Annotated in this window: 45 protein-coding genes, 1 tRNA gene and 2 rRNA genes; 30 read left to right on the plus strand and 18 right to left on the minus strand. The window is 71.7% G+C overall.

Annotated elements, in window-relative coordinates; translation table 11 throughout:
- From KUM32_RS00185 to KUM32_RS00200, 4 genes are all read left to right on the plus strand, one after another.
- A 23S ribosomal RNA gene (locus KUM32_RS00185) occupies positions 1-134 on the plus strand; the annotation flags it as partial.
- A gap of 86 nt (positions 135-220) precedes the next feature.
- Positions 221-337: ribosomal RNA gene (gene rrf / locus KUM32_RS00190) — 5S ribosomal RNA — on the plus strand.
- Between the two features lie 114 nt (positions 338-451).
- On the plus strand, positions 452-1,114 hold the full coding sequence (locus KUM32_RS00195; RefSeq protein WP_217139686.1) for a DegT/DnrJ/EryC1/StrS family aminotransferase: 663 nt from the start codon (positions 452-454) through the stop codon (positions 1,112-1,114).
- Positions 1,115-1,192: 78 nt separating this feature from the next.
- Positions 1,193-1,268: transfer RNA gene (locus KUM32_RS00200), tRNA-Thr, on the plus strand.
- Positions 1,269-1,324: 56 nt separating this feature from the next.
- Here the strand turns inward: KUM32_RS00200 and KUM32_RS00205 are convergent.
- Positions 1,325-4,078: a SpoIIE family protein phosphatase gene (locus KUM32_RS00205; protein WP_217139648.1), complete on the minus strand. Its 2,754-nt coding sequence runs from the start codon at positions 4,076-4,078 to the stop codon at positions 1,325-1,327.
- 393 nt (positions 4,079-4,471) lie between these two features.
- Here KUM32_RS00205 and KUM32_RS00210 point away from each other — a divergent pair, with 393 nt between their 5' ends.
- From KUM32_RS00210 to KUM32_RS00260, 11 genes are all read left to right on the plus strand, one after another.
- Positions 4,472-9,946 (plus strand): HAMP domain-containing protein, encoded by a 5,475-nt coding sequence (locus tag KUM32_RS00210; RefSeq protein ID WP_217139649.1) that lies wholly within the window; start codon positions 4,472-4,474, stop codon positions 9,944-9,946.
- 417 nt (positions 9,947-10,363) lie between these two features.
- Positions 10,364-11,038 (plus strand): two-component system response regulator, encoded by a 675-nt coding sequence (locus KUM32_RS00215; RefSeq protein WP_217139650.1) that lies wholly within the window; start codon positions 10,364-10,366, stop codon positions 11,036-11,038.
- Positions 11,039-11,203: 165 nt separating this feature from the next.
- The gene (locus tag KUM32_RS00220; protein WP_217139651.1) at positions 11,204-13,984 is read left to right on the plus strand and encodes a DNA translocase FtsK; all 2,781 of its coding nucleotides are present in this window, start codon (positions 11,204-11,206) and stop codon (positions 13,982-13,984) included.
- Between the two features lie 259 nt (positions 13,985-14,243).
- Complete coding sequence (locus tag KUM32_RS00225) at positions 14,244-15,107, plus strand: helix-turn-helix domain-containing protein (protein WP_217139652.1); 864 nt, start codon at positions 14,244-14,246, stop codon at positions 15,105-15,107.
- 93 nt (positions 15,108-15,200) lie between these two features.
- A complete protein-coding gene (gene rimO / locus KUM32_RS00230) occupies positions 15,201-16,682 on the plus strand; it encodes a 30S ribosomal protein S12 methylthiotransferase RimO (RefSeq protein ID WP_217139653.1) in 1,482 nt (493 codons plus the stop codon).
- On the plus strand, positions 16,679-17,452 hold the full coding sequence (gene pgsA, locus KUM32_RS00235; protein WP_217139654.1) for a CDP-diacylglycerol--glycerol-3-phosphate 3-phosphatidyltransferase: 774 nt from the start codon (positions 16,679-16,681) through the stop codon (positions 17,450-17,452). Before rimO ends, pgsA begins: the two co-directional genes overlap by 4 nt.
- A complete protein-coding gene (locus KUM32_RS00240; RefSeq protein WP_217139655.1) occupies positions 17,449-18,006 on the plus strand; it encodes a CinA family protein in 558 nt (185 codons plus the stop codon). The genes pgsA and KUM32_RS00240 overlap by 4 nt, the downstream gene beginning before the upstream one ends.
- A gap of 109 nt (positions 18,007-18,115) precedes the next feature.
- Complete coding sequence (locus KUM32_RS00245) at positions 18,116-18,496, plus strand: helix-turn-helix domain-containing protein (RefSeq protein ID WP_053137999.1); 381 nt, start codon at positions 18,116-18,118, stop codon at positions 18,494-18,496.
- Between the two features lie 185 nt (positions 18,497-18,681).
- On the plus strand, positions 18,682-19,152 hold the full coding sequence (locus KUM32_RS00250) for a Dps family protein (RefSeq protein ID WP_217139656.1): 471 nt from the start codon (positions 18,682-18,684) through the stop codon (positions 19,150-19,152).
- Between the two features lie 6 nt (positions 19,153-19,158).
- Complete coding sequence (locus KUM32_RS00255) at positions 19,159-19,431, plus strand: hypothetical protein (protein WP_217139657.1); 273 nt, start codon at positions 19,159-19,161, stop codon at positions 19,429-19,431.
- Between the two features lie 64 nt (positions 19,432-19,495).
- Complete coding sequence (locus KUM32_RS00260; RefSeq protein ID WP_217139658.1) at positions 19,496-19,981, plus strand: SRPBCC domain-containing protein; 486 nt, start codon at positions 19,496-19,498, stop codon at positions 19,979-19,981.
- A gap of 1 nt (position 19,982) precedes the next feature.
- Here KUM32_RS00260 and KUM32_RS00265 read toward each other — a convergent pair whose 3' ends face one another.
- The 3 genes from KUM32_RS00265 to KUM32_RS00275 all read right to left on the minus strand — a co-directional run bounded on the left by KUM32_RS00265 (position 19,983) and on the right by KUM32_RS00275 (position 26,991).
- Positions 19,983-20,822 carry an Fpg/Nei family DNA glycosylase gene (locus KUM32_RS00265; protein ID WP_217139659.1) on the minus strand — a complete coding sequence of 280 codons (840 nt, stop codon included), beginning with the start codon at positions 20,820-20,822 and terminating at the stop codon, positions 19,983-19,985.
- An 18-nt stretch (positions 20,823-20,840) separates the two neighbouring features.
- The gene (locus KUM32_RS00270; RefSeq protein WP_217139660.1) at positions 20,841-25,850 is read right to left on the minus strand and encodes an ATP-dependent helicase; all 5,010 of its coding nucleotides are present in this window, start codon (positions 25,848-25,850) and stop codon (positions 20,841-20,843) included.
- A 187-nt stretch (positions 25,851-26,037) separates the two neighbouring features.
- A complete protein-coding gene (locus tag KUM32_RS00275; protein WP_217139661.1) occupies positions 26,038-26,991 on the minus strand; it encodes a hypothetical protein in 954 nt (317 codons plus the stop codon).
- Between the two features lie 81 nt (positions 26,992-27,072).
- Between KUM32_RS00275 and KUM32_RS00280 the strand changes: the two genes are divergently transcribed.
- The 4 genes from KUM32_RS00280 (at position 27,073) to recX (ending at position 31,301) form a co-directional block, all read left to right on the plus strand.
- Positions 27,073-27,267: a DUF3046 domain-containing protein gene (locus tag KUM32_RS00280; protein WP_217139662.1), complete on the plus strand. Its 195-nt coding sequence runs from the start codon at positions 27,073-27,075 to the stop codon at positions 27,265-27,267.
- Between the two features lie 59 nt (positions 27,268-27,326).
- The gene (locus KUM32_RS00285; RefSeq protein ID WP_217139663.1) at positions 27,327-28,583 is read left to right on the plus strand and encodes an AI-2E family transporter; all 1,257 of its coding nucleotides are present in this window, start codon (positions 27,327-27,329) and stop codon (positions 28,581-28,583) included.
- Between the two features lie 729 nt (positions 28,584-29,312).
- Positions 29,313-30,440 (plus strand): recombinase RecA, encoded by a 1,128-nt coding sequence (gene recA, locus KUM32_RS00290; RefSeq protein ID WP_217139664.1) that lies wholly within the window; start codon positions 29,313-29,315, stop codon positions 30,438-30,440.
- A 3-nt stretch (positions 30,441-30,443) separates the two neighbouring features.
- Positions 30,444-31,301, plus strand: a complete 858-nt coding sequence (recX, locus tag KUM32_RS00295) for a recombination regulator RecX (RefSeq protein WP_217139665.1) — start codon at positions 30,444-30,446, stop codon at positions 31,299-31,301.
- Positions 31,302-31,319: 18 nt separating this feature from the next.
- Here recX and KUM32_RS00300 read toward each other — a convergent pair whose 3' ends face one another.
- From KUM32_RS00300 to KUM32_RS00335, 9 genes are all read right to left on the minus strand, one after another.
- Positions 31,320-31,490, minus strand: coding sequence for a hypothetical protein (locus tag KUM32_RS00300; RefSeq protein ID WP_217139666.1), 171 nt, complete (start codon positions 31,488-31,490; stop codon positions 31,320-31,322).
- A 69-nt stretch (positions 31,491-31,559) separates the two neighbouring features.
- Positions 31,560-31,952, minus strand: coding sequence for a rhodanese-like domain-containing protein (locus KUM32_RS00305; protein WP_217139667.1), 393 nt, complete (start codon positions 31,950-31,952; stop codon positions 31,560-31,562).
- Positions 31,949-32,482: a cysteine dioxygenase family protein gene (locus tag KUM32_RS00310; protein WP_217139668.1), complete on the minus strand. Its 534-nt coding sequence runs from the start codon at positions 32,480-32,482 to the stop codon at positions 31,949-31,951. Before KUM32_RS00310 ends, KUM32_RS00305 begins: the two co-directional genes overlap by 4 nt.
- Before the next feature lie 78 nt (positions 32,483-32,560).
- A complete protein-coding gene (locus tag KUM32_RS45165) occupies positions 32,561-32,647 on the minus strand; it encodes a putative leader peptide (RefSeq protein ID WP_341874680.1) in 87 nt (28 codons plus the stop codon).
- Between the two features lie 126 nt (positions 32,648-32,773).
- Complete coding sequence (locus KUM32_RS00315) at positions 32,774-34,390, minus strand: FAD-dependent monooxygenase (protein WP_217139687.1); 1,617 nt, start codon at positions 34,388-34,390, stop codon at positions 32,774-32,776.
- A 176-nt stretch (positions 34,391-34,566) separates the two neighbouring features.
- Positions 34,567-35,445: an amino acid ABC transporter permease gene (locus tag KUM32_RS00320; protein ID WP_217139669.1), complete on the minus strand. Its 879-nt coding sequence runs from the start codon at positions 35,443-35,445 to the stop codon at positions 34,567-34,569.
- Positions 35,442-36,107, minus strand: coding sequence for an amino acid ABC transporter permease (locus tag KUM32_RS00325; RefSeq protein ID WP_217139688.1), 666 nt, complete (start codon positions 36,105-36,107; stop codon positions 35,442-35,444). The genes KUM32_RS00320 and KUM32_RS00325 overlap by 4 nt, the downstream gene beginning before the upstream one ends.
- Before the next feature lie 84 nt (positions 36,108-36,191).
- Entirely contained in the window at positions 36,192-37,025 is an 834-nt protein-coding gene (locus KUM32_RS00330; protein WP_217139670.1) for a glutamate ABC transporter substrate-binding protein, read from the minus strand.
- A 128-nt stretch (positions 37,026-37,153) separates the two neighbouring features.
- Entirely contained in the window at positions 37,154-37,930 is a 777-nt protein-coding gene (locus KUM32_RS00335; RefSeq protein WP_217139671.1) for an amino acid ABC transporter ATP-binding protein, read from the minus strand.
- A gap of 287 nt (positions 37,931-38,217) precedes the next feature.
- On the opposite strand from KUM32_RS00335, the gene KUM32_RS00340 reads away from it, so the two are divergent.
- Complete coding sequence (locus tag KUM32_RS00340) at positions 38,218-38,904, plus strand: response regulator transcription factor (protein WP_217139672.1); 687 nt, start codon at positions 38,218-38,220, stop codon at positions 38,902-38,904.
- Positions 38,905-38,913: 9 nt separating this feature from the next.
- A complete protein-coding gene (locus tag KUM32_RS00345) occupies positions 38,914-40,356 on the plus strand; it encodes a HAMP domain-containing sensor histidine kinase (protein ID WP_217139673.1) in 1,443 nt (480 codons plus the stop codon).
- Here KUM32_RS00345 and KUM32_RS00350 read toward each other — a convergent pair.
- Positions 40,335-41,330: a TAXI family TRAP transporter solute-binding subunit gene (locus tag KUM32_RS00350; protein ID WP_217139674.1), complete on the minus strand. Its 996-nt coding sequence runs from the start codon at positions 41,328-41,330 to the stop codon at positions 40,335-40,337. The genes KUM32_RS00345 and KUM32_RS00350 overlap by 22 nt on opposite strands.
- Positions 41,331-41,440: 110 nt before the next feature.
- Here KUM32_RS00350 and KUM32_RS00355 point away from each other — a divergent pair, with 110 nt between their 5' ends.
- Positions 41,441-41,869 (plus strand): MazG nucleotide pyrophosphohydrolase domain-containing protein, encoded by a 429-nt coding sequence (locus KUM32_RS00355; protein ID WP_217139675.1) that lies wholly within the window; start codon positions 41,441-41,443, stop codon positions 41,867-41,869.
- 342 nt (positions 41,870-42,211) lie between these two features.
- Here the strand turns inward: KUM32_RS00355 and KUM32_RS00360 are convergent, their stop codons facing one another.
- Entirely contained in the window at positions 42,212-43,462 is a 1,251-nt protein-coding gene (locus tag KUM32_RS00360) for a cation:proton antiporter (RefSeq protein WP_217139676.1), read from the minus strand.
- A gap of 4 nt (positions 43,463-43,466) precedes the next feature.
- A complete protein-coding gene (locus tag KUM32_RS00365) occupies positions 43,467-43,952 on the minus strand; it encodes a TrkA C-terminal domain-containing protein (protein WP_217139677.1) in 486 nt (161 codons plus the stop codon).
- A 198-nt stretch (positions 43,953-44,150) separates the two neighbouring features.
- Between KUM32_RS00365 and KUM32_RS00370 the strand changes: the two genes are divergently transcribed.
- The 4 genes from KUM32_RS00370 (at position 44,151) to KUM32_RS00385 (ending at position 48,145) form a co-directional block, all read left to right on the plus strand.
- The gene (locus tag KUM32_RS00370; RefSeq protein ID WP_217139678.1) at positions 44,151-45,125 is read left to right on the plus strand and encodes a HAMP domain-containing sensor histidine kinase; all 975 of its coding nucleotides are present in this window, start codon (positions 44,151-44,153) and stop codon (positions 45,123-45,125) included.
- Positions 45,125-45,784, plus strand: coding sequence for a response regulator transcription factor (locus tag KUM32_RS00375; RefSeq protein WP_217139679.1), 660 nt, complete (start codon positions 45,125-45,127; stop codon positions 45,782-45,784). The genes KUM32_RS00370 and KUM32_RS00375 overlap by 1 nt, the downstream gene beginning before the upstream one ends.
- 78 nt (positions 45,785-45,862) lie before the next feature.
- Entirely contained in the window at positions 45,863-47,380 is a 1,518-nt protein-coding gene (miaB, locus tag KUM32_RS00380) for a tRNA (N6-isopentenyl adenosine(37)-C2)-methylthiotransferase MiaB (protein WP_217139680.1), read from the plus strand.
- 51 nt (positions 47,381-47,431) lie between these two features.
- Positions 47,432-48,145, plus strand: a complete 714-nt coding sequence (locus KUM32_RS00385; protein ID WP_217139681.1) for a class III extradiol dioxygenase subunit B-like domain-containing protein — start codon at positions 47,432-47,434, stop codon at positions 48,143-48,145.
- A 103-nt stretch (positions 48,146-48,248) separates the two neighbouring features.
- On the opposite strand, the gene KUM32_RS00390 is transcribed toward KUM32_RS00385, so the two are convergent.
- Positions 48,249-48,542, minus strand: a complete 294-nt coding sequence (locus KUM32_RS00390; RefSeq protein ID WP_217139682.1) for an antitoxin — start codon at positions 48,540-48,542, stop codon at positions 48,249-48,251.
- Between the two features lie 23 nt (positions 48,543-48,565).
- Complete coding sequence (locus tag KUM32_RS00395; protein WP_217139683.1) at positions 48,566-48,847, minus strand: hypothetical protein; 282 nt, start codon at positions 48,845-48,847, stop codon at positions 48,566-48,568.
- Between the two features lie 181 nt (positions 48,848-49,028).
- Here KUM32_RS00395 and miaA point away from each other — a divergent pair, with 181 nt between their 5' ends.
- The 4 genes from miaA to KUM32_RS00415 all read left to right on the plus strand — a co-directional run bounded on the left by miaA (position 49,029) and on the right by KUM32_RS00415 (position 53,944).
- Positions 49,029-49,967, plus strand: a complete 939-nt coding sequence (gene miaA / locus KUM32_RS00400) for a tRNA (adenosine(37)-N6)-dimethylallyltransferase MiaA (RefSeq protein WP_217139684.1) — start codon at positions 49,029-49,031, stop codon at positions 49,965-49,967.
- 107 nt (positions 49,968-50,074) lie between these two features.
- Entirely contained in the window at positions 50,075-50,575 is a 501-nt protein-coding gene (locus KUM32_RS00405; protein ID WP_217139689.1) for a hypothetical protein, read from the plus strand.
- 100 nt (positions 50,576-50,675) lie between these two features.
- Positions 50,676-51,563 (plus strand): diaminopimelate epimerase, encoded by an 888-nt coding sequence (dapF, locus tag KUM32_RS00410; protein WP_217139685.1) that lies wholly within the window; start codon positions 50,676-50,678, stop codon positions 51,561-51,563.
- 215 nt (positions 51,564-51,778) lie between these two features.
- The gene (locus tag KUM32_RS00415) at positions 51,779-53,944 is read left to right on the plus strand and encodes a bifunctional (p)ppGpp synthetase/guanosine-3',5'-bis(diphosphate) 3'-pyrophosphohydrolase (protein ID WP_217139690.1); all 2,166 of its coding nucleotides are present in this window, start codon (positions 51,779-51,781) and stop codon (positions 53,942-53,944) included.
- Positions 53,945-54,166: the final 222 nt, after the last annotated feature.

The raw sequence follows: 54,166 nt of genomic DNA on the forward strand, positions 1-54,166 counted from the left end.
CCTGCTTCGAGATGAGGACTCCCACCCACTTGATGGGGTAAGGCTCCCAGTAGACGACTGGGTTGATAGGCCGGATCTGGAAGCACCGTGAGGTGTGGAGGTGACCGGTACTAATAGGCCGAGGGCTTGTCCTCAGTTGCTCGCGTCCACTGTGTTGGTTCTGAAACCACGAACAACCCCGCGTGTTGTGTGCGTGGTGCGGTTGATTGTTTCATAGTGTTTCGGTGGTCATAGCGTAGGGGAAACGCCCGGTTACATTCCGAACCCGGAAGCTAAGCCTTACAGCGCCGATGGTACTGCAGGGGGGACCCTGTGGGAGAGTAGGACGCCGCCGAACAATTATTCAAAGGGTTGGACCCCGAACTTCGGTTCCGGGTCCAACCCTTTTTTGCTCTCGGTCACTTGAAGTTCACATGGCGCTACCACCATCGCCGGTATGGGTACTGCAGCAATGCTCCGGGCCGCCGGCGTAGGAGTCGGTGACGAAGTCGTCGTGCCTGCCTTCGGAAATGTGGAAGTCGCCGAGGCCGTGTCCCTGGTCGGCGCGTGGCCGGTGTTCGCCGACATAGATTCGGCGACGTACTGCCTCGACGCCGAGGCGGTTGAGGCAGCGCTGACACCCCGGACCGTTGCCGTGATCGCGGTGCACCGGTTCGGGAGGCCGGCGGACATGAACCGGCTGCACGGCATCGGGGAGCGGCACGGGCTGCTCGTGTTGGAACAGGGCGAGTCCGAGTTGCCGTACGACGAGATAGCGCAGCGCCGGCAGCGGGCGGCCTACCTGGACGGGAAGCTGAGGGGCGTGCGTACCCCGGACTGGGGCGAAGGGCACACCTACCAGCAGTACGTCGTGCGGGTCCCGGGAAACGGACGGCCGGACCGTGACGCGTTCGCCCGCGCCGTGCGGGGGAGGGGCGTCGACTGCCGGGTGCCGGTACGGACGCCCGTGCACCGGATGCCCGGCTTCCGGCGGTGCGTGTCCTTGCCGGAGACGGAACGGGCCACCGACGAGACGCTGGCGCTGCCCGTCGACGCCGCGCTGACCAAGCGTGACATGCAGCGGATCGTGTCCGCCTGCAATGCTCTCGGAGGACTTCTGCAGACCGCCTACTGAAACCCGTGGTTGGGAGCACCGGTCTCTTCGGGGTATGATCTATTCCGTTGCCGCGAGGGAAACCTCCGAAAGCGACAGGCCCCTATAGCTCAGTCGGTAGAGCGTCTCCATGGTAAGGAGAAGGTCAACGGTTCGATTCCGTTTGGGGGCTCCATCGAGAAAGGCCCCGCCCTGATGGGCGGGGCCTTTCGCATGTCCCGGCGCGGTGCGTCAGTCCGTGTGCGGCTCCGGGACGCGCATCGCGAGGATGGCCATGTCGTCGGACGGGGCGTCGGACGCGAAGCGTTCCACCGCGCGCATGATGCGGGCCGCCACCGCGCCCGCGGTGAGCCCCGTGCAGGTGGTGAGGACGTCGGCGAGGCCGTCGTCGCCCAGCATGCGCGTGCCCTCACGGCGTTCCGTGACGCCGTCCGTGACGCACAGAAGGACGTCGCCCGGGTCGAGGGTCACCGTCTGCTCGTACAGCTCCAGGTCCTCGATGACGCCGAGGAGGGGCTGGGGCTCGGCGGCCGGCTCCACCGTGCCGTCCTGGCGCAGTCGGAGCGGGAGCGGATGTCCGGCGCAGACCACCTTCAACTCCGCGCTGCCGTCCGTCTGCGGGCGCATCTCGCCGTAGAGGAGGGTGAGGAAGCGACTGCGGGCCCCCTCGTCGAGGATCGCCGAGTTGAGGCGCTCCAGGACCGCGGGGCCGCTGAGGCCCTCGCGGGCCAGCAGGCGCAGGGCGTGACGGGCCAGGCCCGTGACGGCCGCCGCGTTCGGACCCGTACCGCAGACGTCGCCGATGGCGAAGCCGTAGGCGTCGTCGCTGATGGGGAAGAGGTCGTAGAAGTCGCCGCCGACCTCGTTGCCCTCGCCGGCCGCGCGGTAGATGACCTCCACCTCCACGCCGTCGATCACCGGGAGTTCCGGCGGCAGGAGGCTGCGCTGGAGGGACTGGCTGATGGCCGTGCGCTCCGAGTACAGACGGGCGTTGTCCAGGGCCAGGGCGGCCCTGCGGGACAGGTCCTCGGCGAGTTCGAGGATCTCCTGACGGAAGTGTTCGTCGGTGGGCTTGCCGAGCGTGAGCATGCCGATGACGCGGTTGCGGGCGACCAGCGGGAGGACCACGGTCTCGCCGCCGACCGCGGAGGCCGTGGCCAGGGTCGGGCCGATACCCGAGCTGGGCCGGGTCGCCGGGCTGCCGCTCAGGCCGAGGTCGCGCATGGAGGTGCGCAGCGCCGCCTGGTGGGCCAGCTCGCCGGGAGCCGTCCAGACGCGGGCACCCGGAGTCGGTACCGGGGCGGGCGGGGGCATCTTCGACAGCAGGGACTTGATGCCGTCGATGAGCTCCTCGTCCTCGTGCAGGACGTAGGAGAGATACGGCTCCGACGCCTGGTCGGCGATCGTGTACACGGCGCACCAGGTGGCCAGGGTCGGAACCGTCATCTGGGCCATCAGGGCCAGCGTCTGGTCCCGGTCGAGGGTGCCGGCGAGGAGGTCCGAGGCCTCGACGAGGAAGCTGAGGGAGCCGCGGCGCAGCCGTTCCAACTCGCCGAGGCGCGCCGACTCGACGGCCAGGGCGATGCGGTCGGCGGCGAACTGGAGGCGCAGTGCCTCCTCGTTGGAGTACCGGCCGGCGGACTCGGCCGCGACGCCCAGGGAACCGGTGAGACGGCCCTCGACCTTGAGCGGGACGGTGACGACCGAGCGCATGCCGGTGCCGTTCAGCAGCGGGACGGCGCCGGGGACCGCATCGAGGTCGTCGTGCACGGCGGGCATGCGCGCGGAACCGTAACGGCCGGGGCCGGCCTCCACCGGGACGCGGGCGAACCGCTGGCGGGCGGAGGGCAGACCGGTGGAGGCGCGGACCTCCAACTCCGTTTCGTCGTCGGTCGCCAGGAGCAGGAAGGCGGCGTCGGCGTCGAGCATGTCCCGGGCGCGTTCGACCGTGCGCTGGAGGAGACCGTCGAGGTCGTCCGGGGCGGGGGAGCCGATGAACACCTCGAAGGGGTCGGTGCTCTGGCCCTCGGAGGAGGCGGCGGAGTCGGAGGCCGGGACACGCGACGGCGTCTGCAGGACGGCGCGTTCGTGGTCGCGGACGAGGAGGCAGACCGTGGAGGGCTCCCCGTCGGCGCCGCGGACGCGGAGATGGGAGGCGTAGACCGGCATGACGCGGCCGTTGGCGCCCCTTATGCCGTAGGTGCCCTCCCACCGGGAGAGCTGGAGCGCCTCCGCGATGCCCGTGCTGGTGCCCGGGGTGTGCGGCCACGCGGCGAGATCCGTGAGCGGCTTCCCGGTGACCTGGTCGGCGGGGTAGCCGAAGAGTTCCTCGGCGTCCTCGTTCCAGGACGTGACGGCGCCGGTGCGGTCGATCTGGACCACGGCGACACGGACGCGGCCGTCGGCCAGCGGGAGCAGCTCCGTCGGCAGGGAGGGGCCGGCGGCGCGGGTGCCGACGGGGCGCTCGGGCAGGTGCAGGTGGAACCAGACGTTCTTCAGCGTGGCCGTGTACTCGACGCCCCAGCGGTCGGCCAGAGCCGCGCACAGCTGGAGGCCGCGGCCCCCCTCGCGGTCGGGGCTGCCCATGGTGGCGGGGGAGCCCTGGAGGGGGACCTCGCGCTCGGGGTAGTGGTCGGCCACCTCGATCCGTACGCCGTCGTCGCTGCGCAGGCACACGACGTCGGCGGTGGTGCCGGCGTGCACCACGGCGTTGGTGACCAGCTCGCTGGTGAGCACCACGGCGTCGTCGACGATGTCGGCATGGCCCCAGCCCTGCAGCGTGTCGCGGACGAAGGACCGGGCGCTCGCCACCGATCGTCCGACGGGCTCGAAGCTGGCGGCCGCGCGCGCGGTGATCACAGAACTCCTCGTCCCTCTCTCCCCGTGCACGGCCTCATGGCCGGCCGGGTCGCGCCGCTGCTGCGGCAGTTCACCCGTCGGCCCGGGATCCGGGGGCTGCTCCCCCGGGATCAGTCCGGTGGTCATGTTCCGGCCGCCCCTCCGATGCCCGCTCGTCTCCGTGCCACCGCCCAGGCCGGACGGACCGGCGTGGTTGGACAGCCGCATGCAAGGTTACTTACCTTCCCCGTCCAGGCGGATGCCGGTCCGCAGTGTTTCCGCCCAGAGGGTGTGCGGACGGTGTGCGAAGCTGCCGAACTGTTATGGCCTGGTTCAACCGGGGTGAAACACTGGGCAGGCTTCCAGTGTGGGTCCGGGCAGGCTGAATGCGCACCGAGTGCGGCGGGCAGCAGCCCCGGAAGCGGCCCGGTGTATCCGGGCCGGCCGCGCGGCCGCACGAGGAAGCAGCGGCAGGACCGGTCCGCCGAGCGGTGGCAGCCGGGCACAGCAGTAACGGTCGACCCCTGCGGGAGGGACACAGTGGAGTCTGGCGCAGCGACGCGGGGCACGAAGACGCGCGCGAAAGGCGGACAGTCCCTGAGTAACCAGGGCAGAACGCGGGGCGGTAGTACGACGGTGGACACGGCCGCGCTGAATCGGCTGCTGGCGGCCCTCGTGGCCATGCGGGAGGGGAACTTCCGCAAACGGCTGACCGTCTCCGGTGACGGAGTGATGGCGGAGATCGCGGCGGTCTTCAACGAGGTCGCGGACCGCAACCTCCACCTCACGGGTGAGCTGGCGCGGGTGCGACGTGTGGTCGGACGTGAGGGGAAACTCACGGAGCGGCTGGAGACGGGAGCCTGCGAGGGATCCTGGGCGGCGGCGATCAACAACTCCAACGCGCTCGTGGACGACCTCGTACGGCCCGTCTCCGAGGTCAGCCGGGTGCTGTCGGCGGTGGCGGACGGTGACCTGTCGCCCCGCATGGAGCTGCGGACGCAGACGGCGGAGGGCACCGGGCATCCGCTGCGCGGTGAGTTCCTGAAGGTCGGGCGGACCGTGAACAACCTGGTCGACCAGCTGTCGACGTTCACGGACGAGGTCACGCGGGTGGCCAGTGAGGTCGGTACCGAGGGCAAGCTGGGCGGACAGGCCCAGGTGCGCGGCATGTCGGGTTCCTGGAAGGACCTCACGGACTCCGTCAACACGATGGCGCACCGGCTGACGGCGCAGGTGCGGGACATCGCGCTGGTGACGACGGCCGTGGCCAAGGGGGATCTGTCGCGGAAGGTCACGGTGCACGTGGCCGGGGAGATGCTGGAGCTGAAGAACACCGTCAACACGATGGTGGACCAGCTGTCGGCGTTCTCCTCCGAGGTGACGCGCGTCGCCCGTGAGGTGGGAACCGAGGGCGCCCTGGGCGGGCAGGCCCAGGTGCCGGGCGTGGCCGGTGTGTGGAAGGAGCTCACCGATTCCGTCAACACCATGGCCGGGAACCTGACGGCCCAGGTGCGCGGGATCTCGGAGGTGACGACGGCGGTCGCCAACGGTGACCTGTCGCGGAAGGTGACCGTGCCGGCGCGCGGCGAGGTCGCGCAGCTCGCCGAGACGATCAACCAGATGACCGAGACGCTGCGGATCTTCGCGGACGAGGTCACCCGCGTGGCCAACGAGGTCGGTGGTGAGGGACAGCTCGGCGGCCAGGCGAACGTGCCGGGTGCGGCGGGCATCTGGAAGGACCTGACGGACTCCGTCAACACCGTCTTCCGGAACCTGACGACTCAGGTGCGGGACATCGCGGCGGTGACGACGGCGGTGGCCAACGGTGACCTGTCGCAGAAGGTCACGGTCGACGTGGCCGGGGAGATGCTGGAGCTGAAGAACACCGTCAACACGATGGTGGACCAGCTGTCCTCCTTCGGTGCCGAGGTCACCCGCGTGGCCCGGGAGGTCGGTGTCGAGGGCGAGCTCGGCGGGCAGGCGCAGGTGCCGGGTGCTGCGGGGACGTGGAAGGACCTCACCGACTCCGTCAACACCGCGTTCCGCAACCTCACCGGTCAGGTGAGGAACATCGCCCAGGTGACGACGGCGGTGGCCAACGGCGATCTGTCGCAGAAGGTCACCGTGGACGTCTCCGGCGAGATGCTCCAGCTGAAGAACACCGTGAACACGATGGTGGACCAGCTCTCCAGCTTCGCCGACCAGGTCACCCGGATGGCCCGGGACGTGGGCACGGAGGGCCGCCTCGGCGGTCAGGCGCGGGTCGACGGTGTGTCCGGCACCTGGAAGGAGCTCACGGACTCCGTCAACTCGATGGCCTCCAACCTGACCGGTCAGGTGAGGAACATCGCGCAGGTGACGACGGCGGTGGCCCGCGGTGACCTGTCCCAGAAGATCGACGTCGACGCGCGCGGGGAGATCCTCGAGCTGAAGAACACCATCAACACGATGGTGGACCAGCTGTCGTCGTTCGCCGAACAGGTCACACGGGTGGCCCGCGAGGTCGGTACGGAGGGCCGGCTCGGCGGGCAGGCGCAGGTGCCCGGCGTCGCCGGCGTGTGGCGCGACCTGACCGACTCGGTGAACGGCATGGCCGGCAACCTCACGGCGCAGGTCCGCAACATCGCGCAGGTCGCCACGGCGGTGGCCCGCGGTGACCTGTCCCAGAAGATCACCGTGGACGCGCGCGGGGAGATCCTCGAGCTGAAGAACACGCTGAACACGATGGTGGACCAGCTGTCGTCGTTCGCCCAGGAGGTCACGCGCGTCGCGCGCGAGGTGGGCACCGAGGGCATCCTCGGCGGCCAGGCCGAGGTGCAGGGCGTCTCCGGCACCTGGAAGGACCTCACGCAGTCCGTGAACGGCATGGCCAACAACCTGACCATGCAGGTCCGCAACATCGCCGAGGTCACGACGGCCGTCGCCAAGGGCGACCTGTCGAAGAAGATCACCGTCGACGCCAAGGGCGAGATCCTCGAGCTCGTCACCACCGTCAACACGATGGTGGACCAGTTGTCGTCGTTCGCCGAGCAGGTCACGCGCGTGGCCCGCGAGGTGGGCACGGAGGGCATCCTGGGCGGTCAGGCGCACGTGCCCGGCGTCGTGGGCATCTGGAAGGACCTCAGCGACAACGTCAACCTGATGGCGAAGAACCTCACCGTCCAGGTGCGGAACATCTCCCAGGTGGCCGCGGCCGTCGCCAACGGCGACCTGACGCGGACGGTGACGATCGAGGCCCGCGGCGAGGTCGCTCAGCTCGCCGACACCTTCAACACCATGGTGAAGACGCTGAGTTCGTTCGCGGACCAGGTCACCAAGGTGGCCCGCGAGGTGGGCACGGACGGCATCCTGGGCGGTCAGGCGCACGTCCCCGGTGTGGCCGGCACCTGGAAGGACCTCACCGAGTCGGTGAACCAGATGGCGTCCAACCTGACCGGTCAGGTGCGCAACATCGCGATGGTCACCACGGCGATCGCCAAGGGCGACCTGACCAAGAAGATCGACATCGATGCGCGCGGCGAGATCCTGGAGCTGAAGACGACCATCAACACGATGGTCGACCAGCTGTCCTCCTTCGCCGAGGAGGTCACCCGCGTCGCCCGCGAGGTGGGCACCGAGGGCCAGCTCGGCGGACAGGCACGCGTGCGTGACGTCGACGGCACCTGGCGGGACCTGACCGAGTCCGTGAACGAGATGGCCGGGAACCTGACCCGGCAGGTGCGCGCCATCGCGCGCGTGGCGACCGCGGTGACCCGGGGCGACCTGAACCTGAAGATCGACGTGGACGCCTCCGGGGAGATCCAGGAACTCCAGGACTACATCAACAAGATGATCGCCAACCTGCGCGACACCACGATCGCCAACAAGGAGCAGGACTGGCTCAAGGGCAACCTGGCCCGGATCTCCGCGCTGATGCAGGGCCGCCGCGACCTCCAGGACGTGGCCTCGCTGATCATGAGCGAACTGACCCCGGTGGTCTCCGCGCAGCACGGGGCGTTCTTCCTCGCCATGCCGCTCGTGGACGGTCAGGACCAGCCCGGCGCCGAGGACGACCAGTACGAACTGCGCATGCTCGGGTCGTACGGCTACTCGATGGGCTCCATGCCCACCTCGTTCCGGCCGGGGGAGGCGCTGGTGGGAACGGCCGCCCAGGAGAAGCGCACGATCCTGGTGGAGAACGCGCCGAGTGGCTATCTGAAGATCTCCTCCGGGCTCGGGGAGGCTCCGCCGGCCCAGGTGATCGTGCTGCCCGTGCTGTTCGAGGGGCAGGTGCTCGGCGTCATCGAGCTGGCGTCCTTCACCCCGTTCACGCAGATCCAGAAGGACTTCCTCAACCAGATCGCCGAGATGATCGCCACCAGCGTCAACACCATCTCCGTCAACACCAAGACGGAGGTACTGCTGAAGCAGTCGCAGGAGCTGACCGAGCAACTGCGCGACCGCTCCGAGGAACTGGAGCAGCGGCAGAAGGCGCTCCAGTCGTCCAACGCCGAACTGGAGGAGAAGGCCGAGCTGCTGGCGCGGCAGAACCGCGACATCGAGGTGAAGAACACCGAGATCGAGGAGGCGCGGCAGGTTCTGGAGGAGCGGGCCGAGCAGCTCGCGGTCTCCATGCGCTACAAGAGCGAGTTCCTGGCCAACATGTCGCACGAGTTGCGTACGCCGCTCAACTCGCTGCTGATCCTGGCCAAACTGCTCGCCGACAACGCCGACGCGAACCTGACCCCGAAGCAGGTCGAGTTCGCCGAGACGATCCACGGCGCCGGCTCGGACCTGCTCCAGCTCATCAACGACATCCTCGACCTGTCGAAGGTCGAGGCGGGCAAGATGGACGTCTCCCCGACGCGCATCGCGCTGGTGCAGCTCGTCGACTACGTGGAGGCCACGTTCCGGCCGCTGACCGCGGAGAAGGGCCTCGATCTGTCGGTGCGGGTGTCGCCGGAGCTGCCCGCCACGCTGCACACCGATGAGCAACGGTTGCTCCAGGTGCTGCGGAACCTGCTGTCCAACGCGGTGAAGTTCACCGACTCCGGGGCGGTCGAGCTGGTCATCCGGCCGGCCCGGGGCGACGTCCCGCAGGCCATCCGGGAGCAGCTGCTGGAGGCCGGCTCGATGACCGACCCGGACGCCGAGCTGATCGCGTTCTCCGTGAGCGACACCGGTATCGGCATCGCGGCCAGCAAGATGCGGGTGATCTTCGAGGCGTTCAAGCAGGCCGACGGCACCACCAGCCGCAAGTACGGCGGTACGGGCCTGGGGCTGTCCATCTCCCGGGAGATCGCACAGCTGCTGGGCGGTGAGATCCACGCGCAGAGCGAGCCGGGCCGCGGGTCGACGTTCACCCTCTACCTGCCGCTGCACCCCGGCGAGCTGCCCGCGCACGGCTACCCGCAGGCCGTTCCCTCCCTGGAGGCGGGTGAGCTGCCGGCGTCCCCGGGTGCCGCCGGCGAGCTGCCGGGGGCGCAGGCCGAGACGCCGGCCGAGGTGAAGTCGTACCAGGACACGCAGAACGGTGCCGCGGCGCTGTTCCGGCGCCGGCGCAGGGCCGTCCCGGAGGCCGAGGCGCGGCCCGCGGCACAGGAGCAGCCTTCGGCCTCCGGGCAGGAGGCGGCGCCGCAGGCGCACCGCGGGATCCGGTTCGGCGGTCAGAAGGTGCTGATCGTCGACGACGACATCCGCAACGTCTTCGCGCTCACCAGCGTCCTGGAGCAGCACGGCCTGTCCGTGCTCTACGCCGAGAACGGGCGCGAGGGCATCGAGGTCCTGGAGCAGCACGAGGACGTGGCGGTCGTCCTGATGGACATCATGATGCCCGAGATGGACGGATACGCCACGACCACGGCGATCCGCAGGATGCCCCAGTTCGCCGGTCTTCCGATCATCGCGCTGACCGCGAAGGCCATGAAGGGCGACCGGGAGAAGGCGATCGAGTCGGGTGCCTCGGACTATGTGACGAAGCCGGTCGACCCCGATCACCTGCTGACGGTGATGCGGCAGTGGATGCGGGAGGAGTGAGGAGCGGGGCCGGACGGGAACCGGGCGGGGCGTCCGGGCACCGTGCCCGCGGTACTTTCGGGCAGGCGTCCGCGGTGCCGCCGGGCACCGGGCGCGCGGCGTGTCCGGGCGGTGTGCGAACGTGGGGATGCGCGAGAGTGGCGGGAGTGCCGGGGTTCACGCGGAGTTGCTGACTCGGTGTGCCCGAAGCCGTGTAGAAGTACGCGATTCGGGGAACCTTCTGGTCTCCCGTTGCGTTTCCGCTACGTGCACAGTGACATCGCGGTGACAGGGTGTGGTGACAGGCGGGGTGCGGCTACGATGACCGGCACAAGGACGGGCGGCGCAAGGGAGTCGTCCCCTGGGGCGGCGCCCGCCGGTGCTGCCCCAAGTCCTGCGGACAGGGGAGGCCCCACGCCGGGGCGAGGAGGGCGGGCCATGGTGCAGAAGGCCAAGATCCTCCTGGTCGATGACCGGCCGGAGAATCTGCTGGCGCTGGAGGCGATCCTCTCGGCGCTCGATCAGACGCTGGTGCGGGCATCGTCCGGGGAGGAAGCGCTCAAAGCACTGCTCACGGACGACTTCGCGGTCATTCTGCTGGACGTCCAGATGCCGGGGATGGACGGTTTCGAAACCGCCGCGCACATCAAGCGGCGTGAGCGGACCCGGGACATCCCGATCATCTTCCTCACGGCGATCAACCACGGCCCGCACCACACCTTCCGCGGCTACGCGGCGGGTGCGGTGGACTACATCTCCAAGCCGTTCGACCCGTGGGTGCTGCGTGCGAAGGTCTCCGTCTTCGTCGAGCTCTACATGAAGAACTGCCAGCTGAGGGAGCAGGCGGCGCTGCTGCGGCTCCAGTTGGAGGGCGGCGGCAAGGCCGACGCCGGCGACGCCAAGGAGTCGGCGGGGTTGCTCGCCGAGCTCTCGGCGCGCCTGGCGGCCGTCGAGGAGCAGGCCGAGGCCCTCTCCAAGCAGCTGGGCGACGAGTCGACGGACGCGGCGGCCGTGGCGACCGCGGCCCATCTGGAGCGCAAGCTCACCGGATTGCGGCGGGCGCTGGACGCCCTGGAGCCGGGCTCCTCCGGAGGCCAGGCCGCGGTCAACTGAGGCCGGCCGGTGGTGCGGCCCGTGCCGGGATCGGCGGGCGGGCCGTGAGCGCCTGTCAGCCGCCGTACCGGTGACGTCAGTTCCGGGCTTCCTCGCGGGCGACACGAACGGGTGAAGCGGTGGGCACACGTGTCGACCGCCGTCTCCCCCGGTAACCTCACCCCCATGGCCTCACGTCCCTCCGCAGCCAAGAAGCAGCCCGCGAAGAAGTCGGCCGCTCCCGCGAAGGCTCCGGCGAAGAAGGCCGCTGCGAAGAAGGCACCTGCCAAGAAGGCGCCCGCGAAGAAGGTGCCCGCCAAGAAGGCCGCGGCGCAGAAGCCCGCGCCCAAACCGGCCCCCAGCCCGACCGGCGGCGTCTACCGACTCGTACGCGCCCTCTGGCTGGGCATCGCGCACGCGGTCGGCGCCGTCTTCCGCGGCATAGGCCAGGGCGCGAAGAACCTCGACCCCGCCCACCGCAAGGACGGCGTCGCGCTGCTGCTGCTCGGCATCGCGCTGATCGTCGCCGCGGGCACCTGGGCCGACCTCAAGGGCCCGGTCGGCGACCTGGTCGAGATCCTGGTGACCGGTGCCTTCGGCCGCCTGGACCTGCTCGTGCCGATCCTGCTCGGCGCCATCGCCGTACGCCTGATCCGGCACCCGGAGAAACCCGAGGCCAACGGCCGTATCGTGATCGGCCTGTCGGCCCTGGTCATCGGCGTGCTCGGGCAGATCCACATCGCCTGCGGCTCACCGGCCCGCGGCGACGGCATGCAGGGCATAAGGGACGCCGGCGGTCTCATCGGCTGGGGCGCGGCGACCCCGCTGTCGTACACCATGACCGACGTCCTGGCCGTACCGCTGCTCGTGCTGCTCACGGTCTTCGGGCTGCTCGTCGTCACCGCCACGCCGGTCAACGCCATCCCGCAGCGGCTGCGGCAGCTCGGGGTGCGGCTGGGGCTCGTCCACGACCCGGACGCGGAGGAGTTCACCGACGACGACGAGCGGTACGACGAGCAGTGGCGCGAGGCACTGCCCGCGCGTCCCCGCAGGCGCGGGGGACCGGCCGCCGCCGAGCCCTACGACCCCGACGGGGCGGAGCAGGAGGCGCTCACCCGGCGACGCAGGTCCCGGCGGTCCGCCGTGCCGCAGCCCGACATGAACCGGCCGATGGACGCCGTGGACGTCGCCGCCGCGGCCGCCGCCGCGCTCGACGGTGCCGTGCTGCACGGGATGCCGCCGTCGCCGCTGGTCGCCGACCTCACCCAGGGCGTGAGCACGGCGGACCGCGAGCCGACGACTCCGACTCCGACTCCGACACCGACTCCGACGCCGGTCCCGGCCGCGCGTCCGCAGCCGGGGAAGCTCAGGAAGGACGTCGCCGAGGCCCCCGGACAGGAGCCGGCGGGCGGAGTCCCCGACCTGACGAAGACCCCGCCCCCCAAGGAACGGGAGCTGCCGCCGCGCGCCGAGCAGCTCCAGCTCTCCGGTGACATCACATACTCCCTGCCGGCCCTCGACCTCCTCACACGCGGCGGCCCCGGCAAGTCGCGCAGCGCGGCGAACGACGCGATCGTGCACTCGCTGACCACCGTCTTCACCGAGTTCAAGGTCGACGCCGCCGTCACCGGCTTCACCCGCGGCCCGACGGTCACGCGCTACGAGGTCGAGCTCGGCCCCGCCGTGAAGGTGGAGCGGATCACCGCGCTGACCAAGAACATCGCGTACGCCGTCGCCAGCCCCGACGTACGGATCATCAGTCCGATCCCCGGCAAGTCCGCGGTCGGCATCGAGATCCCGAACACCGACCGGGAGATGGTCAACCTCGGTGACGTACTGCGGCTCGCCGAGTCCGCCGAGGACGACGACCCCATGCTGGTCGCCTTCGGCAAGGACGTCGAGGGCGGCTACGTCATGCACTCCCTGGCGAAGATGCCGCACATGCTGGTCGCCGGCGCCACCGGCTCCGGCAAGTCGTCTTGCATCAACTGCCTGATCACCTCGATCATGATGCGGGCGACCCCGGAGGACGTCCGGATGATCCTGGTCGACCCCAAGCGCGTCGAGCTGACCGCCTACGAGGGCATCCCGCACCTGATCACGCCGATCATCACCAACCCGAAACGGGCCGCCGAGGCGCTCCAGTGGGTCGTACGCGAGATGGACCTGCGCTACGACGACCTCGCGGCCTACGGCTACCGGCACATCGACGACTTCAACCGCGCGGTGCGCGAGGGCAAGGTCAAGCCGCCCGAGGGCAGCGAGCGCGAACTCCAGCCGTATCCGTACCTGCTGGTGATCGTGGACGAGCTGGCCGACCTGATGATGGTGGCGCCCAGGGACGTCGAGGACGCGATCGTGCGCATCACGCAGCTCGCGCGCGCGGCCGGCATCCACCTGGTGCTCGCCACGCAGCGGCCGTCCGTGGACGTCGTCACCGGCCTCATCAAGGCCAACGTGCCCTCCCGGCTGGCCTTCGCCACCTCGTCACTGGCGGACTCGCGGGTCATCCTCGACCAGCCCGGCGCGGAGAAGCTGATCGGCAAGGGCGACGGGCTCTTCCTGCCGATGGGCGCGAACAAGCCGACCCGCATGCAGGGCGCGTTCGTGACCGAGGAGGAGGTCGCGCTCGTCGTCCAGCACTGCAAGGACCAGATGGCGCCCGTCTTCCGGGACGACGTCACCGTCGGGACCAAGCAGAAGAAGGAGATCGACGAGGACATCGGCGACGACCTCGACCTGCTGTGCCAGGCGGCCGAGCTGGTCGTCTCCACGCAGTTCGGGTCGACCTCCATGCTCCAGCGCAAGCTGCGCGTCGGCTTCGCCAAGGCCGGGCGTCTGATGGACCTGATGGAGTCGCGGAGCATCGTCGGGCCGAGCGAAGGCTCAAAGGCTCGTGATGTTCTTGTGAAGCCTGACGAGCTGGACGGCGTGCTCGCGCTGATCCGGGGGGATTCTGAAGGGTAGGAACGGTACGCGAGGGGCTCCTGCGGTGGAGGACCGGGCGGCCGGGTGGCCGATCGTGACTCACCCGTTAGGGATCATTGAGCAACCGTTTCCCCATGACCTACGTCAAGTTGAGGGAATCGACGAACAGGTAGTCCACCATCGGGCGTGGGGCCATTCCGATGGCGTACAAGTCCCACCGTGCGGTTGCCCCACCCGTTTGCACCACCCCTAGACTGAACGTCCAGCACAGGCGGCTAAACGCTCGAAAGGCGCCCCCGTGTCCAACGGCAACTCCCCCGAAGACGAGCGTCCGATCGAAGACGTGTCCCACGACGTTTCCGCAGACGTTTCCGAGGAAGCCCGTCCTTCCGTCGGCCGGGCCCTGCGGCAGGCACGGATCGCCGCCGGGTCGACCGTCGACGACATCAGTGCCGCCACCCGCGTCCGGATCGCCATCGTGCACGCCATCGAGGCGGACGACTTCACCCCCTGCGGCGGCGACGTCTACGCGCGCGGTCACATCCGCACCCTCGCCAAGGCCGTCGGGCTCGACCCGGCCGAGCTGGTCGCGCAGTTCGACGCCGAGCACGGCGGACGCCCGGCGCCGACGCCCGCCGCGCCCCTGTTCGAGGCGGAACGCATCCGTCCCGAGCGGCGCGGACCCAACTGGACCGCCGCCATGGTCGCCGCGATCGTCGTCGTGATCGGCTTCGTCGGCTTCACGTTCGTCAAGGGCGGCGACGACGGCGGCTCCGAGGCGAGCGTCGCCGAGGGGTCCGAACCGACGGCCGGGGGATCCGTCTCGTCCACCGCCAAGCCCAAGGACCCGGCCGACCCCAAGCCCGACCCGACCGACAGCGCCATCGCCGCCGCGCCCCAGGACAAGGTGACCGTCAAGGTCAGCGCGAGCGACGGCCGAAGCTGGATCTCCGCCAAGGACCACAACGGCCGGCTGCTCTTCGACGGGCTGCTCAAGCAGGGCGACTCGAAGACCTTCCAGGACAGCGAGAAGGTCAACCTCGTGCTCGGCGACGCCGGTGCCGTCCAGCTGTACGTCAACGGCAAGAAGATCGAGGACGACTTCCGGCCCGGCTCGGTGGAACGCCTCACCTACACCAAGGGCGACCCGCAGGTCGGATAACGGGACCCGAGGGGACGAGTCACTACGGGGTTGGCCAAGATCGGCCAACCCCGTCGACGTGGGCTGTCGGCGGGACGAAGTAGTCTTGAGCCCATGCCTGAAAGCCGTACCGTCGCACTCGTCACCCTTGGCTGCGCCCGTAACGAGGTGGACTCGGAGGAGCTCGCAGGCCGTCTGGAGGCGGACGGCTGGAAGCTCGTCGATGACGCCGAGGAAGCGGACGTCGCCGTCGTGAACACGTGCGGCTTCGTCGAGGCCGCCAAGAAGGACTCCGTCGACGCCCTCCTGGAGGCCAACGACCTCAAGGGCCACGGCAGAACGCAGGCCGTGGTGGCGGTGGGCTGCATGGCCGAGCGGTACGGCAAGGAGCTCGCCGAGGCCCTCCCCGAGGCCGACGGCGTGCTCGGCTTCGACGACTACGCCGACATCTCCGACCGGCTGCAGACCATCCTCAGCGGTGGCGTCCACGCCGCGCACACCCCCCGCGACCGCCGCAAGCTGCTGCCCATCAGCCCCGCCGAGCGGCAGGAGGCCGGGGCCTCCGTCGCCCTGCCCGGCCACGGCCCGACCGACCTCCCCGAGGGCGTCGCCCCCGCCTCCGGGCCCCGCGCGCCGCTGCGCCGCCGTCTGGACGGCTCCCCGGTCGCCTCGGTGAAGCTGGCCTCCGGCTGCGACCGGCGCTGCTCCTTCTGCGCCATCCCGTCCTTCCGCGGCTCCTTCATCTCCCGCCGCCCGAGCGACGTGCTGAACGAGACGCGGTGGCTGGCCGAACAGGGCGTCAAGGAGATCATGCTGGTCTCCGAGAACAACACCTCCTACGGCAAGGACCTCGGCGACATCCGCCTGCTGGAGTCCCTGCTGCCCGAGCTCGCCCAGGTCGACGGCCTCGAGCGCGTGCGCGTCAGCTACCTCCAGCCGGCCGAGATGCGTCCGGGCCTGATCGACGTCCTGACCTCGACGCCGAAGGTCGTGCCCTACTTCGACCTGTCCTTCCAGCACTCCGCGCCGAACGTGCTGCGCGCGATGCGCCGCTTCGGCGACACCGACCGCTTCCTGGAGCTGCTGGACACCATCCGCAGCAAGGCGCCCGAGGCAGGCGTGCGGTCCAACTTCATCGTGGGCTTCCCCGGCGAGTCGGCGTCCGACCTCGCCGAGCTGGAGCGGTTCCTCAACCACGCGCGGCTGGACGCCATCGGTGTCTTCGGCTACTCCGACGAGGAGGGCACCGAAGCGGCGACGTACGGCGACAAGCTGGACGAGGACGTCGTCGCCGAGCGACTGGCACGCGTGTCCCGGCTGGCCGAGGAACTCGTCTCGCAGCGTGCCGAGGAGCGCGTGGGCACGAGCGTGCGCGTGCTCGTCGAGTCGGTGGAGTCCGCCGACGAGGGGGACGGCGTCCGCGGCCGCGCGGAGCACCAGGCACCGGAGACCGACGGCCAGGTGCTGCTCACGGGCGGCGAAGGCCTGACGGTCGGAAGTATGGTCGACGCGAAGGTCGTCGGTACGGAGGGTGTCGACCTGGTGGCCGAACCGCTGCCGGGCTCCCCCGCGTGGAGTGAGGAGGCCGGCAGATGACCGGAGTCCCGGCGTCCGCGGCGGGTGGTTCCTCCGGTGCGCGCAGGGCCGGCCCGCGCGGGATCTCGGGTGCCGGTCAAGAACCGCCGGAGCGTACGGCTCCGGCGGGCATCGCGGAACGGGGTGCGACCGAGGGCGGTGCCGCGGGACGCGGCGGCAAGATCGCGGCCGCCGCCGTCAACCAGGCGAGCGTCTGGAACGTCGCCAACCTCCTGACGATGCTCCGGCTGCTCCTCGTGCCGGCGTTCGTCGCGCTGATGCTCGGCAACGGCGGGTACGACCCGGCCTGGCGCTCCTTCGCCTGGGCGGCTTTCGCCATTGCCATGATCACCGACCTCTTCGACGGCCATCTGGCGCGCACCTACAATCTCGTCACCGACTTCGGGAAGATCGCCGACCCCATCGCCGACAAGGCGATCATGGGGGCGGCGCTCGTCTGCCTGTCCGCGCTGGGGGACCTGCCGTGGTGGGTGACGGCCGTCATCCTCGGCCGGGAACTCGGCATCACCGTGCTCCGTTTCGTGGTCATCCGGTACGGAGTCATCCCGGCGAGCCGCGGCGGCAAGCTCAAGACCCTCACGCAGGGCGTGGCCGTCGGCATGTACGTTCTGGCGCTGACGGGGCCCCTGGCGACCCTGAGGTTCTGGGTGATGGCCGCGGCGGTCGTCCTGACGGTGGTGACCGGTCTGGACTATGTAAAACAGGCCATTGTGCTGCGCCGGCAGGGAATCGCCGAGCGCAGGGCGGCGTTGAAGGAGACGGAAGGTTGAGTTCCACGGCCGCCGACGTGGTGCGACTACTCACGGTCAGGGGCGAGACCCTGGCGGTCGCCGAGTCACTGACCGGTGGACTGGTGGCCGCCGAGATCACCGCGGTGCCGGGGGCGTCCAAGGCCTTCCGGGGGTCCGTCACCGCCTACGCGACGGCGCTGAAGCGGGAAGTGCTCGGCGTCGATGCCACGGTTCTCGCGGCGCGCGGAGCGGTGGATCCGCAGGTCGCCGCCCAGATGGCGGTCGGTGTGCGCAAGGCGCTGGGCGCCGACTGGGGCATCGCGACGACGGGTGTCGCGGGCCCCGGTCCGCAGGACGGGCAGCCCGTCGGAACGGTCTTCGTGGCCGTCGACGGCCCCTTCGCGGGGGACGTCGGTGCGGATCCGGGCTCCGCCGGCGGCGGAAAAGTGGAGGCGCTGCGGTTGAACGGCGACCGGGCGGAAATTCGTATGGAGAGTGTACGGAGCGTACTCGCACTCCTGTTGAGGGAGCTTGCGGGCGAACAGACCGGGAATGAGCGGGCACAGGATACGGAACGGAACGGGGGGTTTTGATGTTTACAGCCCTGAGTGAACACGACATCGCTCCCCGCACGGCCGCGGCGCGAGGCGGTACGGTGGGGCGTGAAGGATGCGGTTACGCGGTCCGAGGAGGGAGCCACCGATGATTCTGCTCCGTCGCCTACTGGGTGACGTGCTGCGTCGGCAGCGCCAGCGCCAGGGCCGTACTCTGCGCGAAGTCTCCTCGTCCGCCCGAGTCTCACTCGGCTATCTCTCCGAGGTGGAGCGGGGGCAGAAGGAGGCTTCTTCCGAGCTGCTCTCCGCCATCTGCGACGCGCTGGACGTACGGATGTCCGAGCTCATGCGGGAAGTGAGCGACGAGCTCGCCCTCGCCGAGCTGGCCCAGTCCGCTGCTGCCACGTCCAGCGAGACCGTGCCCGCACCGGTCCGTCCCATGCTGGGCTCCGTGTCGGTGACCGGCGTGCCGCCGGAACGGGTGACCATCAAGGCGCCCGCCGAGGCAGTGGACGTCGTCGCCGCCTGATCGCTGGGAACGTGTGCGTGTGAGGCCCCGGCCGGGGCCTCACGGGGAGACCGGGGAGGTGCGGTCGGGGTTTTTGCGTGCGCGGGTGCAGGCCGTCGGCGACGCCTTCGCCGGTTTGCCGGTCCACGGCGGTGCGGTCATCGTGGAGGGGGACACAGAACGGGGGCGAACCGTCGGAGGTGTGGATGTACGTCGTGAAGAGCCCCTTGTCCGACGCGAACCTGAAGACCGTGTCCGAGGCGTTGCAGGGTGGCCTCGTCGACCTGGTGGACCTCGCCCTGGTGGCGAAGCAGATCCACTGGAACGTGGTCGGTCCGCGGTTCCGCACCGTACACCTGCAGCTGGACGAGCTCGTCGACACCGCGCGCGGGCACTCCGACACCGTGGCGGAGCGCGCGTCGGCGCTCGGCGTGTCCCCGGACGGGCGGGCCGCGACGGTGGCCGTCGGAAGCGGCATTGACGTGACCCCGGAAGGGTGGGTCGACGACACCACCGCGGTGCAGACGATCGTGGACGCGCTGAGCGCGGTGATCGGACGGATGCGCGAGCGGATCACGGCGACCGGGGACCCGGATCCGGTGAGCCAGGACATCTTCATCCAGATCACGGCCGACCTCGAGAAGCAGCACTGGATGTTCCAGGCCGAAAACGGATGACGCGGGATGATCTCGGCGCGGACGGCTCGCCGGGCTGCCGCGCTGGGGTCGGGTGTGCTGTGGTGGTGGGCCGTGCTGCGGCTGGCGCTGGCGCCCGGTGCGGGGGTGCTCGAAGGGGCGGTCGCGGTCGGCGGGTGGGGGCTGAGTGTGCTGCCGGTGCACTGTGTGCCCGAGTGCCGGGCCGTCGGGGCCGTGCGGGCGGGGCGGTGGCGGCGGGCCCTGCGTACGGCCGTGCGCGCCCCGGCCCCGTCGTCTTCCCGGTCGGACGCGGGGTCCTGATACCCGGTCTGCTCGCCCGGGAAGCGGACTCTGATGTGCCCCACCCGACGGAAGGACCGGACCGATGAGCGTCACCAGCCTGGACAAGGATCTCGACAACCTGACCCTCACCCTGATCGCCGACTTCGCCGCGCCCGTCGAACGGGTGTGGCAGCTGTGGTCCGACCCGCGGCAGCTGGAACGCTGGTGGGGCCCGCCCACCTACCCGGCCACGGTGGAGGAGCACGACCTGGCACCGGGTGGCGACGTCACGTACTTCATGACCGGCCCGAAGGGTGACAAGTACCGCGGCTGGTGGCGGGTCACCTCGGTGGACGCGCCGACGTCGCTGGAGTTCACCGACGGATTCGCCGACGCCGACGGGGCGCCGAACCCCGACATGCCGACGACCACCAACCGGGTGACGCTCACGGTGCGCGACGGCGGCACCCGCATGGAGATGCGTGCGGTCTTCGACACCCGCCAGCACATGGAGCAGCTCACGACGATGGGCATGGAGGAAGGACTGCGGGAGGCGGCCGGCCAGATGGACGGCCTGCTCGTCGGCTGAGTCATCCCGCCCCGCGCCGTGGCCCGGGACCCGCGGGGCCGCCCGGGCGCGGCGCGGGACCGGCCTGGCAGGTCGGGCACCAGTACGTGGGGCGTTCGCGGGAGCCGTCGCCCTGGTCCGCCACGCGGACCGACGTGCCGCAGCGCAGGCAGGGGCGCGGTGCGCGGCCGTACACGAACAGGTCTTGGCCGCGCAGGCCCGTCGTACGGCGGACCGGACGGTCACGGTTGGCGTCCAGAAGCTTCTTCGCCAGGGCCGGCAGCTTCACGGCGTGGGCGTCGGGCAGGTCACCGACGGGGAGCCAGGGGGTGACGCCGAGCAGGAAGCACAGCTCGCTCTTGTAGACATTGCCGATTCCGGCGAGATTCCGCTGGTCGAGCAGGGCCTCACCGAGAGGGCGGGCGGGATCCGCGCGCAGATTGGCCAGGGCCTTCTCCGGGTCCCAGTCCGGACCCAGCAGGTCCGGGCCGAGGTGACCGACGGCGCGCTGTTCGTCGGCGGTGCGGAGGATCTCCAGCACCGGGAGGCGATAGCCGACGGCCGTGCGGTCGGCGGTGCCGAGGATGACCCGGATCTGGTGCGCGGGGCCACCGCTCCAGCGCTGACCTGCCGCGAACACCTTCCAGGAACCGTCCATCCGCAGGTGCGTGTGGACCGTCAGACCACCCTCGACGCGGGCGAGCAGGTGCTTGCCGCGCGGGGTGACGTCCAGGACCGCACGGCCGGTGAGGTCGACCGTGGCGTACCGGGGCACGCGGAAGTCACTGCGGGTCAGCACCTTGCCCGCGAGGGCGTCGTGCAGTCGCCGCGCGGCCTGCCAGACCGTGTCTCCTTCGGGCATGGGTCAAGGGTGACAGGCTCAGGCTCTGATGCGCAGGCCACGGGGGGTGGCGATGAACCCCGCTTCCTCCAGGAGGGGACCGAGCGGCGACGTCAGCGCGGCCGCGCCGTTGACCCGCTCCACCGTGACCGTGCCGAGGGAACCCGCGCGGGCGGCCGCTGCCAGTGTCTCCGTGGCCGCCCGCAGACGGAGGTCGTCGCTGGGCGGACCGTCCGGATCGGAGGGCCACAGCAGGAGCGTCTTGCCGCCGCGTTCCATGTAGAGCGCCGGCTCGCCCTCGACGAGGACCACCAGGGAGCCCGCCTTGCGGCCCGGCTTGTGGGTGGCGCCGGCCGGGGGCTCGGGCCAGGCGAGTGCCGCGCCGTACGCGTTCGCGGGATCGGCGGCGGCCAGGACGACGGCCCGTGGACCGGCGGAGCGGTGGCCGCGACGGGCGGGAGACCCGGTGTCGTACGAGCCGCGCGGACCACCGAAGCCGCCGTGCGCGCCTCCGCCGCCACGTGGGCCGCCCGCGCCGGGTTCGGCGTGGTCGTGGGGAGAGACGCGGTCACCGAGGGAGGGCGCACGGGGCGGGACCCCCGGGTCTGCGGAGACGTCGTCGAAGTGGTCCGGGGCGCCTGGGGCCGCGCGACCGCCGGACGTGAAGCCGAAGGGGGAAGCCGGAGGCCAGGCCGGCGGAGCCGTGTCGAAGGGGGAGCCGGAGGCCTGGTCGGTGGAACCGTCGCCTGATGTGTGGTGGCCGGTGGTGACGCCGGTGAACTCCGCCCGTCCGGACGAGCCGTCGCCGCGCTCGCGGGCGCCCGCCACCGCGCGCAGCCGGTCCACTGCGCCCTCCATGGCGAACTGCGCCGCGCCGAGCCCTTCGACCACATAGCCGCGCCGGGCCTGACCACTCTCCTCGAAGGCGGCCAGGACGCGGTACACCGCCGAGAAGCCGCCCTCCACGCCCTCGGCGGCGACGGCGCCGCGGGTCACCACGCCGTGCCGGTCGAGGAGCGTGCGGGCCAGGGCGTGGGCACGCACCGTCGTGTCACCCTCACGGGCCGGGAGCAGCGACCAGCGGCCCGCGACCGTCGGCGGGCCGCTGCGGGACGTGGGCCGGGCGGCGGCCGTCAGCGTGCCGTAGCGTCCGCGTGGCACGGCGCGCTTGGCGCGGTGGGCCGTGGAACCCGCGGTGCGTCCCGAGCCCAGCAGGGAGCGCAAGGGGGCGAGCGTGTCGTTCGTCAGCCGCCCCGACCATGCCAGCTCCCACAGGGCGTCGGCCAGCTGCGGGTCGGTGACGTCCGGGTGGGTGGTGGCGCGGACCTGGTCGGCGATCTGCCGGAAGAACAGACCGTACCCGCCGGAGAGGACGTTCAGGACGGACTCGTGGAGGGCGGTCGGCTCCAGGGGGTGCGGGGGCGGCAGGAGAAGCGGGGCCGCGTCCGCCAGATAGAGGGAGACCCAGCCGTCCTTGCCGGGGAGTGAGCCCGCGCCCGCCCACACCACTTCGCCGGCGGCCGTGAGCTCGTCCAGCATCGCGGGGGAGTAGTCCGCCACCCGGGACGGCAGGACCAGCTTCTCCAGGGCGGAGGCGGGCACGGAGGCGCCCTGCAGCTGTTCGACGGCCCGCACGAGCCCGTCGACGCCGCGCAGCGCGTGCCCCTTGCCGATGTGCTGCCACTGCGGGAGGAACTGGCCGAGCGCGGCCGGCGGCACCGGCTCCAGCTCGTGCCGCAGCGCGGCCAGGGAACGGCGGCGCAGCCTGCGCAGTACGGTCGCGTCACACCACTCCTGTCCGATCCCGGCCGGATGGAACTCGCCCTGCACGACCCGGCCCGCCGCCGCGAGGCGCTGCAGGGCACCCTCGGTGACCGCGACGCCCAGGCCGAAGCGGGCCGCGGCGGTGACCGACGTGAAGGGGCCGTGGGTGCGCGCGTGCCGGGCGAGGAGGTCGCCGAGCGGGTCCTTGACCGGCTCGGTGAAGGCCTCGGGCACGCCCACGGGCAGCGCCGTGCCCAGCGCGTCGCGCAGCCGGCCGGCGTCCTCGATCGCCGCCCAGTGGTCGGCGCCGGCGATGCGTACCCGGATCGCACGGCGGGCGGAGGCGAGCTCCGGCGCCCACTGCGGCTCGGCGCCCCGCTCGGCCAGCTCGGTGTCCGTGAGCGGGCCGAGTATCCGCAGCACGTCCGCGACGCCCTCCGGATCCTTGACGCGGCGGTCCTCGGTGAGCCACTGCAGCTCGCGCTCCAGCTCGGTCAGCACCTCCGCGTCGAGCAGCTCGCGCAGCTCCGCCTGGCCGAGCAGCTCGGCCAGCAGCCGCGAGTCCAGGGAGAGGGCGGCGGCACGGCGCTCGGCGAGCGGCGAGTCGCCCTCGTACAGGAACTGGGCGACGTATCCGAAGAGCAGGGAGCGGGCGAAGGGGGACGGCTCCGGAGTGGTGACCTCGACCAGGCGGACCCTGCGGGACTCCAGGTCACCCATCAGCTCGGCCAGGCCGGGCACGTCGAAGACGTCCTGGAGGCACTCGCGGACCGCCTCCAGGACGATCGGGAACGAGCCGTACTCGCTGGCCACCTCGAGCAGTTGCGCGGCGCGCTGGCGCTGCTGCCACAGCGGGGTCCGCTTGCCGGGGCTGCGGCGCGGAAGCAGCAGCGCGCGGGCCGCGCACTCGCGGAATCGGGACGCGAACAGCGCCGAGCCGCCCACCTGGTCGGTGACGACCCGGTCGACCTCGCCCTTGTCGAAGACGACGTCGGCCGCGCCGACCGGCGCCTGCTCGGCGTCGTACTCGAGGGCAGGCTTCGACGGTTCCTGGTCGAGGAAGTCCAGGCCCATCAGGTCGGCGTCCGGCAGGCGCAGCACGATGCCGTCGTCGGCGTGCATGACCTGCGCGTCCATGCCGTAGCGCTCGGACAGCCGGGCGCCGAGGGCGAGTGCCCAGGGTGCGTGGACCTGGGCGCCGAAGGGGGAGTGGACCACGACCCGCCAGTCGCCCAGTTCGTCCCGGAAGCGCTCGACCACGATGGTGCGGTCGTCGGGGACGTGGCCGCAGGCCTCGCGCTGCTCGGCGAGGTAGGCCAGCACGTTGTCCGCGGCCCAGGCGTCCAGGCCCGCGGTGACGAGGCGCAGCCGGGCGTCCTCCTCGGACAGGGACCCGACCTCGCGCAGGAAGGCGCCCAGCGCCCGGCCCAGCTCGAGGGGGCGGCCCAGCTGGTCGCCCTTCCAGAAGGGCAGCCTGCCCGGGACGCCCGGTGCGGGGGAGACCAGGACCCGGTCGCGGGTGATGTCCTCGATGCGCCACGAGCTGGTGCCGAGGGTGAAGACGTCCCCCACCCGGGACTCGTACACCATCTCCTCGTCGAGCTCGCCGACCCGGCCACCGCCCTTCTTCGGATCGGCCCCGGCGAGGAAGACCCCGAAGAGGCCGCGGTCGGGAATGGTGCCCCCCGAGGTGACGGCGAGGCGCTGCGCGCCCGGGCGGCCGGTGACCGTGCCGGCGACCCGGTCCCACACCACGCGTGGGCGCAGCTCGGCGAAGGCGTCGGACGGATAACGGCCCGCGAGCATGTCCAGGACGGCCGTGAAGGCCGACTCCGGGAGGGAGGCGTAGGGGGCGGCGCGGCGGACGGTGGCGAGCAGGTCGTCGACCTGCCAGGTGTCCAGCGCGGTCATCGCCACGAGCTGCTGGGCCAGGACGTCGAGCGGGTTCGTGGGGATCCTGAGGGCCTCGATGGCGCCGCTGCGCATGCGCTCGGTGACCACGGCCGCCTGGACCAGGTCGCCGCGGTACTTGGGGAAGACGACGCCCGTGGAGACGGCGCCGACCTGGTGTCCCGCGCGGCCGACGCGCTGGAGGCCGGAGGCGACGGAGGGGGGTGACTCGACCTGGACGACCAGGTCGACGGCGCCCATGTCGATGCCCAGCTCCAGACTGGAGGTGGCCACCACGGCGGGCAGGCGGCCCGCCTTGAGGTCCTCCTCGACCAGGGCGCGCTGCTCCTTGGAGACCGAGCCGTGGTGGGCGCGGGCGATCACCGGTGGGGCGCCCTGGGCGGCGCCCGAGCCGCCCATCAGCTCGGCGGGGGAGTGGTGCTCGCCCAGTGGCTCGCCGGTCGCCCTCTCGTACGCGATCTCGTTGAGCCTGTTGCACAGGCGCTCGGCCAGGCGCCGCGAGTTGGCGAAGACGATCGTGGAGCGGTGCGACTGGACGAGGTCGGCGATCCGCTCCTCGACGTGCGGCCAGATCGACGGACGCTCCGCGCCGTCGTTGCCGTCGGCCGCCGGGGAGCCGCCCAGCTCGCCCAGGTCCTCGACCGGGACGACGACGGACAGGTCGAACTCCTTGCCCGAGTCCGGCTGGACGATCTCCACCTTGCCGCGGGGAGCGAGGAACCGGGCGACCTCGTCCACCGGGCGGACCGTCGCGGACAGGCCGATGCGGCGGGCCGGCTTCGGGAGCAGCTCGTCCAGCCGCTCCAGGGTGAGCGCGAGATGGGCGCCGCGCTTGGTGCCCGCGACCGCGTGCACCTCGTCCAGGATCACCGTCTCGACGCCGGTCAGCGCGTCGCGCGTGGCCGACGTCAGCATCAGGAACAGGGACTCCGGGGTGGTGATCAGGATGTCCGGCGGGCGGGTCGACAGGGCGCGGCGCTCGGCGGCCGGGGTGTCGCCGGAGCGGATGCCGACCTTGACCTCGGGCTCGGGCAGGCCGAGGCGTACGGACTCCTGGCGGATGCCGGTCAGCGGGCTGCGCAGATTGCGCTCGACGTCGACGGCCAGGGCCTTGAGCGGCGAGACGTACAGGACGCGGCAGCGCTTCTTGGGGTCGGCGGGCGGAGGCGTCGATGCCAGCTGGTCCAGGGCGGCGAGGAAGGCGGCCAGCGTCTTGCCGGAGCCGGTGGGGGCGACCACCAGCGCGTCGGAGCCCTCCGAGATGGCCTGCCACGCCCCCGCCTGGGCGGCGGTGGGCGCGGAGAAGGCCCCCGTGAACCAACCGCGGGTCGCGGGGGAGAAGCCGTCCAGGGCCCGGTGTGCGGAGCTGACCATGGATCCATGGTGCACCCGAGCACTGACAATCGCCCTGAGCTGGGCGGACGCGGTCGGCGGCACGAGGGCGGGGGAGGCGCGGGCCCTGGGCGGACGCGGTCGGCACGAGGGCGGGGAGGCGCGGGCCCTGGGCGGACGCGGTCGGCACGAGGGCGGGGAGGCGCGGGCCCTGGGCGGGCGGACCGGGTCAGTCCAGGGAGCGACCGTACGCCCGGAGCGTGCACAGGGCGTCGAGCGTCACTCCCGCGCGGGCCTCCAGCGTCGGGGCGGGGGCCCAGTGGCGCCAGCGGACGGGCCAGCCGCCGCCCTCCTCCTGCTCCGCAGTGAGGAAGTCCAGGGAGCGGGCCATCTCGTCGTCCGTGAACCACGCGCGCGCGAGGGAGTGCGGGTGCCGCGCGTAGTCGTGGGGAAAATGGCGCTCGTCCGGGGCGTAACCGGGGGAGACCGGGTACGCGTCGAGGTCGTCCGGGTCCAGCACCGCGAGGCGCTGCTCGCGCACCAGGCGGCCCAGCCGGCCGGCCGCGGCCTGCGCGCGCGGGCGGTCGGGTGCGGTGTCCAGGAAGGACACGGCGGCCTCGATCTCGTACGGGTGCGAGGTCCCCAGCGACTCGACGGCCTGCCAGCAGAAGTCCGTGGCCCGGAACAGCCAGGCGTGCCAGATCCCGTTGCGGTGCAGCAGGCCGACCACCGGACCGGTGGCGAGGAGTTCGCCCGGCGGGTCGTCCACGACCGGAACGAAGGGGGCGACCGGATGGTCGCGCCGCCCGGGACGGACCGCCGGCAGGGCACCGTCCGGGGTGGACACCGAGGTCAGATAGCGGCACATCCGCTCCACGCGCTGTCCGCCGCAGCGTCCCACGGCGTCCAGGACGCGCAGGGCGCGCGCGGTGTGCAGCGGCTGGCTGACCGGACCGCGCAGATCCGGTTCCAGCGCGTGGCCGTATCCGCCGTCCTCGTTGCGGTAGGCGTCCAGCGCGGTCTCCACCGGTCCGGCGTCACCGCCGCGGAAGTGGTACGCGAACAGGCGCTGCTCCAGTACGCGCGCGGTCAGCCAGACGAAGTGCTCCGCGCGCGCGAGCGGTGAGCCCGTCGGGGGTGTGGGGGACGTCGCAGGGAGTGGGGAAGCTCCGGATTCGGCCATGGGACAGACCGTAGGCGGACATGCCGCCCCGGCTCGGGATCCTGGCTCCGGACCCACTCTCAGGGGCGGGATACTGGAGTCATGCGGTTGACGGTCTTCTGGGAGCGGATGACGGATCACTTCGGTCCGGGCTACGCCGACACGTTCGCGCGCGACCACGTGATGGCACAGCTGGGCGGGCGTACGGTGCACGAGGCACTGGACGCCGGCTGGGACGCCAAGGACGTGTGGCGGGTGGTCTGTACGGTCATGAACGTGCCACAGGAACAGCGCTGACCGGTCACGAAGATCACCGGACGGACTCCGCTGCCGGTGGAGTGGGCGAGACTTGGTCCGTGGCACCCACTGACGAGACCGGGCAGGCGACCCGGCACACTTCCTCGACCGGCACGCCCCCGCCCACCGAGCCCCGGGCCGGGGCCTCCGGCGGACCGGGCGCCCGCATGCCGCGCTGGCTGCCCCGCGCCATGGTGCTGGCCCTCGCGCTCATCGCCGTCTTCCAGCTCGGCAGCTGGGCCTTTCACCAGCTCACCGGCCTCCTGATCAACATCCTCATCGCCTTCTTCCTGGCTCTCGCCATCGAACCCGCGGTGAGCTGGATGGCCGGCCGCGGCATGCGCCGCGGGCTGGCCACCTTCCTCGTCTTCCTCGCCGTGCTGATCGCGGCGGCGGGGTTCGTGATGCTGCTCGGCTCCATGCTCGCGGGCCAGATCGTCAAGATGGTCGAGGAATTCCCCGACTACCTCGACTCGGTCATCAACTGGGTCAACGGCCACTTCCACACCGAGCTGCGCCGGGTCGACATCCAGGAGGGCCTGCTCCGCTCCGACTGGCTGCGCAACTACGTGCAGAACAGCGCCACCGGCGTCCTCGACGTGTCGGCCCAGGTCCTCGGCGGGCTCTTCCAGCTGCTGACGATCCTGCTGTTCTCGTTCTACTTCGCGGCAGACGGCCCCCGGCTGCGGCGCGCGCTCTGCTCCGTCCTGCCGCCCGCCCGGCAGGCCGAGGTCCTGCGCGCGTGGGAGATCGCCGTGGACAAGACCGGCGGTTACCTGTACTCGCGCGGTCTGATGGCGCTGGTGTCCGGCGTGGCGCACTACATCCTGCTGGAGGTCCTGGGGGTGCCCTACGCGCCCGCACTGGCCGTGTGGGTGGGCCTGGTGTCGCAGTTCATCCCCACCATCGGCACCTATCTCGCGGGCGCCCTGCCCATGCTGATCGCCTTCACGGTCAACCCCTGGTACGCGGTGTGGGTACTGGGCTTCGTGGTGGTCTACCAGCAGTTCGAGAACTACGTGCTGCAGCCCAAGCTGACGTCGAGGACCGTGGACATCCACCCCGCGGTCGCCTTCGGCTCGGTCGTCGCCGGCACCGCACTCCTGGGCGCCGTCGGCGCGCTGATCGCCATCCCGGCGGTCGCCACGCTGCAGGCGTTCCTCGGGGCGTACGTCAGGCGCTACGACGTCACGGACGATCCTCGCGTCCACGGACACCGCAACCGCCGGTCGGGGCCCGGGGGGCCCGCGCGCCTGCGCGGACTGTGGGCCCGGCGAGCGGAGCCGGGCGGGACCGGAGACGGCGGCTCGTCCTGAAGGCCCGCGTCAGCGGGTGAGGCAGCCCACACCCTGAGCGGTCGCGTCAGCACGTGAGGCAGCCCACGCGCAGTACACCGCCAGGGCGTCCCCGTCGGCCCCTTGGGTTCGTGGCCCGACGGCGGAACGAGGCCGGAGGGCCGGGAAGGCGACGCCCGGGGGGCGGGGCGGGCGCGGTTCTGAGGACGGGCGGGCGCGGTCCTGCGGGCGGTTCGGCGCGGTCGCCTCGTCCGCAGGGGGCGCGCCTGGCCGACACCCACTCGCCTGGTCCTCGTCCCGCCGGAGACGGCTGTCGACGCCGGGGAAGCAGTGGCGACCGGCCCGGGGCGGCGGTCGGGCACGCATGACTTCTGCTCGGCTGCCCTGTGGCAGCGGACCTTGAGCTCGTGCCCTCCCACTCTGGTCGCTGCCGGTGCCACCAGCCCATGTCCTTGGCCACTTCTTCCTGAGCTGCGGCGATCTCCTCCTCGGTGGACTCGACAACGTTCGACGGCATGGGGCACCCGTGGTCGTAGTCTCGGAGGTGCCTGTGGTGCGCTTGACACAAAAATCGAACATCCATTCTCATGGAGGCTCTAGCAAGAGGGTGTGACGGGCGATTCGACCGAGTTTGGGCGGAGAAGTGCCCGAGTTATCCACAGGCTGGACCCGCATCGGGGCGCATTGTCAGTGGCAGGCATTAGCGTCTTTGACGTGAAGCGATCGAATCAAGCAAACCGGGTGGAACCCATGGCAGGAACCGACCGCGAGAAGGCCCTGGATGCCGCGCTCGCACAGATTGAACGGCAATTCGGCAAGGGCGCGGTCATGCGCATGGGCGAGCGGTCGAAGGAGCCCATCGAGGTCATCCCGACCGGGTCGACCGCGCTCGACGTGGCCCTTGGCGTGGGCGGTCTCCCGCGTGGCCGGGTCGTGGAGATCTACGGCCCCGAGTCCTCGGGCAAGACGACCCTCACCCTGCACGCGGTGGCGAACGCGCAGAAGGCCGGCGGCCAGGTCGCGTTCGTGGACGCGGAGCACGCCCTCGACCCCGAGTACGCGAAGAAGCTCGGCGTCGACATCGACAACCTGATCCTCTCCCAGCCGGACAACGGCGAGCAGGCCCTGGAGATCGTGGACATGCTGGTCCGCTCCGGAGCCCTCGACCTCATCGTCATCGACTCCGTCGCCGCGCTCGTCCCGCGTGCGGAGATCGAGGGCGAGATGGGTGACAGCCACGTCGGTCTGCAGGCCCGGCTGATGAGCCAGGCACTGCGGAAGATCACGAGTGCGCTCAACCAGTCCAAGACCACCGCGATCTTCATCAACCAGCTCCGCGAGAAGATCGGCGTGATGTTCGGCTCCCCGGAGACCACGACCGGTGGCCGGGCGCTGAAGTTCTACGCCTCCGTGCGCATCGACATCCGCCGCATCGAGACGCTGAAGGACGGCACGGACGCGGTCGGCAACCGCACCCGCTGCAAGGTCGTCAAGAACAAGGTCGCACCGCCCTTCAAGCAGGCCGAGTTCGACATCCTCTACGGCCAGGGCATCAGCCGTGAGGGCGGCCTGATCGACATGGGCGTGGAGCACGGCTTCGTGCGCAAGGCCGGCGCCTGGTACACGTACGAGGGCGACCAGCTCGGCCAGGGCAAGGAGAACGCGCGCAACTTCCTGAAGGACAACCCCGACCTCGCCAACGAGATCGAGAAGAAGATCAAGGAGAAGCTGGGCGTCGGCGTACGTCCCGAGGAGCCCGCCACCGAGCCGGGCGCGGACGCTGCCGTCTCCGCCGCCACGGCAGACGCCGCACCGGCGGTGCCCGCCCCCGCGACCGCCAAGGCGACCAAGTCCAAGGCCGCGGCTGCCAAGAGCTGACCCGTGACGCGACGAACCGACTGGGCCGAGTACGCCCGTCAGGACGCCGCTACGCCGGAGCGTGAGCGGGGCAGACCAGGGGGGGACGGTTCCGCCGGGACGGACGGCGGCGCGTACGGGGCCTCTGCGTCGCACGGCGCCGGGGACCCGTACGGCGCCGAGGTCCCGTACGACGACCCGTTCGGCGCCGAGGACCCGTACGACGTCGGTGCACCCGGTGACGGCGGGGTGCGTCGCGGAGGCGGACGGGGCCGTGGAACGGGCGGTGCGCGCGGGCGCCGACGGCGCGAGCGTGCGGAGACGTCCGCCGAGGACGGAGGTGCCACTTCCTCGTCGAGGGCCGAGAAGGGGGAGCCTCCGCGGGACCCGGTCGAGCAGGCACGGGCGATCTGCCTGCGCCTGCTCACCGGGACCCCGCGCACGCGCAAGCAGCTCGCCGACGCCCTGCGCAAGCGCGAGATCCCCGACGAGGCCGCCGAGGAGGTGCTGTCCAGGTTCGAGGAGGTCGGCCTGATCGACGACAGCGCCTTCGCGGACGCCTGGGTGGAGTCGCGGCACCACGGCCGCGGGCTGGCCCGGCGCGCGCTCGCCAGGGAACTGCGGACCAAGGGCGTCGAGGCCGCGCTCATCGACGCGGCGGTCTCGCAGCTGGACTCCGAGCAGGAGGAGGAGACCGCGCGCGAGCTCGTCACCCGGAAGCTGCGCGCGACCCGAGGCCTCGACCGCGACAAGAGGCTGCGCCGCCTCGCGGGCATGCTGGCCCGCAAGGGCTACCCCGAGGGCATGGCCCTGCGTGTGGTCCGCCAGGCGCTGGAGGAGGAGGGCGAGGACCCGGAGTTCCTCGGCGACGACGGCTTCTGACCCGGCGACACACCTGTGTCACACCTGCTTGGCCTCACGCTGTGCCGGCCGGCGGGCCGCCCGGAACGGCCGGTACCGGGTGGGCCCGGTCGGCAACACCGGTGAACCGGCCGCCCGCCACACCATCGTCCCGTTGCGCGACAGGAAGGCGGAGAAGACCGACACCACACCGGCCGCCCGCCCGGTCACCGCCGGCTTCCGAGCCCGGTGGCCCTCAAACCCTTCGGTACCGGCACGCCTTCGGCCCGGCCGGCCGGGCTAGGCGACGGCCACCGGCAGTCCCGCCGCCCGCCATGCCTGGAAGCCGCCGATCAGATCCGTGGCCCGGTGCAGACCCAGGCGGTGAAGGGACTCCGCCGCCAGGCTGGAGGCGTAGCCCTCGTCGCACACCACCACGACGCGCAGGTCATGGTCGGTGGCCTCGGGGAGACGGTGGCTTCCCTGCGGGTCCAGGCGCCACTCCAGTTCGTTGCGCTCGACCACCAGGGCGCCGGGAATCACGCCGTCCCGCTCGCGCAGGGCGGCGTACCGGATGTCCACCAGCAGCGCCGTACCCGCCTCGGCGGCCTCGTGGGCCGCTCGCGGTTCCACCCGCCGGTAGCCGTGGCGTACCCGTTCCAGCAGCGCGTCGATCCCGAGCGGCTCGCTCACTGCCAGTCCTCCGGGTGCTCGACCTGCTCCAGGCGGAGGGTCTGCCCGCTGCGGCTGTAACGGCGGATCCGGGACAGGGGCGGATAGTAGGCGTGCACGGAGACGGCGTGCCGGTCGGCCGACTCGTTGAGCACCTCATGGACGTGGTGCATGCCGAAGGCGCGTCCCTTTCCGGCGGACAGCCGGCGTTCCCGGTCCACGTCGTCGGCGAGTTCCAGCGTCTTCCAGCCGTCGGTGGGCAGCCGGGCGGCGAGCGCGTTCTCCTTGAGCTCGCCCGCCGCGGTCACGAAGGCGCCCACGGAATCGGCGTGGTCGTGCCAGCCGGTGCCCGTGCCGGGCGGCCAGCCGATCAGCCAGGCCTCGCTGCCCCCGGGTCCGTCCAGCCGCACCCAGGTGCGGCCCTCCGGGTCGAGCGGGAGAGAGGCGATCAGCTCGGCGTCGGCGGCCGTGCGCCGTACGAAGTCGAGGAGCTCGGCCTGAGTGGGAGCGGCCGTGGCCGCGGAGGAAGGAGCGGGGGAGGAGACAGACACGGGTACCGTCCTGAGGAGTTCGCGAGAAGCGCGCGACGGCACGTCGAGGCGGCGCGCGCGAGGGAGAGCGATGCGAATTCAGCGGGACGGGCGACACACGCAGCCCGCATAGCGGACGAGGTCCATGTGGACCCTCCGCCACAGGCGCACATCGGTGTCGGTCACGATCCGGAGTAGACCATGACGGTGTGGGCCGGTCAACTCGCCATCACGATACGGACAGCGCTTCGGCGCCCACCACCGGCGATCACCGGCGACACCGCCCCGCCCCGCGAACGGACGGACGACCGGTCAGCGCGCCCCGGCCGCCGCTCCCGCCTCCGCCTCCTCCACTGCCGCCCTCGGCGCCCCGCCCAGCGCCGCCTCCGCCGCCGCGTACAGGTCCGCCGGGCGCACCCCGCCCAGCGCCGTGACCAGGTGGCCGTCGGGCCGCACCAGCAGCACCGTGTGGGCCGCGGCGCCCGGGTAGCTCTCGGCGACCAGCAGCTCGGCGTGATGCGGCAGCGCCGTCACCGCCGCCGCCAGCCGGGGCATGATCCCGGCCGTCACCCAGTGCTTGCGGTCCCACACGCCCGTGCCCGGCGCGACCAGCAGCACCAGGAGCGCCCCGCGCCCGAGCCGGTCGCGCAACCGTACGAACGTGCCGTCCTCCGCCGTGACCCGGACGTCGCTGACGGGCGCACCGGGCGCGGTACCGACGGAGACCTCGCCCGCGAGGTGCTCGGGCGCGAGCGGCGAGTCGGCGTAGGCTCCCGGCGCGCCCAGCGTCCCGTGCCCCAGGTGGCCGTCGGCGAGCAGCGCGTCGTGGCCGCGGGCCGAGCCGGGTACGTAGGAGCGCAGTCCTCCGCCGCCGCGCAGCAGCGGCAGTACCTGGTCGGCGGCGCCCAGTCGGGCGGCGACCGCCGTGCGCCGCTCCTGCTGGTAGCTGTCGAGCAGTGCCTCGTGCGGCCCGTGGTGCCAGGCCAGGGCCAGTTTCCAGGCGAGATTGCCGACGTCCCGCAGCCCCTCGTCCAGGCCCTGTGTGCCCAGCGCGCCCAAGAGGTGCGCCGCGTCTCCGGCGAGGAGGACACGGCCCACCCGCCAGCGACGGGCCAGCCGGTGGTGGACCGTGTGGACGCCGGTGTCGAGGAGTTCGTACGACGGCGTCGCCCCGCCGGTCCAGCCGGTGAGGGTCTCCCGGATCCGGTTCACCAGCATCTCCGGCGTGACCAGGTCCTTGCCGGGAGGCAGCAGCCAGTCCAGGCGCCACACGCCGTCCCGCAGGGGGCGGCCGACGATCTCGCCGGCCGACGGCCCCGACGTCCGCCACGGCGGCATCCGGTGGAGCACCGCCTCGTCGGTCCAGGGGAGTTCCGTGCGCAGCGCGGCGACGGCGTATCGTTCCACCGCCGTGCGGCCGGGGAAGCGGATGTCCTGGAGTTTGCGGACGGTCGAGCGGGGCCCGTCGCAGCCGACCAGGTAACTGCCGCGCCACCAGGTGCCACTGGGGCCGCGCGTATGGGCGGTGACGCCCGAGGCCTCCTGCTCGATGCCGTCCAGGCGGCTGTCCACCGCGACCCTGACGAGCGAGGTGCGGGCGAGCGCGGTGCGCAGCACGCCGGTCAGCTCGTGCTGGGCGATGTGCAGCGGCGCCGGGTCGGCGTCGCCGAACGCGACCTCGCGCGTCACCTGCTTGCGCCGCATCGACCGCCATCCGGCCCAACGGAAACCCAGCCCGGTCAGCGGTGTGCCGGTCAGCCGCTCGACGAGTGCGACGGCGTCCTCGCGCAGGACGACGGTGCGCGCGGGGCGTGGTTCGTCCTTGCCCGGCCCTTCGTCGAGGACGACACAGGGCACCTCCTGACGCGCCAGCGCCAGGGCGAGCGTGAGCCCGGCGGGCCCAGCGCCGGCGATGATCACCGGGTCCACGGCGCGGCGCCCCCTGCCCGTGGCGGTGTCCCGGGGGACGTGGGTGAACAGGACGTTGGAGCAGGGTGCACGGTCACAGAACGTATGCAACCTATTGCCGCTGCTTGCGTCAAGCGACGGAGGCAGTGGCGATCACGCCACTGCCTCCGACGACGATCGGACGTGCTGACCGGGTGTCAGACGGTCGCTCCGGCGTTCGCCTGGGTGTCGTCCGCCTTGAGTACGGCACCGGTCGACTTCTTGGCCCGCCGCAGCCGTCGCTCCAGCCAGCTCGCGAAACTGGTGAGGAGGAAGTTGAGCGCGATGTAGATCACGGCGACCACGGTGAAGCTCGCGATGACGTTGGCGCCGTAGTAGCCGCTCATCGTGTTGGCCGACGCGAGCAGCTCGGGGAAGGTGAGGACGGCACCGCCGAGCGCGGTGTCCTTCAGGATGACGACGAGCTGGCTGACGATGGCCGGCAGCATCGTCGTGACCGCCTGCGGCAGCAGGATGGTCCGCATCAGCTGGCCCTTGCGCAGGCCGATCGCCAACGCCGCCTCGGACTGGCCCTTGGGCAGGGCGAGGATGCCCGCCCGGACGATCTCCGCGAGCACGGAGGCGTTGTAGAGCACGAGACCCGTGACCACCGCGTACAGCGGACGGTCGTCCGAGCTGACGTCGGTGTACTCGGCGAACAGGGCGAGGCCGAAGATCATCAGGACCAGCACGGGGATGGACCGGAAGAACTCGACCACGACCGCGGCCGGAACCCGTACCCACACGTGGTCCGACAGACGGGCGATGCCGAGGACCGCGCCGAGCGGAAGCGCGATGACCATCGCGAGGGCGGCGGCCTTCAGAGTGTTCTCCAGGCCCGGCCAGATGTAGGTGGTCCACGCCTCGGAGCTGGAGAAGAACGGCTTCCACAGGACCCATTCCAGCTGGCCCTTGTCCTTGAGTGTGCCGAACACCCACCACAGCAGGGCCGCGAGGGCCACCACGAAGACGATCGTGAAGACGACATTGCGCCGCTTGGCGCGGGGGCCCGGGGCGTCGTAGAGAACGGAACTCATCGCTTCACCGCCACCTTCTTGCCCACCCAGCCGAGAATCAGGCCGGTCGGCAGGGTCAGAACCACGAAACCGAAGGCGATGACGGCGGAGATCAACAGCAGTTGTGCCTCGTTCTCGATCATCTCCTTCATCAGGAGGGCCGCCTCGGCGACACCGATGGCCGCGGCCACCGTGGTGTTCTTGATGAGCGCGATCAATACGTTCGCCAAGGGAACGACGGAGGAACGGAAGGCCTGGGGCAGCACGACGTGCCCCAGCACCTGTCCGAAGCTGAGCCCGATCGCCCGGGCCGCCTCCGCCTGCCCGACCGGCACCGTGTTGATGCCGGAGCGCAGCGCCTCACAGACGAAGGACGAGGTGTAGAGGATGAGGCCGAGGACGGCGAGCCGGAAGTTGATCGTCTCGACGTCGTTCGCGCCGAGGGACACTCCCAGCGTCTGGTTCAGGCCCAGCGACGTGAACAGGATGATCACCGTCAGCGGGATGTTCCGCACGATATTCACATACGCGGTCCCGAAGCCACGCATCAACGGCACCGGACCGACCCGCATGGCCGCCAGCATGGTGCCCCAGATCAGGGAGCCGACGGCCGAGAGCACAGCGAGCTGCACTGTCGTCCAGAAGGCTCCCAGCAGGTCGTAATCCTGAAGAAAGTCGAACACGATCTCCCGCGCTTCCGCGTGTAGGGATGCCCGCCCCGGTGTGCCGCCCCTTCCAGTGGGCGGCACACCCCGTCAGGCCCGGCTTCAGCTCTTGACGTCGCCGATCTTCGGCGCCGGCTCGTTCTTGTAGTTGGCCGGGCCGAAGTTGTCCTTGACGGCCTTGTCCCAGGACTTGTCGGCGACCATCTCCTCCAGAGCCTTGTTGATCTTGTCCTTGAGGTCGCTGCCCTTCTTGACGCCGATGCCGTAGTTCTCGTTCGTCAGCTTGAAGCCGGCGAGCTTGAACTTGCCCTTGAACTGCGACTGGGCGGCGTAACCGGCGAGGATCGAGTCGTCGGTCGTCAGCGCGTCGACGGCACCGTTCTGCAGGCCGGGCAGGCAGGCGGAGTACGTCGGGTACGGCTGCAGCTGCGCCTTGGGGGCCAGCTTGTCCTTGACGTTCTGCGCCGAGGTGGAGCCGGTGACCGAGCACAGCTTCGCGTCGTTCAGGTCCTCGGGCGACTTGATCTTGTCGTCGTCGGCGCGGAGCAGCACGTCCTGGTGCGCGAGCAGGTAGGGACCGGCGAAGTCGACCTTCGCTTCGCGCTTGGGAGTGATCGAGTAGGTGGCGGCGATGAAGTCGACGTCGCCGCGCTGCAGCATCGTCTCGCGGTCGGCGCTCTTCGACTCCTTCCACTCGATCTGGTCCTCGGTGTAGCCGAGCTTCTTGGCGACGTACGTGGCGACGTCGACGTCGAAGCCGGTGTAGCCCTGCGGGGTCTTCTGGCCGAGGCCCGGCTGGTCGAACTTGATGCCGATGGTGATCTTCTTGCCGTCACCACCGGAGCCGCTGTCGCCGTCGTCGGAGCCGCACGCGGTGGCGGTCAGGGCGAGGGCGAACACGGTGGCCGAGGCGGCGGTGACCTTGCGGAGCTTCATGGTGAACATCCTTTGGCTGTGATCGAACTGCGATCGGACGATCAGAGGATCAGGCGATCGGACGCGGCCGACGGGGGGTGGGCCGCCGGCGCGGGCGACACGGGGACGTCGCAGCCGCGCCGGGTGTCTCAGTGGTGAAGGATCTTCGACAGGAAGTCCTTGGCACGGTCGCTGCGCGGGTTGCTGAAGAACTGGTCCGGCGCGGCCTCTTCGACGATGCGGCCGTCCGCCATGAACACGACGCGGTTGGCCGCCGACCGGGCGAAGCCCATCTCGTGCGTGACCACGACCATGGTCATGCCGTCACGGGCGAGCTGCTTCATGACCTCGAGCACCTCGTTGATCATCTCCGGGTCGAGAGCCGACGTCGGCTCGTCGAAGAGCATGACCTTCGGGTCCATGGCCAGCGCCCGCGCGATGGCGACACGCTGCTGCTGACCGCCGGAGAGCTGCGCGGGGTACTTGTCCGCCTGGGCGCCCACGCCGACCCGGTCGAGCAGGGAGCGGGCCTTCTCCTCGGCCTTCTTGGCGTCGACCTTGCGGACCTTGACCTGCCCCAGGGTGACGTTCTCGAGCACGGTCTTGTGCGCGAAGAGGTTGAAGGACTGGAAGACCATGCCGACGTCGGCCCGCAGCCTGGCCAGCTCCTTGCCCTCCGCGGGGAGCGGCTTGCCGTCGATCGTGATCGTTCCGGAGTCGATGGTCTCCAGCCGGTTGATGGTGCGGCACAGGGTGGACTTACCGGACCCGGAGGGTCCGATGACCACGACGACCTCGCCGCGGGTGATCGTCAGGTCGATGTCCTGGAGCACGTGCAACGCGCCGAAGTGCTTGTTGACACTCTTCAGGACGACCAGTTCGCCGGTCGCGGCCACATCTTCCTTGGCCACCGATACTTCGGTCATCGCTCTCGGGCTCCGTCCTCCTCGGTTTCGGAGGACAGTAGTGACGCCGGGCGACCCGCGTCTCTACATCTGAGGGGAATCTGAGCATCACGATCCGATAGCAATCGGACACGAGTCGTAGCACTTGTGACCAGGGCTCATATCGGCCGGATAACTTCGAGCGGCCGCCACCGGAACCCTCTTGACGCCGTCCCCCTCCATCGGCGTCACTGCACAGGGTGCACGCGTGCGTGCCACGTCTTTCTACCCATCCCGATCGAACGGCCGATGAACCGAAGGGGGCGCGGATGAGACTGCTGCTCGTCGAGGACGACAACCACGTGGCCGGTGCCCTGTCCGCGATCCTGGCACGGCACGGCTTCCACGTCACCCACGCGCGCAGCGGCGAGGAGGCACTCCAGGCGCTCGTCCCCGAAGGTGACGGCTTCGGCGTCGTCCTCCTCGACCTCGGCCTGCCCGACCAGGACGGCTACGAGGTCTGCGGCAAGATCCGCAAGCGCACCAGCACCCCGGTCATCATGGTCACCGCCCGCTCCGACGTCCGCTCCCGCATCCACGGCCTGAACCTCGGCGCCGACGACTACGTGGTCAAGCCGTACGACACCGGAGAGCTCCTCGCCCGCATCCACGCCGTCAGCCGGCGCACCGTCCACGAGGACACCACCGCAAGCACCGAGACCGTGGTGCGCCTCGGAGCGGTGCGCATCGAACTGCCGACGCGCCAGGTCAGCGTGGACGGTGCGGTCGTCCAGCTGACCCGCAAGGAGTTCGATCTCCTCGCCCTGCTCGCGCAGCGCCCCGGGGTGGTCTTCCGCCGGGAGCAGATCATCAGCGAGGTCTGGCGCACCAGCTGGGAGGGGACCGGGCGCACGCTGGAGGTGCACGTCGCCTCCCTGCGGGCCAAGCTGCGCATGCCGGCGCTCATCGAGACCGTCCGCGGCGTGGGCTACCGCCTCGTCGCCCCCAGCGCGTAGCGGGGCCGGGTGAGCACACGCCTGCTCCCGCTGCTCATCGTCCTGATGGCGGCCGTCCTGCTCGCGCTCGGTGTCCCGCTCGGTGTGAGCGTCGCCCGCGCGGAGCAGCAGGGGGTCGTCGTCGACCGCATAGACGACACGGCGCGCTTCGCCGCGCTCGCCCAGTTCGTCACCGAGGACGCGCCCGGCGGCTCCCGCCGGACGACCACCGACGAGCGCCTGGAGACCCTGCAGACCGAACTCACCAGCTACGAAGAGGTCTACGGCATCAGGGCGGGCGTCTTCTACCGCAACCACATCCCGATGGCCAACGCGCCGACGACCTGGTTCCTCCCCCAGAGGGGCGAGGTGCGGGACGCCTTCGACGAGGCGCTGCTCAGTCGCCGCAGTCACGATCCGCAACAGGTGTGGCCCTGGGAGAACGGCCGGCTCGTGGTCGCCTCACCGGTCATCCGGGACGGGGACGTCGTCGCGGTCGTGGTCACCGACTCGCCCACCGACTCGATGCGCTCGCGCACCCTGCGCGGCTGGCTGCTCATCGGCGCCGGCGAGATCGCCGCGATGCTGCTCGCCGTCGGTGCCGCCCTCCGGCTGACGGGATGGGTGCTCAGACCGGTACGCGTCCTGGACGCCACCACCCACGACATCGCCACCGGACGGCTCAAGTCCAGGGTCGCGCCCGCCGGGGGGCCGCCGGAGCTCAGGCGCCTGGCCCGCTCGTTCAACGAGATGGCGGACCACGTCGAGGACGTACTGGAGCAGCAGCGTGCCTTCGTCGCCGATGCCTCGCACCAGCTGCGCAACCCCCTCTCGGCCCTGCTGTTGCGCATCGAACTGCTCGCGCTGGAACTGCCCGAGGGCAATGAGGAGATCGCCTCCGTCCAGGCCGAGGGCAAGCGCCTGGCCCGGGTCCTGGACGACCTGCTCGACCTGGCGCTGGCGGAGCACAGCGAGGCGGACCTGAAGGTCACCGACATCGGCGCGCTGGCCACCGAGCGGGTGGCGGCCTGGTCGCCGACGGCCGAGGCCAAGGACGTACGACTGGTGGGGGACTGCCCGCCGACCACGGGCTGGGCCGATCCGGTGACCCTGTCCAGCGCCCTCGACGCGGTCATCGACAACGCGGTGAAGTTCACGCCGCCGGACGGGACGGTCCGGGTCAGGGTCGACTCCACCGGAGAGGCCACCAGGGTCGTCGTCACCGACGACGGCCCGGGGCTGACCGACGAGGAGCTCACGCGCGTGGGCGACCGTTTCTGGCGCAGTGGCCGGCACCAGAACATCAAGGGCTCCGGCCTCGGCCTGTCCATCTGCCGGGCGCTGCTCGCGGCGGGCGACGGCTCGGTCTCCTTCGGCCACCACGAGCCGCACGGCCTCGAGGTGACGGTCACCGTGCCCAGGTCGGGACCGCGGAAGGAACCGGAACGCCCCTACGGCTTCACCGACCGGTAGTAGCGCCGGGCGCCCTCGTGCAGTTCCAGGGGATCGGTGTAGATCGCCGTACGCAGATCCACCAGCTGCGCCGAGTGGACGTGTTTCCCGATGCCGTCGCGGCTGTCGAGCACCGTCCTGGTCAGCCACTCGGTGAGGCGCGGATCCACGTCCGCGCGTGTCACCAGCAGGTTGGACACCGCCATGGTGGGCACCACAGTGCCGTTCTGCACGGTGGGGTAGGCCGACTCCGCCATGTTGGTGGTGCGGTAGTAGCGGGTCGCGCCACCGGACTCGTGCAGCTTGGCGACGAGGTCCTCACCTATCGGCACGAACCGGAAGGCGGAGGTCTCCGCGATCTTCCTGAGCCCGTCCGTCGGCACCCCTCCCGACCAGAAGAACGCGTCGAGTTCGCCGCCCAGCCGTGCGGGGCCGGTGTCGATGCCGTCCGCACGGGGGGTGATGTCCTTCTCCGGGTCGATGCCCACGGCTTCCAGCAGCCGGGTGGCGATCAGCCGTACGCCCGAGTTCGGCAGCCCGATGGCGACCCGCTTGCCCCGCAGGTCGGCGACGGACTGGATGTCCGAGTCGCTCGGCACGACGAGCTGTACGTAGTCGTCGTAGAGACGGGTGACCCCGCGCAGCTCGTCGGCGCCGGGCCCACCGGCGAGCTTGTACGTCTCCACCGCGTCGGCCGCGGCGATCGTGAAGTCGGCCTTCCCGGACGCCACCCGCTCGACGTTCTCCTGCGAGCCCGCGCTGGTCATCAGCCGCACCTTCAGGTCCGGCATGTCCTTGCGCAGCTCGGTGCGCAGCAGCTCGCCGTACTTCTGGTACACACCCGCGCGGGTGCCCGTGCTGAACGTGATGGTCGCGCTCGGCGGCTCCTCGCCCAGCGGCAGCAGCCACCACAGCAGGAGACCGAGGGCGACGACGCCGGCGACCGCCCCCTGGACGGCCCGGCGCCCGCCGATACGGGAGAGCAGCGCGGACATGCGGGCGATCCTGCCAGTCCGCAACCCCGCTGACCAGGGCGGAGCGCACAGGACGGCCGTGCGCTGGAGCGTGGGGCCCACTGTCGGTGGCGCTCGCTACAGTCGTCGGCATGAGTACCTCGCCCGCCGACCTGGTCCGTGCCTTCCATCTCGCCTTCGGGCTGGACGCCCGCAGCACTCCGACGGAGGTCTCGCCCGACCTGGCCGCGCACAGGGGCGAGCTGCTGGCCGAGGAGGCCGCGGAGGTCGCTGAGGTGTCGGTGACGGGCCCGCTCGACCGGCTCGCGCACGAACTGGCCGACGTGGTCTACGTCGCCTACGGCACGGCCCTCGTCCACGGCGTCGACCTCGACGCGGTGATCGCCGAGATCCACCGTTCCAACATGACCAAGCTGGGCCCCGACGGCCGCGTCAGCCGCAGGGCCGACGGCAAGGTCCTCAAGGGCGACCACTACGAGGCGCCGGACGTGGCGGGCGTACTGCGCCGCCAGGGGTGGGCGCCCGCCACGACGGAACCGCAGGAGGCGCCGGGGGCCTGAGCGACGGAGGAGGAGTGCCCGGGGCGGGCCGTGCGGGTGCCGTGCGGGCCGTGTGCCGGGGACGGGTTGGCGGTGTCGCCGTGGCGACGGATCCGTACGCGGGCTGCCGCGCCACCGCGCGGGCGCGGCGGGCCGCGCCCGCGGTGAGGAACCGCACGGCGGCTCCTGCACGGGTGACCGCGCCGTGTGCGGCCACGGCCCGTGGGGTCGGCAGGAGGTCCGAGGCGGCGGGGCGACGACCCACGCCGCACGCCCCGCGTGCCGTGCGTGCGCCGTGCCGCCGACATGGACGTCGGCTCCCGCACCACCCCGGCACCCGCTGTGCCGGGGTCGTGCTCCGGGTCAGTCGCCCACCGACGCCTCCGCGCCCGCCGTCCGCGGCGTGCCGTCCAGCCCGCCCGGGCCGTCGCCGTTGACGCCACCGGGGCGGTCGGGGGTGTCGCGGTGGAGAAGCCGCCGCGCCAGCGGCTCGGTGAAGCGGGCGGTGAGGGGGCCGAGCACGACCAGGATGAGCACGTAGGCCGTGGCGAGCGGGCCCAGGGACGGTTCGATGCCGGCCGAGACCGCGAGGCCCGCGATGACGATCGAGAACTCGCCGCGCGCCACCAGCGCGCCGCCCGCGCGCCAGCGCCCCTTGACGGAGATCCCGGCACGCCGGGCGGCCCAGTACCCCGTGGCGATCTTCGTCACCGCGGTGAGCAGGGCGAGCGCGAGCGCGGGCAGCAGGACCGGGGGGATGCTGGCCGGATCGGTGTGCAGCCCGAAGAAGACGAAGAAGACAGCCGCGAACAGGTCCCGCAGCGGGCTCAGCAGTGTGTGCGCCCCCTCCGCGACCTCCCCCGACAGCGCGATGCCCACCAGGAAGGCCCCCACCGCGGCCGACACCTGGAGCTGCTGCGCGACGCCCGCGACCAGGATCGTCAGCCCCAGCACCACCAGCAGCAGCTTCTCCGGGTCGTCGCTGGAGACGAACCGCGATATGAGACGGCCGTAGCGGACGGCCACGAACAGCACCAGGCCCGCCGCGGCCAGCGCGACCGCCAGCGTGATGCTCCCGGTCATCAGCCCGGCGCCGGCCACCAGGGCCGTGACGATCGGCAGGTACACCGCCATCGCCAGGTCCTCCAGGACCAGCACGCTCAGGATCACCGGGGTCTCCCGGTTGCCGACCCGTCCCAGATCGCCCAGCACCTTGGCGATGACACCGGACGACGAGATCCACGTCACGCCGGCCAGGACGACGGCCGCCACCGGGCCCCAGCCCAGCAGCAACGCGGCCACCGCGCCCGGCACGGCGTTGAGCGCGCAGTCGACGATGCCCGCTGGATAGTGGGCCTTGAGGTTGGTGACCAGGTCACCGGCCGAGTACTCCAGGCCCAGCATCAACAGCAACAGGATGACGCCGATCTCGGCGCCGGTGGCGACGAACTCCTCGCTCGCACCCAGCGGAAGCAGCCCGCCCACACCGAACGCGAGACCGGCCAGCAAGTAGAGCGGGATGGGGGAGAGGCGGTAGCGGCCGGCGAGCCGGCCGAGCAGCCCCAGCCCCAGGATGATGGAACCGAACTCGATCAGCAGAACCGCGGAGTGCACCGGCTCACTCCTGCCCGAGTATCGCCGCGGCCGCGTCGACGCCCTCCCGGGTGCCGATGACGATCAAGGTGTCACCACCCACCAGGCGGAAGTCCGGCGCCGGCGACGGGACGGCCTCCGCCCGGCGCAGCACCGCCACCACCGACGCGCCGGTGTCGGTCCGCATCCGCGTGTCGCCCAGTACCCGCCCGTTCCAGCGGGACGTGGCGGCCACCTCGATCCGCTCGGCGACCAGCCCGAGATCCGTGGTGTAGAGCAGGTTCGCGCTGTGGTGGGACGGCTTCAGCGCGTCGATCAGCGCGCTCGCCTCCGGGCCGGCCAGCCGGAGCGACTGGGCGCAGGAGTCGGGGTCGTCGGTCCGGTACATGTTCACCGTGCGGGTGCCGTCGCGGTGCGCCACCACCGACAGATGGCGGTGTTCGCGGGTCACCAGGTCGTACTGGACTCCGATACCCGGCAGCGGCGTCGCCCTGAGGCGTGGGGCTGACACGAGCTTCCCCCTCATTCGTCGTGCGTCTCTTGTTGCGCCTGCCGCACGTCGGTGACGTGCGCGCGGCCTCGTCATGCTGTCATCCGCACGTACGGTGGCGATATGGGTGTCGTGACGGATATACGCGGCCGGTCGCGGGCGGCGAGGCTGGTCGCGACGGTGTTGCGCGTGAAGGCCGGGAGGAGCGGGAAGGGAACCGTGTCGCTGTTCTGGCGGATCTTCTCGCTCAACGCCGCGGGTCTCGTCGCGGCCACCGCGCTGCTGCTGGGACCGGTCACCGTGTCGACCCCCGTCCTGCCCGGAGAGGCGCTGATCCTGCTCGGGGGCCTCGCGGTACTACTGGCCGGCAACGCCATCGTCCTGCGCATGGGTCTCACCCCGCTGCACCGCCTGGGCCGCGCCATGGCCACCGCCGACCTGCTGGTGCCGGGCGCCCGCCCGCCGGTCGCGGGACCCGCGGAGGCGGCTGAGCTGATCGCGACGTACAACACGATGCTCGACCGGCTCCAGGCCGAACGCGCGGCCGGGGCGGGCCGCGCACTGCACGCGCAGGAACGCGAACGCCACCGCATCGCCCGGGAGCTCCACGACGAGGTGGGACAGACCTTCACCGCCGTGCTCCTCCAGCTCAAACGGGTCGCCGACCGGGTCCCGGGGGACCTGCGCGAGGAGGTGTCACTCGCGCAGGAGGCCACCCGGGCCGGCCTGGACGAGATCCGCCGCATCGCCCGCCGCCTGCGCCCCGGCGTCCTGGAGGAACTGGGCCTCGCCAGCGCCCTGCGCTCGCTCGCCGCCGAGTTCACGCATCACGGGCTCACCGTCCACCACCACGTCCCCGGCGACCTCCCCGCACTTGCCCCGGAGGCGGAGCTCGTGATCTACCGGGTCGCCCAGGAAGGCCTGACCAACACCGCCCGCCACTCCGCCGCCGACCGCGCCGAACTCAGCCTCAGCCCCCTGCCCGACGGCGTCGAACTGCTCGTCCGGGACAACGGCACCGGCCTCGGCACGGCCCCCGAGGGCGCCGGGATCCGCGGCATGCGCGAGCGGGCCCTGCTGATAGGAGCCGAGATCCACATCGAACCCGCCCCCGGACGGGGCACCGACGTACGCCTGCACATCCCCGCCCCGACCGGGCACGGCCACGGTGCCCGAGCCGGGGACCGCGCCTGATGTCCACCCGGCCCCCGATCCGCGTCCTGCTGGCCGACGACCACACCCTCGTACGCCGAGGAGTGCGCCTCATCCTGGACGGCGAGCCGGACCTGACGGTCGTCGCCGAGGCCGGTGACGGCGCCGAGGCGGTGGCGGCCGCACGGGCCACCGAGGCCGACCTGGCCGTCCTGGACGTCGCCATGCCCCGCATGACCGGCCTCCAGGCGGCCCGCGAACTCTCCCGCCGCCTGCCCGAGCTGCGCATCCTCATCCTGACCATGTACGACAACGAGCAGTACTTCTTCGAGGCACTCAAGGCCGGGGCCTGCGGATACGTCCTCAAGTCCGTCGCCGACCGCGACCTGGTCGAGGCGTGCCGGGCGGCCGTACGCGACGAACCGTTCATCTACCCCGGCGCGGAGCGTGCCCTGGTCCGCTCCTACCTGGACCGCATGCACCGGGGCGGTGACCTGCCCGAGCGGCCCATCACCGAACGCGAGGAGGAGATCCTCAAGCTCGTCGCCGAGGGCCACACCTCCAAGGAGATCGGCGAGCTGTTGTTCATCAGCGCCAAGACCGTGGAGCGCCACCGCGCGAACCTCCTCCAGAAGCTGGGCGTGCGCGACCGTCTGGAGCTGACCCGGTACGCGATCAGGGCTGGTCTCATCGAGCCCTGACCGTCGCCTGACCAGCGGCGACCCCGGTTGTCCACAGGCGGCCCGGGCCATCGTCGGCGACCGCCTACCCTTATTGCCATGAGCAGCATCGACCGGAGCCAGTCAGTGGGCGGCACGCGCACCTACGAAGTACGCACCTACGGGTGCCAGATGAACGTCCACGACTCCGAGCGATTGTCCGGGCTGCTGGAGGACGCGGGCTACGTCCGCGCCCCCGAGGGCGCCGACGGCGACGCGGACGTCGTCGTCTTCAACACCTGCGCCGTGCGGGAGAACGCCGACAACAAGCTGTACGGCAACCTCGGCCACCTCGCCCCGAAGAAGGCGAGCCGACCCGGGATGCAGATCGCCGTCGGCGGCTGCCTCGCGCAGAAGGACCGCGACACCATCGTGAAGCGGGCCCCGTGGGTGGACGTCGTCTTCGGCACGCACAACATCGGCAAGCTGCCCGTCCTGCTGGAGCGCGCCCGCGTGCAGGAGGAGGCCCAGGTCGAGATCGCCGAGTCCCTGGAGGCGTTCCCGTCCACGCTGCCCACCCGGCGCGAGAGCGCCTACGCGGCCTGGGTCTCCATTTCCGTCGGCTGCAACAACACCTGTACCTTCTGCATCGTCCCGGCACTGCGCGGCAAGGAGAAGGACCGTCGGCCCGGTGACATCCTGGCGGAGGTCGAGGCCCTGGTCGCCGAGGGCGTCTCCGAGATCACCCTCCTCGGGCAGAACGTCAACGCCTACGGCTCCGACATCGGCGACCGCGAGGCGTTCAGCAAGCTGCTGCGTGCCTGCGGGAAGATCGACGGTCTGGAGCGCGTCCGCTTCACCTCCCCGCACCCGCGCGACTTCACCGACGACGTGATCGCCGCCATGGCCGAGACGCCCAACGTGATGCCGCAGCTGCACATGCCGCTCCAGTCGGGCTCGGACCCGGTCCTCAAGGCGATGCGCCGTTCGTACCGGCAGGAGCGCTACCTGGGGATCATCGAGAAGGTGCGGGCCGCCATCCCGCACGCGGCGATCACCACCGACATCATCGTGGGCTTCCCCGGCGAGACCGAGGAGGACTTCCAGCAGACGCTGCACGTGGTGCGCGAGGCCCGGTTCGCACAGGCCTTCACCTTCCAGTACTCGAAGCGGCCCGGCACCCCGGCCGCCGAGATGGACGACCAGATCCCCAAGGCCGTCGTCCAGGAGCGCTACGAGCGTCTCGTCGCCCTCCAGGAGGAGATCTCCTGGGAGGAGAACAAGAAGCAGGTCGGCCGCACGCTGGAGCTGATGGTCGCCGAGGGCGAGGGCCGCAAGGACGGCACCACCCACCGGCTCTCCGGCCGCGCCCCCGACAACCGCCTGGTGCACTTCACCAAGCCCGACCAGGAGGTCCGCCCGGGTGACGTGGTGACGGTCGAGATCACCTACGCCGCCCCGCACCACCTCCTCGCCGAGGGCGCGGTGCTCGACGTCCGCCGCACGCGCGCGGGCGACGCCTGGGAGAAGCGCAACGCGGCCGAGCAGACCAAGCCCGCGGGAGTGATGCTGGGCCTGCCGAAGATCGGCGCTCCCGCGCCCCTGCCGGCCGTGGCGAGCGGCTGCGGCTGCGACTGACGGCAGGGCGTGCCGCCTGCGGACGGCGGTACGGGGGCTACGCTGCCGCACATGCTTGTCGCCGCCGCCGTCTGTCCCTGCCCGCCACTGCTCGTACCGGAGGTCGCCGCGGGCGCCGCACGGGAGCTGGACGCCGCGCGCGCCGCGTGCACGGACGCGCTGGGCGTGCTGGCCGCCGCCCGGCCCGACCGGCTCGTGGTCGTCGGCCCCGCGGACTCCGCCGGGCCCGAGGTCTACCCGCAGGGCACGCGGGGTTCTTTCCGCGGCTTCGGTGTGGATCTGGACGTGTGCCTGGGTGCCGACCGGGGCGTGGCGGCCGGACGCGGCCTGCCGTACGGGCTCGCCGTGGGCGCCTGGCTGCTGTGGCGGACCGGGTGGGCCGGGACGCCGGTCGAGGGCATCGGCGTGGGGGAGGCCCTCCCCGCCGAGCGTTGCGCCGCCGTCGGGCGGGAGGTGGCGGCGCGGGCCGGGCGGGTCGCACTGCTGGTGCTGGGCGATGCCAGCGCGTGCCGCACGCTCAAGGCCCCGGGGTACCTGGACGAGCGGGCGGCACCCTTCGACGCGGCGGCGGGACGGGCCCTGGGGGCGGCGGACGTGGCCGCTCTCGCGGCGCTGGACGCCGGGCTGGCCCGCGAGCTGAAGGCGTCCGGCCGGGCGCCCTGGCAGGTCCTGGCGGGCGCGGCCGAGGGCACGGACCTCACCGGTGCGCTGCTCTACGAGGACGCCCCCTACGGGGTGGGGTACGTCGCGGCGGCCTGGTCCTAGCCGGACGGACGCGTGGGCGGGCGGACCGGTGCGGACCAGCCGGCCCGCACCGGTCCGCCCGCCCACGCGCCGGTGACCCGCCTGTGCGCCCGGGGCGAGCGGGTCAGGAGGCCGGAGGCGGCCCGGCCGGCGGGGGGCCGCCCGCCGTGGTGCCCGGCGGGCCTCCGCTCCCGTCCGTGCCACCGGTGTCCTTGTGGGCGAGGCGGTCCATGGCGTCCTTGGCCCTGCCCGTGCCCGTCTGGATCCGATCGCTGTACTTGCCCTTGGTCCTCTCGTCGACGGTCTTCGCCACCTTGTCGAGACCTCGGTCGATCTTGTCCCCGTGCTGCTGTGCGAGGTGGGAGACCTTGCCCTTCGCCGGTTCCAGTTTGGCCCTCAGATTGTCCAGGAGACCCATGGTTCCCCTTCCCTAGCGGGGCGTCAGGTGCGGGCGCCCTCGTCGGAGTCGTTGTCGACGGCCTCCCCGGCGGACTGCTGCTTGGGGATCCCGACGCCTTCCGGGTCGTCGGCCACGTCGGCCTCGTCCGGCTCTGCGGGCCGCGCCGTGTTCCGGGGGCCGGCGTCGGCCGTTTCCGCGGCCTGCGTCGCGTCCTCCGCCGCGCGCCCGGTTTCGGGGGTGTCGGGGGTGGCGGCCCGCGTTTCGGCGGCCGGCGCCTCCTCCGTGGCCTTCGACCTCCGAAGAAGCCGTGCAAAAACGCCCATATCAACTCCATACGTTACTCGTGCGGGCGACATCCCGCGGCATCCGGTGCGTCCGTTCGCGCGGTCCGGGGTACGAGCCCGGCGGTCCGGGGCGGGAACCTCGCAACGGGCAACGACCCCGGCGTCGCGCCGTCACGTAACTCGTTCGAGGGCGGGCTGAGAGGTTTGCGAGACTGGTGTGGTGAGCAGCGCACCCCCCGCCCCCCGCGTCATCGCCGTAGTCGGTCCCACCGCGGCCGGAAAGTCCGATCTGGGCGTTTTCCTGGCCCGGCAGCTGGGCGGCGAGGTCGTCAACGCCGACTCCATGCAGCTCTACCGCGGGATGGACATCGGTACCGCCAAGCTGACGACCGAGGAACGCGGTGGCGTGCCGCATCATCTGCTCGACATCTGGGACGTGACCGTCACGGCGTCCGTGGCCGAGTACCAGCGTCTGGCCCGGGAGCGCATCGACGCACTGCTCGCCGAGGGGCGCTGGCCGATCCTGGTCGGCGGCTCCGGCCTCTACGTCCGCGGGGCCGTCGACAACCTAGAGTTCCCCGGCACCGACCCCGTCGTCAGGGCCCGGCTGGAGGAGGAGCTCGCGCTGCGGGGGCCGGGGGCACTCCACGCCCGCCTGGCCGCGGCCGACCCGGAGGCCGCGCGGGCCATCCTGCCCGGCAACGGGCGCCGGATCGTGCGGGCCCTGGAGGTGATCGAGATCACCGGCATGCCCTTCACCGCCAACCTCCCCGGTCACGACTCCGTCTACGACACCGTGCAGATCGGCGTCGACGTGGCCCGCCCCGAGCTGGACGAGCGCATCGCCCGCCGGGTCGACCGGATGTGGGAGGGGGGCCTGGTGGACGAGGTGCGCGCCCTTGAGGCGCAGGGGTTGCGTGAGGGGCGTACGGCGTCACGCGCACTGGGCTACCAGCAGGTTCTCGCGGCGCTCGCCGGCGAGTGCACCCTGGAGGAGGCACGCGTCGAGACCGTCCGTGCCACCAAACGCTTCGCGCGCCGTCAGGATTCGTGGTTCAGGCGCGACCCCCGGGTGCACTGGTTGAGTGGGGCCGCGGCGGATCGCGGGGAACTTCCGCAGCTCGCGCTGTCGTTGATCGAACGACCGGTTACAGCCTGATCACGTGATGGCATCGGGAAGCCCCGGCCGCCATCCGGGTCTTCGGCGGCGTGCCATCATCGAGCTTCGATCGACCGAGTGAGTCCTAGTTGGGAGGGCGCGTGGCGATGGAGGCCGGCCCTCGCGACACCGCACCGAGTACCGAACACGTCCCCGCCGCCGACGGCGAACCGCAGCCGGACGGAGCCGCTCTGAGCCCCGACGGCCCCGACGAGACGCCGGAGGGCGTGGCCGCCGACGGGCCCGAGCCCGACGCGATGTACGGGGACGAGGTCGAGGTCGAGCTGCGTCCGCAGCGACGGCTGCGCATCTGGCAGCTCGCGCCCATCGTGTGCCTGGCCGCGGTCGGCTCCCTGATGTTCGCCTTCCCGCTCGCCTTCGACTTCGGCGACAGCGGGGCCGTGATCGCGATGCTGGGGCTGCTGATCTGCTCCTGCGCGGCCGGCTGGGGCATGATGGCCGCCCGCCGGGTCGGGTACACGTGGCCGGGTCTGCCGCAGCGCGGCTCGGGTCGGCGTGCCGACTGGCGGATGATCCTCGCGTACGCCCTGGCGGTCGTCGCCGTCGTCGTCCTGGCCGTGTGGCGGGTGGCCCGGCTGCGGGGCTGACGCGAGCCACCACCGCGGACCGGGGCCCCGCGCGTCCGTGGCCGTACGGGTGACGCCGGAGGCCGGCCCGCTCCGTCCACCCACCCCGTACGATCGAGGGATGAGCACGCGGATCGCCTTCCTCAAGGGTCACGGCACCGAGAACGACTTCGTGATCGTCCCGGACCCGGACAACGTCCTCGACCTGCCCCCCGCCGCTGCCGCCGCCCTGTGCGACCGCCGCGCGGGCATCGGCGGCGACGGACTGCTGCACGTGGTGCGGTCCGCTGCGCACCCCGAGGCCCGGGCCATGGCGGCCGAGGCGGAGTGGTTCATGGACTACCGCAACGCCGACGGCTCGGTCGCGGAGATGTGCGGCAACGGCGTCCGGGTCTTCGCGTGCTACCTCCAGCGCGCCGGGCACGTCACGGCGGGTGACCTCGCCGTCGCCACGCGCGGAGGCGTCAAGACCGTGCACATCGCCAAGGCCGACGGCGACTTTGCCGCGTGCGACGTCACCGTCGGCATGGGCCGGGCGCTGCTCCCCGAAGGCGACGTCGAGGTGAGCGTGGGCGAGCGCAGCTGGCCCGCGCGCAACGTGAACATGGGCAACCCCCACGCCGTCGCCTTCGTCGCCGACCTCGGCCACGCGGGCGACCTGTACTCCCCGCCGCCGTTCCGGCCGGCCTCCGCCTACCCGGACGGCGTCAACGTCGAGTTCGTGGTCGACCGCGGCCCCCGCCACGTCGCGATGCGCGTGCACGAGCGCGGCTCCGGGGAGACCCGCTCGTGCGGCACGGGCGCGTGTGCCGTTGCCGTCGCCACCGCACGCAGGGACGGTGTCGACCCCGCGGTCACCGGCACCCCGGTGACGTACACCGTCGACGTGCCCGGCGGCACCCTGGTGATCACCGAGCACCCCGACGGCGAGATCGAGATGACCGGCCCCGCGGTGATCGTCGCCGAGGGTGAGTTCGATGCCGGATGGCTGGAAGGGGTACTCGCCTGAACCACAGCCCGGTCCATGACACTCAGTGCGAAACGTAAACCCCCGGTCCATCGCTCGATCGGGTGATCCGTTTCACGCTCGGCGAGAGGCGGTCAGCCGCAGGTGATGGGCTCGATAGCATCAAGCACCGGCCCGGACGGGGGACCGACACCATCCCCTGAGCCGTGTCCGCCCTGGGATACCCCGTCCGCCGGTCCGTGCAGCCGGAGGTGCCCATGAACGCGGAGGCCGTCAATCCAGCGAACCCGGGACCTGTGACGCCCTCGGCCACCGGCGCCGCCGCGCCGACAGCGCCCCGCAGGAAGGCCCGCCCCCGGATCGACCTGCGCCGGCTGGGCCGCGCCGCACTGCTCGGCCCGGCCGCCCGCGGCCGGCTGCCCGACGCCATCGGCCACGTCGTCGAGGCCCACCGTGCCCATCACCCCGACGCCGACCTCGACCCGCTGCGCCGCGCCTACCTGCTGGCCGAGTCCTCGCACCGCGGCCAGATGCGCAAGAGCGGCGAACCGTACATCACCCACCCCCTCGCCGTGACCCTGATCCTCGCCGAACTCGGCGCCGAGACGACCACGTTGACGGCCTCCCTCCTCCACGACACCGTCGAGGACACGGACGTGACGCTGGACCAGGTCGGCGAGCAGTTCGGTGCCGAGGTGCGGTACCTCGTCGACGGCGTCACCAAACTCGAGAAGGTCGACTACGGCGCCGCCGCCGAGCCCGAGACCTTCCGCAAGATGCTCCTCGCCACCGGCAACGACGTCCGCGTGATGTCGATCAAACTCGCCGACCGGCTCCACAACATGCGCACCCTCGGCGTCATGCGCCGGGAGAAACAGGAGCGCATCGCCAAGGTCACCCGGGACGTGCTCATCCCGCTCGCCGAACGGCTCGGCGTCCAGGCGCTCAAGTCCGAGCTGGAGGACCTCGTCTTCGCGGTCATGCACCCCGAGGAGTACGAGCACACCCGGAAGCTGGTCACCGAGAACGCCGCCCGCACGGACGACCCGCTCGCCGAGGTCGCCGACGAGGTGCGCAGAGTGCTCCGCGAGGCCGACATCACCGCCGAAGTCCTCATCCGGCCCCGCCACTTCGTCTCCGTGCACCGCGTCTCCCGCAAGCGCGCCCCCCTCCGCGGCGCCGACTTCGGACGCCTCCTGGTCCTCGTGCAGGAGGACGCCGACTGCTACGCCGTCCTGGGCGAACTGCACACCTGTATGACGCCCGTCGTCTCCGAGTTCAAGGACTTCATCGCCGTACCGAAGTTCAACCTGTACCAGTCGCTGCACACCGCGGTGGCCCGCCCGCAGGACGGCCAGGTCGTCGAAGTCCTCATCCGCACCCACCAGATGCACAAGGTCGCCGAGGCCGGAGTCGTCGCGCTCGGCAACCCCTACGCGCCGCCGTCCGAGGAGCAGACCGCGGGCGACGGCGAGCGCGTCGACCCGACCCGGCCCGGCTGGCTCTCCCGGCTGCTCGACTGGCAGCGCGGCGCCCCCGACCCCGACACCTTCTGGTCCACCCTCCGCGAGGACCTCGCCCAGGACCGCGAGATCACCGTCTTCCGGCCCGACGGCGGCACCCTCGGCCTGCCCGAGGGCGCCACCTGCGTGGACGCCGCGTACGCCCAGTACGGCGAGGACGCGCACGCGACCATGGGCGCCCGGGTCAACGGACGCCTGGCGACCATGAGCACGGTGCTGCGGGACGGCGACACCGTGCAGCTCCTGATGGGGCAGGACCCCGCCTCCGAGCCCTCCAGGGAGTGGCTGGAGCACGCCCACACGCCCGCCGCGCGGATCGCCATCCAGCGTCGGCTCGCGGCCCGTCCGACGCCCGCGCCGGCCGAACCGGGGGAGACGGCGCGCGGTCCCGTCGCCGACGCACCCGTCCCGCGACCGACGTCCGACGGGCCGGCGCCCCGGCCCGCCTCCGCCGACGTCCTCGTCGACGTGCCCGGGGCGACGGTGCGGCTGGCCGGATGCTGCACGCCCGTTCCACCCGACACGATCACCGGCTTCGCCGTGCGCGGGGGAGTCGTGACCGTGCACCGTGTGGAGTGTCCCGTGGTGGCCCGCATGAAGGGCGGGGGGCGCCCCGAGGTCGGTGTGCGCTGGGGCGAGAGTCCCGAATGCCGGGTCACCCTCCTCGCCGAATCGTTCGGCCGTCCCCATCTCCTCGCCGATCTCACCGAGGCCATGGCCCTCGAAGGCGCCGAGATCGTCTCCGCCACCGTCGAACCCCCCGACCGGCAGCGGGTCCGCCACACCTACACCGTCCTGCTCCCGGACGCCGCGCGGCTGCCCGCCCTCATGCGGGCGATGCGCGACGTGGCCGGGGTGTACGACGTGAGCCGGGCACGACCGCAGCCGGCCGGCGCCTGAGCGGGCACCCCCGCCGAGAGCGGCAGCAGCACGAAGAGGGACCCGATCGGGTGTTCCAGGCGCGCGCCGTCACCGCGGCGCAGGCGCGCGCTGATAGCCGTGGGGCATGCCGCACACCCCCCACCCCCCGGCTTCCCCGCCCCCCGCGCGATCCCGCCGTCGGCTCAGAGCCGCGGCGCTGTTCGCCTCGGCCCTCTCCGCCCCCCTGGTCGCCGCGAGCAC

Source organism: Streptomyces sp. AC627_RSS907, assembly GCF_019049165.1.

Excerpts from the sequence above, each read along its gene's own strand:
- KUM32_RS00340 (WP_217139672.1), top strand. The coding sequence starts at position 38,218 with ATGAGACTGCTGCTCGTCGAGGACGACAACCACGTGGCCGGTGCCCTG.
- KUM32_RS00220 (WP_217139651.1), top strand. The coding sequence starts at position 11,204 with ATGGCCTCACGTCCCTCCGCAGCCAAGAAGCAGCCCGCGAAGAAGTCG.
- KUM32_RS00275 (WP_217139661.1), bottom strand. The coding sequence starts at position 26,991 with ATGGCCGAATCCGGAGCTTCCCCACTCCCTGCGACGTCCCCCACACCC.
- KUM32_RS00350 (WP_217139674.1), bottom strand. The coding sequence starts at position 41,330 with ATGTCCGCGCTGCTCTCCCGTATCGGCGGGCGCCGGGCCGTCCAGGGG.
- KUM32_RS00255 (WP_217139657.1), top strand. The coding sequence starts at position 19,159 with ATGATCTCGGCGCGGACGGCTCGCCGGGCTGCCGCGCTGGGGTCGGGT.
- KUM32_RS00415 (WP_217139690.1), top strand. The coding sequence starts at position 51,779 with ATGAACGCGGAGGCCGTCAATCCAGCGAACCCGGGACCTGTGACGCCC.
- KUM32_RS00385 (WP_217139681.1), top strand. The coding sequence starts at position 47,432 with ATGCTTGTCGCCGCCGCCGTCTGTCCCTGCCCGCCACTGCTCGTACCG.
- miaB (WP_217139680.1), top strand. The coding sequence starts at position 45,863 with ATGAGCAGCATCGACCGGAGCCAGTCAGTGGGCGGCACGCGCACCTAC.
- KUM32_RS00250 (WP_217139656.1), top strand. The coding sequence starts at position 18,682 with ATGTACGTCGTGAAGAGCCCCTTGTCCGACGCGAACCTGAAGACCGTG.
- KUM32_RS00405 (WP_217139689.1), top strand. The coding sequence starts at position 50,075 with ATGGAGGCCGGCCCTCGCGACACCGCACCGAGTACCGAACACGTCCCC.
- KUM32_RS00195 (WP_217139686.1), top strand. The coding sequence starts at position 452 with ATGCTCCGGGCCGCCGGCGTAGGAGTCGGTGACGAAGTCGTCGTGCCT.
- KUM32_RS00280 (WP_217139662.1), top strand. The coding sequence starts at position 27,073 with ATGCGGTTGACGGTCTTCTGGGAGCGGATGACGGATCACTTCGGTCCG.
- KUM32_RS00355 (WP_217139675.1), top strand. The coding sequence starts at position 41,441 with ATGAGTACCTCGCCCGCCGACCTGGTCCGTGCCTTCCATCTCGCCTTC.
- KUM32_RS00375 (WP_217139679.1), top strand. The coding sequence starts at position 45,125 with ATGTCCACCCGGCCCCCGATCCGCGTCCTGCTGGCCGACGACCACACC.
- KUM32_RS00265 (WP_217139659.1), bottom strand. The coding sequence starts at position 20,822 with ATGCCCGAAGGAGACACGGTCTGGCAGGCCGCGCGGCGACTGCACGAC.
- pgsA (WP_217139654.1), top strand. The coding sequence starts at position 16,679 with ATGACCGGAGTCCCGGCGTCCGCGGCGGGTGGTTCCTCCGGTGCGCGC.
- KUM32_RS00335 (WP_217139671.1), bottom strand. The coding sequence starts at position 37,930 with ATGACCGAAGTATCGGTGGCCAAGGAAGATGTGGCCGCGACCGGCGAA.
- KUM32_RS00245 (WP_053137999.1), top strand. The coding sequence starts at position 18,116 with ATGATTCTGCTCCGTCGCCTACTGGGTGACGTGCTGCGTCGGCAGCGC.
- KUM32_RS00390 (WP_217139682.1), bottom strand. The coding sequence starts at position 48,542 with ATGGGTCTCCTGGACAATCTGAGGGCCAAACTGGAACCGGCGAAGGGC.
- KUM32_RS00205 (WP_217139648.1), bottom strand. The coding sequence starts at position 4,078 with ATGACCACCGGACTGATCCCGGGGGAGCAGCCCCCGGATCCCGGGCCG.
- KUM32_RS00320 (WP_217139669.1), bottom strand. The coding sequence starts at position 35,445 with ATGAGTTCCGTTCTCTACGACGCCCCGGGCCCCCGCGCCAAGCGGCGC.
- dapF (WP_217139685.1), top strand. The coding sequence starts at position 50,676 with ATGAGCACGCGGATCGCCTTCCTCAAGGGTCACGGCACCGAGAACGAC.
- KUM32_RS00330 (WP_217139670.1), bottom strand. The coding sequence starts at position 37,025 with ATGAAGCTCCGCAAGGTCACCGCCGCCTCGGCCACCGTGTTCGCCCTC.
- KUM32_RS00270 (WP_217139660.1), bottom strand. The coding sequence starts at position 25,850 with ATGGTCAGCTCCGCACACCGGGCCCTGGACGGCTTCTCCCCCGCGACC.
- KUM32_RS00215 (WP_217139650.1), top strand. The coding sequence starts at position 10,364 with ATGGTGCAGAAGGCCAAGATCCTCCTGGTCGATGACCGGCCGGAGAAT.
- recA (WP_217139664.1), top strand. The coding sequence starts at position 29,313 with ATGGCAGGAACCGACCGCGAGAAGGCCCTGGATGCCGCGCTCGCACAG.
- KUM32_RS00260 (WP_217139658.1), top strand. The coding sequence starts at position 19,496 with ATGAGCGTCACCAGCCTGGACAAGGATCTCGACAACCTGACCCTCACC.
- KUM32_RS00395 (WP_217139683.1), bottom strand. The coding sequence starts at position 48,847 with ATGGGCGTTTTTGCACGGCTTCTTCGGAGGTCGAAGGCCACGGAGGAG.
- rimO (WP_217139653.1), top strand. The coding sequence starts at position 15,201 with ATGCCTGAAAGCCGTACCGTCGCACTCGTCACCCTTGGCTGCGCCCGT.